General features: G+C 72.7%; 54 protein-coding genes and 1 tRNA gene (1 of these 55 only partly in view). 28 read left to right on the top strand and 27 right to left on the bottom strand.

Annotated features, from left to right (window positions below):
- The first annotated feature begins 186 nt into the window (after positions 1–186).
- Together EV383_RS00550 and EV383_RS00545 are read left to right on the top strand one after the other, a co-directional pair.
- Positions 187–693 (top strand): MarR family winged helix-turn-helix transcriptional regulator, encoded by a 507-nt coding sequence (locus EV383_RS00550; RefSeq protein ID WP_242622825.1) that lies wholly within the window; start codon positions 187–189, stop codon positions 691–693.
- Positions 693–3,581 carry an MFS transporter gene (locus EV383_RS00545; protein ID WP_130288085.1) on the top strand — a complete coding sequence of 963 codons (2,889 nt, stop codon included), beginning with the start codon at positions 693–695 and terminating at the stop codon, positions 3,579–3,581. The genes EV383_RS00550 and EV383_RS00545 overlap by 1 nt, the downstream gene beginning before the upstream one ends.
- Before the next feature lie 88 nt (positions 3,582–3,669).
- Here EV383_RS00545 and EV383_RS00540 read toward each other — a convergent pair whose 3' ends face one another.
- Both EV383_RS00540 and msrA read right to left on the bottom strand, forming a co-directional pair.
- The gene (locus EV383_RS00540; RefSeq protein WP_130288084.1) at positions 3,670–4,221 is read right to left on the bottom strand and encodes a methylated-DNA--[protein]-cysteine S-methyltransferase; all 552 of its coding nucleotides are present in this window, start codon (positions 4,219–4,221) and stop codon (positions 3,670–3,672) included.
- Positions 4,222–4,615: 394 nt separating this feature from the next.
- A complete protein-coding gene (gene msrA, locus EV383_RS00535) occupies positions 4,616–5,278 on the bottom strand; it encodes a peptide-methionine (S)-S-oxide reductase MsrA (RefSeq protein ID WP_130288083.1) in 663 nt (220 codons plus the stop codon).
- A gap of 150 nt (positions 5,279–5,428) precedes the next feature.
- Between msrA and EV383_RS00530 the strand changes: the two genes are divergently transcribed.
- The gene (locus EV383_RS00530; protein WP_130288082.1) at positions 5,429–6,100 is read left to right on the top strand and encodes a M50 family metallopeptidase; all 672 of its coding nucleotides are present in this window, start codon (positions 5,429–5,431) and stop codon (positions 6,098–6,100) included.
- A 5-nt stretch (positions 6,101–6,105) separates the two neighbouring features.
- Here EV383_RS00530 and EV383_RS00525 read toward each other — a convergent pair whose 3' ends face one another.
- Together EV383_RS00525 and EV383_RS00520 are read right to left on the bottom strand one after the other, a co-directional pair.
- Positions 6,106–7,893: a gamma-glutamyltransferase family protein gene (locus EV383_RS00525; protein WP_130288081.1), complete on the bottom strand. Its 1,788-nt coding sequence runs from the start codon at positions 7,891–7,893 to the stop codon at positions 6,106–6,108.
- 63 nt (positions 7,894–7,956) lie between these two features.
- Positions 7,957–9,675, bottom strand: coding sequence for a TM0106 family RecB-like putative nuclease (locus EV383_RS00520; RefSeq protein ID WP_242622824.1), 1,719 nt, complete (start codon positions 9,673–9,675; stop codon positions 7,957–7,959).
- 145 nt (positions 9,676–9,820) lie between these two features.
- Here EV383_RS00520 and EV383_RS00515 point away from each other — a divergent pair, with 145 nt between their 5' ends.
- Positions 9,821–10,774 carry a DUF6474 family protein gene (locus EV383_RS00515; RefSeq protein WP_130288080.1) on the top strand — a complete coding sequence of 318 codons (954 nt, stop codon included), beginning with the start codon at positions 9,821–9,823 and terminating at the stop codon, positions 10,772–10,774.
- A 63-nt stretch (positions 10,775–10,837) separates the two neighbouring features.
- On the opposite strand, the gene EV383_RS00510 is transcribed toward EV383_RS00515, so the two are convergent.
- From EV383_RS00510 to EV383_RS00500, 3 genes are all read right to left on the bottom strand, one after another.
- A complete protein-coding gene (locus EV383_RS00510) occupies positions 10,838–12,250 on the bottom strand; it encodes a dihydrolipoyl dehydrogenase family protein (protein WP_130288079.1) in 1,413 nt (470 codons plus the stop codon).
- A gap of 67 nt (positions 12,251–12,317) precedes the next feature.
- Positions 12,318–12,980: an NAD(P)H-binding protein gene (locus EV383_RS00505; protein WP_130288078.1), complete on the bottom strand. Its 663-nt coding sequence runs from the start codon at positions 12,978–12,980 to the stop codon at positions 12,318–12,320.
- A 10-nt stretch (positions 12,981–12,990) separates the two neighbouring features.
- Positions 12,991–13,464 (bottom strand): DUF4442 domain-containing protein, encoded by a 474-nt coding sequence (locus EV383_RS00500; RefSeq protein WP_130288077.1) that lies wholly within the window; start codon positions 13,462–13,464, stop codon positions 12,991–12,993.
- A 226-nt stretch (positions 13,465–13,690) separates the two neighbouring features.
- Between EV383_RS00500 and EV383_RS00495 the strand changes: the two genes are divergently transcribed.
- From EV383_RS00495 to EV383_RS00480, 4 genes are all read left to right on the top strand, one after another.
- Positions 13,691–14,719, top strand: a complete 1,029-nt coding sequence (locus EV383_RS00495; protein ID WP_130288076.1) for an NAD(P)-dependent alcohol dehydrogenase — start codon at positions 13,691–13,693, stop codon at positions 14,717–14,719.
- A gap of 74 nt (positions 14,720–14,793) precedes the next feature.
- Positions 14,794–15,813, top strand: a complete 1,020-nt coding sequence (locus EV383_RS00490) for an amidohydrolase family protein (protein ID WP_130288075.1) — start codon at positions 14,794–14,796, stop codon at positions 15,811–15,813.
- A complete protein-coding gene (locus EV383_RS00485) occupies positions 15,810–16,532 on the top strand; it encodes an iron-sulfur cluster assembly protein (RefSeq protein ID WP_130288074.1) in 723 nt (240 codons plus the stop codon). The genes EV383_RS00490 and EV383_RS00485 overlap by 4 nt, the downstream gene beginning before the upstream one ends.
- Positions 16,533–16,603: 71 nt before the next feature.
- On the top strand, positions 16,604–17,110 hold the full coding sequence (locus tag EV383_RS00480; protein ID WP_165438183.1) for an ester cyclase: 507 nt from the start codon (positions 16,604–16,606) through the stop codon (positions 17,108–17,110).
- A 92-nt stretch (positions 17,111–17,202) separates the two neighbouring features.
- Here EV383_RS00480 and EV383_RS00475 read toward each other — a convergent pair whose 3' ends face one another.
- Together EV383_RS00475 and EV383_RS00470 are read right to left on the bottom strand one after the other, a co-directional pair.
- A complete protein-coding gene (locus tag EV383_RS00475; protein WP_130288072.1) occupies positions 17,203–18,021 on the bottom strand; it encodes a class I SAM-dependent methyltransferase in 819 nt (272 codons plus the stop codon).
- An 83-nt stretch (positions 18,022–18,104) separates the two neighbouring features.
- Positions 18,105–19,241, bottom strand: a complete 1,137-nt coding sequence (locus tag EV383_RS00470) for a 5-methyltetrahydropteroyltriglutamate--homocysteine S-methyltransferase (RefSeq protein WP_130288071.1) — start codon at positions 19,239–19,241, stop codon at positions 18,105–18,107.
- Between the two features lie 112 nt (positions 19,242–19,353).
- Between EV383_RS00470 and EV383_RS00465 the strand changes: the two genes are divergently transcribed.
- The gene (locus EV383_RS00465) at positions 19,354–20,196 is read left to right on the top strand and encodes an LLM class F420-dependent oxidoreductase (protein ID WP_130288070.1); all 843 of its coding nucleotides are present in this window, start codon (positions 19,354–19,356) and stop codon (positions 20,194–20,196) included.
- An 11-nt stretch (positions 20,197–20,207) separates the two neighbouring features.
- Here EV383_RS00465 and EV383_RS00460 read toward each other — a convergent pair whose 3' ends face one another.
- Entirely contained in the window at positions 20,208–20,990 is a 783-nt protein-coding gene (locus tag EV383_RS00460) for an IclR family transcriptional regulator (protein ID WP_130288069.1), read from the bottom strand.
- Between the two features lie 66 nt (positions 20,991–21,056).
- Here EV383_RS00460 and EV383_RS00455 point away from each other — a divergent pair, with 66 nt between their 5' ends.
- Complete coding sequence (locus EV383_RS00455) at positions 21,057–21,713, top strand: nucleoside/nucleotide kinase family protein (protein ID WP_207223386.1); 657 nt, start codon at positions 21,057–21,059, stop codon at positions 21,711–21,713.
- A 109-nt stretch (positions 21,714–21,822) separates the two neighbouring features.
- Here EV383_RS00455 and EV383_RS00450 read toward each other — a convergent pair.
- Positions 21,823–21,905: transfer RNA gene (locus EV383_RS00450), tRNA-Leu, on the bottom strand.
- Between the two features lie 148 nt (positions 21,906–22,053).
- Here EV383_RS00450 and EV383_RS00445 point away from each other — a divergent pair.
- From EV383_RS00445 to EV383_RS00400, 10 genes are all read left to right on the top strand, one after another.
- A complete protein-coding gene (locus EV383_RS00445; RefSeq protein ID WP_130288068.1) occupies positions 22,054–23,394 on the top strand; it encodes a DUF3662 and FHA domain-containing protein in 1,341 nt (446 codons plus the stop codon).
- Positions 23,395–23,516: 122 nt separating this feature from the next.
- Entirely contained in the window at positions 23,517–23,978 is a 462-nt protein-coding gene (locus tag EV383_RS00440; protein ID WP_130288067.1) for an FHA domain-containing protein FhaB/FipA, read from the top strand.
- A gap of 90 nt (positions 23,979–24,068) precedes the next feature.
- On the top strand, positions 24,069–25,409 hold the full coding sequence (locus EV383_RS00435) for a PP2C family protein-serine/threonine phosphatase (protein WP_130288066.1): 1,341 nt from the start codon (positions 24,069–24,071) through the stop codon (positions 25,407–25,409).
- Positions 25,409–26,887 (top strand): FtsW/RodA/SpoVE family cell cycle protein, encoded by a 1,479-nt coding sequence (locus EV383_RS00430; RefSeq protein WP_130288065.1) that lies wholly within the window; start codon positions 25,409–25,411, stop codon positions 26,885–26,887. The genes EV383_RS00435 and EV383_RS00430 overlap by 1 nt, the downstream gene beginning before the upstream one ends.
- Positions 26,884–28,353 carry a peptidoglycan D,D-transpeptidase FtsI family protein gene (locus EV383_RS00425; protein WP_130288064.1) on the top strand — a complete coding sequence of 490 codons (1,470 nt, stop codon included), beginning with the start codon at positions 26,884–26,886 and terminating at the stop codon, positions 28,351–28,353. Before EV383_RS00430 ends, EV383_RS00425 begins: the two co-directional genes overlap by 4 nt.
- Before the next feature lie 25 nt (positions 28,354–28,378).
- A complete protein-coding gene (locus EV383_RS33005; RefSeq protein ID WP_130288063.1) occupies positions 28,379–30,082 on the top strand; it encodes a protein kinase domain-containing protein in 1,704 nt (567 codons plus the stop codon).
- A 105-nt stretch (positions 30,083–30,187) separates the two neighbouring features.
- Positions 30,188–32,191, top strand: coding sequence for a Stk1 family PASTA domain-containing Ser/Thr kinase (pknB, locus tag EV383_RS00415; protein WP_130288062.1), 2,004 nt, complete (start codon positions 30,188–30,190; stop codon positions 32,189–32,191).
- A gap of 49 nt (positions 32,192–32,240) precedes the next feature.
- Entirely contained in the window at positions 32,241–32,876 is a 636-nt protein-coding gene (locus EV383_RS00410; protein ID WP_130288061.1) for an aminodeoxychorismate/anthranilate synthase component II, read from the top strand.
- 190 nt (positions 32,877–33,066) lie between these two features.
- The gene (gene crgA / locus EV383_RS00405; RefSeq protein ID WP_130288060.1) at positions 33,067–33,321 is read left to right on the top strand and encodes a cell division protein CrgA; all 255 of its coding nucleotides are present in this window, start codon (positions 33,067–33,069) and stop codon (positions 33,319–33,321) included.
- A 70-nt stretch (positions 33,322–33,391) separates the two neighbouring features.
- Positions 33,392–33,838: a PH domain-containing protein gene (locus EV383_RS00400; RefSeq protein WP_130288059.1), complete on the top strand. Its 447-nt coding sequence runs from the start codon at positions 33,392–33,394 to the stop codon at positions 33,836–33,838.
- A gap of 83 nt (positions 33,839–33,921) precedes the next feature.
- Here the strand turns inward: EV383_RS00400 and EV383_RS00395 are convergent, their stop codons facing one another.
- Positions 33,922–34,806: a rhomboid family intramembrane serine protease gene (locus EV383_RS00395; protein ID WP_130288058.1), complete on the bottom strand. Its 885-nt coding sequence runs from the start codon at positions 34,804–34,806 to the stop codon at positions 33,922–33,924.
- Positions 34,807–34,838: 32 nt separating this feature from the next.
- Entirely contained in the window at positions 34,839–35,384 is a 546-nt protein-coding gene (locus tag EV383_RS00390; protein WP_130288057.1) for a peptidylprolyl isomerase, read from the bottom strand.
- Positions 35,385–35,426: 42 nt separating this feature from the next.
- On the opposite strand from EV383_RS00390, the gene EV383_RS00385 reads away from it, so the two are divergent.
- A complete protein-coding gene (locus EV383_RS00385) occupies positions 35,427–35,792 on the top strand; it encodes a hypothetical protein (protein ID WP_130288056.1) in 366 nt (121 codons plus the stop codon).
- Between the two features lie 3 nt (positions 35,793–35,795).
- Here EV383_RS00385 and EV383_RS00380 read toward each other — a convergent pair whose 3' ends face one another.
- Entirely contained in the window at positions 35,796–36,968 is a 1,173-nt protein-coding gene (locus tag EV383_RS00380; protein ID WP_130288055.1) for an alpha/beta hydrolase, read from the bottom strand.
- 244 nt (positions 36,969–37,212) lie between these two features.
- Between EV383_RS00380 and EV383_RS00375 the strand changes: the two genes are divergently transcribed.
- On the top strand, positions 37,213–37,527 hold the full coding sequence (locus tag EV383_RS00375; RefSeq protein WP_130288054.1) for a hypothetical protein: 315 nt from the start codon (positions 37,213–37,215) through the stop codon (positions 37,525–37,527).
- A 79-nt stretch (positions 37,528–37,606) separates the two neighbouring features.
- On the opposite strand, the gene EV383_RS00370 is transcribed toward EV383_RS00375, so the two are convergent.
- The 10 genes from EV383_RS00370 to EV383_RS00325 all read right to left on the bottom strand — a co-directional run bounded on the left by EV383_RS00370 (position 37,607) and on the right by EV383_RS00325 (position 46,224).
- Positions 37,607–38,152: a GNAT family N-acetyltransferase gene (locus EV383_RS00370; RefSeq protein ID WP_165438182.1), complete on the bottom strand. Its 546-nt coding sequence runs from the start codon at positions 38,150–38,152 to the stop codon at positions 37,607–37,609.
- Between the two features lie 75 nt (positions 38,153–38,227).
- Positions 38,228–38,809, bottom strand: a complete 582-nt coding sequence (locus EV383_RS00365) for an NADPH-dependent FMN reductase (RefSeq protein ID WP_130288052.1) — start codon at positions 38,807–38,809, stop codon at positions 38,228–38,230.
- A 29-nt stretch (positions 38,810–38,838) separates the two neighbouring features.
- Positions 38,839–39,597, bottom strand: a complete 759-nt coding sequence (locus EV383_RS00360; protein WP_130288051.1) for a dihydrofolate reductase family protein — start codon at positions 39,595–39,597, stop codon at positions 38,839–38,841.
- Positions 39,594–40,460, bottom strand: coding sequence for a dihydropteroate synthase (gene folP / locus EV383_RS00355; RefSeq protein ID WP_130288050.1), 867 nt, complete (start codon positions 40,458–40,460; stop codon positions 39,594–39,596). Before folP ends, EV383_RS00360 begins: the two co-directional genes overlap by 4 nt.
- A gap of 126 nt (positions 40,461–40,586) precedes the next feature.
- Complete coding sequence (locus tag EV383_RS00350) at positions 40,587–41,579, bottom strand: esterase/lipase family protein (RefSeq protein ID WP_207223385.1); 993 nt, start codon at positions 41,577–41,579, stop codon at positions 40,587–40,589.
- A 156-nt stretch (positions 41,580–41,735) separates the two neighbouring features.
- A complete protein-coding gene (locus EV383_RS00345; RefSeq protein ID WP_130288049.1) occupies positions 41,736–42,473 on the bottom strand; it encodes a BPL-N domain-containing protein in 738 nt (245 codons plus the stop codon).
- A gap of 306 nt (positions 42,474–42,779) precedes the next feature.
- A complete protein-coding gene (locus EV383_RS00340) occupies positions 42,780–43,925 on the bottom strand; it encodes an RNA polymerase sigma factor (RefSeq protein WP_130288048.1) in 1,146 nt (381 codons plus the stop codon).
- Between the two features lie 13 nt (positions 43,926–43,938).
- Complete coding sequence (locus EV383_RS00335) at positions 43,939–44,343, bottom strand: YciI family protein (RefSeq protein WP_130288047.1); 405 nt, start codon at positions 44,341–44,343, stop codon at positions 43,939–43,941.
- A gap of 126 nt (positions 44,344–44,469) precedes the next feature.
- Positions 44,470–45,678, bottom strand: a complete 1,209-nt coding sequence (locus tag EV383_RS00330) for an acyl-CoA dehydrogenase family protein (RefSeq protein ID WP_130288046.1) — start codon at positions 45,676–45,678, stop codon at positions 44,470–44,472.
- Positions 45,679–45,693: 15 nt separating this feature from the next.
- Positions 45,694–46,224 (bottom strand): SCP2 sterol-binding domain-containing protein, encoded by a 531-nt coding sequence (locus tag EV383_RS00325; RefSeq protein WP_130288045.1) that lies wholly within the window; start codon positions 46,222–46,224, stop codon positions 45,694–45,696.
- Between the two features lie 91 nt (positions 46,225–46,315).
- Here EV383_RS00325 and EV383_RS00320 point away from each other — a divergent pair, with 91 nt between their 5' ends.
- From EV383_RS00320 to EV383_RS00305, 4 genes are all read left to right on the top strand, one after another.
- Positions 46,316–46,945: a TetR/AcrR family transcriptional regulator gene (locus tag EV383_RS00320; protein ID WP_130288044.1), complete on the top strand. Its 630-nt coding sequence runs from the start codon at positions 46,316–46,318 to the stop codon at positions 46,943–46,945.
- A 118-nt stretch (positions 46,946–47,063) separates the two neighbouring features.
- Complete coding sequence (locus EV383_RS00315; RefSeq protein WP_130288043.1) at positions 47,064–47,561, top strand: GyrI-like domain-containing protein; 498 nt, start codon at positions 47,064–47,066, stop codon at positions 47,559–47,561.
- A 119-nt stretch (positions 47,562–47,680) separates the two neighbouring features.
- Positions 47,681–49,057: an NAD-dependent succinate-semialdehyde dehydrogenase gene (locus EV383_RS00310; protein WP_130288042.1), complete on the top strand. Its 1,377-nt coding sequence runs from the start codon at positions 47,681–47,683 to the stop codon at positions 49,055–49,057.
- Between the two features lie 2 nt (positions 49,058–49,059).
- Complete coding sequence (locus EV383_RS00305) at positions 49,060–49,467, top strand: VOC family protein (RefSeq protein WP_130288041.1); 408 nt, start codon at positions 49,060–49,062, stop codon at positions 49,465–49,467.
- Between the two features lie 83 nt (positions 49,468–49,550).
- On the opposite strand, the gene EV383_RS00300 is transcribed toward EV383_RS00305, so the two are convergent.
- Positions 49,551–50,627 (bottom strand): catalase family protein, encoded by a 1,077-nt coding sequence (locus EV383_RS00300; RefSeq protein ID WP_130288040.1) that lies wholly within the window; start codon positions 50,625–50,627, stop codon positions 49,551–49,553.
- 142 nt (positions 50,628–50,769) lie between these two features.
- On the opposite strand from EV383_RS00300, the gene EV383_RS00295 reads away from it, so the two are divergent.
- Complete coding sequence (locus EV383_RS00295) at positions 50,770–51,912, top strand: glutathione-independent formaldehyde dehydrogenase (protein ID WP_130288039.1); 1,143 nt, start codon at positions 50,770–50,772, stop codon at positions 51,910–51,912.
- A gap of 51 nt (positions 51,913–51,963) precedes the next feature.
- Here the strand turns inward: EV383_RS00295 and EV383_RS00290 are convergent, their stop codons facing one another.
- A complete protein-coding gene (locus EV383_RS00290; protein WP_130288038.1) occupies positions 51,964–52,572 on the bottom strand; it encodes a mycothiol-dependent nitroreductase Rv2466c family protein in 609 nt (202 codons plus the stop codon).
- A 20-nt stretch (positions 52,573–52,592) separates the two neighbouring features.
- Positions 52,593–53,510 (bottom strand): coiled-coil domain-containing protein, encoded by a 918-nt coding sequence (locus tag EV383_RS00285; protein WP_130288037.1) that lies wholly within the window; start codon positions 53,508–53,510, stop codon positions 52,593–52,595.
- Positions 53,511–53,672: 162 nt separating this feature from the next.
- Between EV383_RS00285 and EV383_RS00280 the strand changes: the two genes are divergently transcribed.
- Positions 53,673–56,285, top strand: partial view of a bifunctional nitrate reductase/sulfite reductase flavoprotein subunit alpha gene (locus EV383_RS00280; RefSeq protein ID WP_130288036.1) — the 5' portion only. 1,455 nt of this gene lie beyond the right edge of the window; 2,613 of the gene's 4,068 nt are visible here — the first part of the coding sequence; it begins with the start codon at positions 53,673–53,675; the stop codon falls past the right edge of the window.

Genomic DNA, 56,285 nt, shown 5'->3' with positions numbered 1-56,285 from the left:
GCGCCGTCGCTCCGGGTGAAGGGCGCCCCACCTGCGACGGGGCGGTCGCCGGACCCGGTCGGGTGACGTGCCCCGGATCACCCGGAATCGATTTGCACGGCGCAACGATGCGGAGGAAGCTTGCGTCCGGCAACTACTTGCGTGATACATGCACTACGCGAGTTCCATCTTCTTCGAGGAGGCTCGGTGAGCATCGCCGAGACCGCCGGTACGCCCGCGGAGACGACCGACGGGGTGACCCAGGACGACCTGGACCTCGCCGACACCGTCGTCCGCGAGCTGTTCATGCTCATCCGGCAGGTCAAGCGTTCCACCGAACGCCACCGTCCGGAGATGATCGTCGACATGGCCGGCTACCACGTCCTGGCCTATCTCAAGGTCGAGGGACCGCAGCGCGCCGGCGAGATGGCGGCCGCCTTCCACTCTGACCCGTCCACGATCAGCCGGCAGGTGTCCGCGCTGGTCAAGTCCGGTCTCGTGGAACGCAGGGCCGACCCCGGTGACGGGCGGGCCAGCCTGCTCGCCGCCACCGACGAGGGCGTACGGGTCATCGAGACCGAGCGCCACCGCCGCGCCCGGGTGATCGCCTCGGTACTGGGCAGCTGGTCGCCGGGCGACCGCGACGCCCTGACCGAGCTCCTCGCCCGCTTCCTCGACGACTACCAGTCATTCGAAAACCAGGGGGAATCCTGATGTCCACCGCTGCCCCGACAGCGGCCCCCACGCCGGCCCCCGCGGCCGACGGGGAGCTCAGCCACAAACAGGTCCTGACGATCCTCGGCGGTCTGCTGCTCGGCATGTTCCTCGCCGCGCTCGACCAGACGATCGTCTCCACCGCCATCCGCACGATCGCCGACGACCTGCAGGGCCTGAGCCTCCAGGCCTGGGCGACCACCGCGTTCCTGATCACCAGCACGATCACCACGCCGCTCTACGGCAAGCTCTCGGACATCTTCGGCCGCAAGCCGTTGTTCATGACCGCGATCTCGATCTTCCTGGTCGGATCGGTCCTGTGCACCCTGGCCTGGTCGATGTACTCGCTCGCCGCGTTCCGTGCGGTGCAGGGGCTCGGCGCCGGCGGCCTGATGTCGCTGGCCCTGACGATCCTCGGGGACATCGTCCCGCCGCGTCAGCGCGCCCGGTACCAGGGCTACTTCCTGGCCGTCTTCGGCACCTCGAGCGTGATCGGACCGGTCATCGGCGGCCTGCTCTCCGGGGTCGACACGATCTTCGGGATCGACGGATGGCGCTGGATCTTCCTGGTCAACGTGCCGATCGGCGCCATCGCCCTGGTCGTCGTGCTCAAGGTCCTCAACATCCCGCACGTGAAGCGCCCGGCGCGGATCGACTGGCCCGGCGCGATCGCGCTGACCGTCGGCCTGGTGCCGCTGCTGATCGTCGCCGAGCAGGGCCGCGAGTGGGGATGGGCGTCGACCTCGTCGTTCGTCTGCTACATCATCGGCGTCGTCGGCCTGGTGCTGTTCGTGGTCGCCGAGCGTGCCTACGGCGACGACGCACTGCTCCCGCTGCGCCTGTTCCGCACCGGCATCTTCTCCATGGGCGCGATCATCAACCTGCTCATCGGTATGGCGATGTTCGGCGGGATCGCGCTGCTCCCGCAGTTCCTGCAGATCGTGCACGGGGCCACCCCGATCACGGCCGGTTTCATGATGCTCCCGCTGGTCGGCGGCATCATGGTCTCGTCGATCATCTCCGGTCAGCTCACCTCGCGGACCGGCCGTTACAAGATCTTCCCGGTGATCGGCACCGCGTTCATCACCGTCGCGATGGTCCTGATGTGGCAGCTCGTCACGCCGGAGATCCCGATCTGGGAGCTCGACCTGATGATGGCGCTGCTCGGCCTCGGGCTGGGTCTGTGCATGCAGACCCTGGTGCTGGCCGTGCAGAACGCCGTCCCGGCGCGGGACATGGGCGTCGCGACGTCGTCGACGACGTTCTTCCGCCAGATGGGCGGCACGCTCGGCACCGCGATCTTCCTGTCGGTGGTGTTCTCCACCGCCGGCGACCGGATCGGCGAGCAGCTCCGCAACGCCTTCGGCACACCGGCGTTCCAGTCGGCGCTGACCGACCCGGCGGTGACCGGCAACCCGGCCAACTCCCAGGTGCTGGCCGGCCTGCAGGGCGGTGACGCCGGTGCGCTGAGCTCCAGCGTCCTGACCGACTCGTCGTTCCTGCAGCGGATCGACGCCCGCCTGGCCGAGCCCTTCCTGGCCGGGTTCACCGAGTCGATGACGCTGGCCTTCCTGATCGCCGCCTGCGTCATCTTCGTGGCCTTCGTGCTGGTCCTGTTCATCAAGGAACTGCCGCTGCGCACGATGTCCGGGGCCCAGGCCGCGCTGGCCGAGGAGGCCGCACGGAAGAAGGCCGAGGAGGGCGGCGACGCCACCGAGGAGATCCCTGCCGAGGGGACGGGGACCGAGGACGCCGACCGGGGTGCGGTCCCGGTGGGTGCGGCCGCCGCCGGAGCGGGCGGGGTCGCCGCCGCCGGAGCCGGGATGGCCGGCGTCGGTGCCGGGCACCAGACGCCGGACGCTGAGCAGCAGGGCGGTCAGCGCACCGTCGCCGAGCTCGCCCAGGAACGTGGGGTCCACGCCGCCGGCAACGGGCACTCCGCCGCCGCTCACCACGGCAACGGGTCCCACGGCTCGTCGAACGGCCACGGTCAGGCGTACGGCACGAACGGGGCGGCTCCCGTCGCCCCCGGGGCCGCCTCTGCCACCGACGGCCCGGCGGTGACCGGGATCGTGCACCGGGCCGACGGGACCGGCCTCGCCGGTGCGGTCGTCACGGTCACGCACCTGTCCGGGCACCAGCAGGGACGCACCACCACCGACGAGCGCGGCAACTACCGCATCGCGCTCCCGGACGGTGGCAGCTACCTCGTGGTCGCCATGTCCGGGTCGCTGCCGCCGTCCGCGGCGACGGTCACCGTGAACGGCGGCCCGGTCCGCCACGACGCGATGCTGGCCGGCAGCAGCGGGGTCCGCGGTTCGGTGCTCGACGCGGCCGGCAACGGCGTCGGCGGAGCCTCGGTGTCGCTGATCGACTCCCAGGGCGACGTGCTGGCGACCGGCCGGTCCGAGGCGTCCGGGACGTTCGCGCTGACCGGGGTGCCGGAGGGCCGGTACACGCTGACCGGTGCCGGCGAGTCGTTCGACCCGGTCGCGGTCGGGGTCGACGTCCCCGGGGCCGGCACGGTCGAGTGCCTGCTGCGTCTCCCGCAGCGGGCCCGGCTCACCGGGCGGGTCAGCGCGTCCCCCGGCGGCGCCCCGGTGCCGCAGGCCCTGGCCACGCTGCTCGACGGTGACGGCACGGTCGTCGGCTCGACGGTCTCCGGACCGGACGGCACGTTCACGTTCGACAACCTGCCCGCCGGCACCTACACGCTGGCCACCAGCGGGTACGCGCCGATCGCCACGGTCGTCGCGCTGGAGCCGGGCCGGGTGACGCACTCCGACGTGGAGTTCCCGCACCCGCTCGGCCACGGCGAGGCCGACCGGTCGAACGGGGCGCACGGCCACCACCGGCTCGACTCCGAGGTGCCCGGCGCCACGCGCTGACGCTCCGCTCCACGACGGCCGCACCCCGCGTTCACGCGCGTGGTGCGGCCGTCGTCGTGTGCGGGGTCGTCGCTCCGGGGACGGCCGGTCAGAACAGGTCGAGCGTCGGCGGAAGGACGCCCTCGAGCGCGAGCAGCCACTCCTTGGTCGCGAGCCCGCCACCGAACCCGCCGAGGGCGAACCCGCGCGGTCCGTCGGCGGCCATCACCCGGTGACACGGCACGACGACCGGCACCGGGTTCGAGCCCATGATCGTCCCGACCCCGCGGGCCGCGGTGTAACCGTGCCCGGCGTAGGCACCCGACAGGCCGGCGAGCTCGCCGTAGCCGACGACCTTCCCGTAGCCGACCCGCGCGTACAGCGTCTGCAGGACGGTCCGCTGCGTACCCGCGGTCAGGCGCCAGTCGACCGGCACGGTGAACTCGCGCCGCCGGCCGTCGAGGTACTCGGCCACCTGACCGGCCGCCTCGGTGACGCCGTCACCGTCCCGGACGGCGTCGAGGCCCAGCTTCTCCGCGGCGCGCGCCACGGCCTCCGGATCGTCGCCGAACGCCACCAGCACCAGTCCGACCTCGGTCGCGGCGACGGTCAACGCCCGCACGGGCGACGGCGCCGGAACCACGGTCCAGGAGAGGGTCACGCGACCATCGTCCTCCCCTGGCGCCGACGATCCAGGCCCGGATCGTCCCGCTGCGCGAGCCTCCGGTGCGGACCGCCGAACTCGACGCCGCCGCGGCCAGGTGCCGGCCGGCGAGCCGGCACGGGGGCGGTATACGCCGGTGAGTGACGCACGATGGCGGGCTCACCCCGAACCGGCGGCCATGGTGCGTCACCCAGGCTGCCCCTCGCCGGAGGATCACCGACCGCCCGGACCCCGGCCCGGACGCCGCTCCGGCCTCACGAGTGACGCGCCATGGCCGCCACGGCCCCGATCGGCAGCAACGGCGCGTCGCCCGGTCACGCGACACGGATCGCTCACACGACGGTGAGCGCCCGGCGCGGAGGAAATGCCCGTTCCGGTACGGGCGGTCCGGTCAGTCGGCGCGGACGCCGGTGCCGATCGGGCAGGTGACGCCGGTTCCGCCGATGCCGCAGTAGCCGTTCGGGACCTTGGCCAGGTACTGCTGGTGGTAGTCCTCGGCGTAGTAGAACTGCGTCAGCGGGGCGATCTCGGTGGCGATCTCGCCGCGGCCGGCCTCGCGCAGCGCCTCGCCGTAGACCTTCGCGCTCGTCTCGGCGCGCTCGCCCTGCGCCTCGTCCACCGTGTACACCGCCGAGCGGTACTGGGTGCCGACGTCGTTGCCCTGGCGCATCACCTGGGTCGGGTCGTGGCCCTCCCAGAACACCTTGAGCAGCTGCTCGTAGCTGACCGCCGACGGGTCGAACACCACGAGGACGACCTCGGTGTGCCCGGTCAACCCGGTGCAGGTCTCCTCGTACGTCGGGTTGTCGGTGTACCCACCCGCGTAGCCCACCGCGGTGGAGTACACGCCGGGCGTCTGCCAGAACAGGCGCTCCGCACCCCAGAAACAGCCCATGCCGAAGACGGCCGTGGCCATGCCGGAGGGGAACGGCGGGACGAGCCGGTTGCCGTTGACGAAGTGCGTCTCGGGGACCGGGATCGGGGCGGCCCTGCCCGGGAGCGCATCCTCGGCCGCCACCATCTGCTTCTTGTCGCGACCAAAGCCGAACACCATGTCAACCACGGTACGCGTCCGCGGGGACCCGCTCGACCCGTGCCGCTACGGCTCCCGATCGACACAACTGACGAAACGACTGCTCCGGACGGGTGGACCGGACGACCGAGAGCATTGCCCCCGTTTGCGAGACCGGCTCCACTACCGGGCGTGGAGATCGACGCGGTCAACTCGGTACCGATCGTGGGCCAGCCGGTGGCCTACGGCGTCGGACTCGGAATGCTGTTCCTGCTCGGGCTCGCGCCCCTCACCGGCCGCTATGCGCTGACTCTCGTGCACGAGGGCGGACACATGCTCGCGGCGGTCGCGAGCCTGCGCAAGATCCAGGGATTCACCCTCGCCGACAACACCGAGGGTCTGACCGTGATCGAGGGTCGGCGGTGGGCTCTCTCGACACTGGTCTTCTTCTTCGCCGGGTACGCCACCCCGTGTCTGCTGGGCCTCGGCGGCGCTGCGCTGATCGCCTCCGGCAACACCTGGAGCGTGCTGATCCTGGGTCTGATCTTCTCACTCCTCGCCATCGTCCCGGCCGCCAACGGGCTGGCGTTCCTGATGCCCACACTGGCCGCCGTCGGCATCGGCTGGGCGCTGATTCAGGCCACGCCGACCGTCCAGGCCGGTGTCGCGGTGGGAATCGTCTGGTACCTGCTCATCGGCGGGACGATCTACGCGTTCACCCTGCCGACCCGCGACGGCGATGCCGCCGACCTGCGTAAGCGCACCGTCGTGGTTCCCGGGATCGTCTGGAAGGCGGCGTGGATCGTCATCGCGGTGGTGTGTCTCTGGAACGGCGGCCGGCTCCTGCTCGTCCCGGGAGCCTGACCGGCTCAGAGCGCGATCGCCGCACCCACCCCGCTGCGTGGGTCCACCGCCGCGCGCAGGGCCGGACCACCGCCGCGGCCGACCGCGCAGAGCCGGCCCAGCGACCAGGGCCCTGCGTCGTCGACGACGTGCCCGCGCCGGCGCAGCTCCGCCAGCGTCGCCTCGCCCAGCCGCGACTCCACGACCAGACCGTGGGGCTCCCAGCCGCGCGGCGCGAACGACGCGGGGAACGCCGTCGAGTGCCAGGTCGGGGCGTCGATCGCGGCCTGCAGGTCCAGGCCGGCGCGGGTGTGGGCGAGCAGGAAGCACAGCTGCCACTGGTCCTGCTGGTCCCCGCCCGGTGTGCCGAACGCGACCCGCGGCTCGCCGTCGAGCAGGGCCAGCGACGGGCTCAACGTCGTCCGCGGGCGGCGGCCCGGGACGAGTGAGCTGGACAGCCCCTCCTCCAGCCAGAACATCTGGGCGCGGGTGCCGAGGCAGAAGCCCAGCTCCGGGATGGTCGGCGAGGACTGCAGCCACCCGCCCGACGGCGTCACCGAGATCATGTTCCCGGCCGCGTCGACGACGTCGATGTGCACGGTGTCGCCGCGTGCCACGCCGTGCCGGCTCACGGTCGGCTCGCCGCTGCCGGGCCCCTCGGTGCCGGTCCCGCGCCCGGCCCCGGGGGTCGAGGCGTAGTACCCGATCCGGGGCTCGCGCCCGCCCGGCGCACCGGGGCGCAGCGTGCCGTCGGAGGTCTCGCCGATCAGCGCCCGCCGGGCGTCGGTGTAGGCGTCGGACAGCAGATCGTCCATCGGGACCGGCGCGCTGTCGCCGTACCAGGCCTCGCGGTCGGCGAACGCCAGCTTGGCCGCCTCCGCCGCGGCGTGCACCGTGTCCGCGTCCGCGACACCGGCGGCGTCGAAGCGCAGGTCGAGGCCGTCGAGCAGGCGCAGCTGCTGGGCCAGCACCGGTCCCTGCGACCAGGGTCCGCACTTCGCCACCGACCAGCCGCCACCGGCCGGCGCGACGAGCGCGTCCTCGTAGGTCGCCGACCACCCGGCCAGATCGTCGGCGACGAGCAGACCGGCGTGGTCGCGCCCGGTCTCGTCGCGCGCCGGGACGCGGGAGAACCGCTCGATCGCCTCGGCGACGAAGCCGCGGTACCAGGCGTCGCGGGCGGCGTCGATCCGTGCCTCGCGGCTCGGGCCGGCGGCCGCGTCGAGCAGACGGCGCCAGGTCGCCGCCAGGGCGGGCAGCCGGATCGTCTCGCCGGGCTCGGGGACCCGCCCGCCGGGCAGCCACTGCTCCGCCGACGACGGCCAGTGCTTCCGGAAGTGCTCGGCGACGGTCGCGATCGTCGCCGGGATCCGCGGGACCAGCGGGATCCCGGAGGTGGCATAGCCCAGGGCCGGCTCCAGGACGTCGGCCAGCTCCCAGGTGCCGTGGTCGCGCAGCAGCGTCAGCCAGCCGTCCCAGGCGCCGGGGACGGTCGCGGCGAGCAGGCCGGTGCCGGGCACGATCTCGCAGCCCTCGCCGCGCACCGCCTCGATCGTCGCCGCGGCCGGGGCGCCGCCCTGCGCGCAGAGCACCCGCGGCGTCGGGTCGGCCGCGGTGACGAACACCGCGGGCATGTCCCCACCCGGGCCGCACAGGTGCGGCTCGGCGACCTGCAGCACGAACCCGCACGCCACCGCGGCGTCGAAGGCGTTCCCACCGCGGGCCAGGACGGCCGCGGCCGCCGCCGTCCCGAGGTGGTGGGTGCTGCTGACCGCCCCCGAGGGGCCGAGACGTTCGTATCCGCGCGGTGCCACCCGGCCATCCTCACATCGCGGCCGTTCTCGCCCGCTCCGCGGGCGTCCGCTCTCCGCGGGGGCCTACAGCTCGGACACCAGCGGCACCTCGCGCACCCGTTCCGAGGACATCCACTCGCGCAGCACCTGCGTCGCGGCGACGTCGTCGGCGTTGTAGGCGAGCAGCCGCTCGCGCTGGACCGGGTCCGGCTCCCCGCCGTCCATCCCGACGGCGTCGCGGTACCAGCGCATCGAGTTCTCCCCGCCGGCCTCGGGGTCCCGCCAGGCGAACCCGGCCGCGGGCGCGATCTTCTTCAGACCCTTGCCGTGCGTGCACAGGAACCAGCGCGAGACGACGGCGAACAGATCGATCCAGCCCGGGTCGTCGATGAACTCCTGCACCTGCGCCACCGACGGCATGCCGGGCTCGTCGGCGAACCTGTTCGCCGAGCCGAGCATCCAGCGGTTCTCGGCCTGCTCGTTGTAGCAGTAGGCGGCGAACGTCCGGCCGCTCGCGCGCGCGGCGTCGCGCACACCGGTCAGCCACGCCCAGAACTCGGCGAACGACCGGCCCTCGTCGGAGGTCGGCAGCGGGTCCCAGGTCGCGAACGCGCGGTAGCCGGGCTCGTCGTCGCCGTCGCGGCGCCCGCCCGGGTGGGTCAGCAACGCGCCCCACAGGTAGGCCCCGGACTCGCCGAAGCTCTCCATGTCCACGTCGACCTCGACGTCCGCGCGCGGCACCGGCACCGACTCCGACCGGCGCACGACGCTGCGCCCCTGACGCCGGGCCCGGGCCAGCGCGACCAGGTCCGCGAACGGCGGCCCGGGCAACGGCACCGGCAGCTCCGACGGCACCGGGCCGGCCGGGTCCAGCTCGGCCAGCGACGCGACCGTCCCGACCCCGGCCGTGCGCAGGAGCCGCCCGGTCTCGCCGTGCGCGACGAGGCTGACGTCGTCGACCGACTCCAGCTCCGCCTCGCAGGTCGGCCACCACGGGCAACGACGGCACTCGGTGATCCGCGACGGCTGCGCCAGCGCCGGGCGCCCGTCCCGGGCCGCCTCGGCGACCGCGCGACGGTCGGCGAACCGCGCGTCGTACTCGGCCATCGTGCCCCGGCCGCCGGGCCAGTGACCGGCGTCCAGGTCGTGCCAGACCACGACGTCGGCGTCCATCCCGATCACGCCGCCGACCGGCGGGTCCGCGGCCTCCGGCGCCCAGCCCGCGGCCTGGAGCATCCGGGTCAGCTGGGCCAGCGCGAGCAGGTCGCGCGGGGACGAACGGACCTTGCGGTCCGGGTCCGTGCGGGCCCGCTGCGGGTACGGGTCGGTGACGGCGGTGGTGCGGGCGCCCTCGCCGGGGTCGGTGATCCGGCGGCGGACCACCAGCAGCGGGACGTAGCCGCCGCCGGGCATCCGGACGAGCAGGTCCGCGCTGCCGCGGCGGCCCGCCGCGCGGTCCAGCGGCAGCACCGCGTCCCAGATCAGCGGGGCCCCCTCGGCCACCAGCTCGGCCGTGCGGGTGGCGCGGACGCCGGCCGGGCCCGCCACGTCGACCGGGCGCCAGGACGCGCCACCGGCCGCGGCGAGGACGGCACCGATGCGCTCGCGGTGCTCGGCGGCGTCGGCCCGGCGCTGCTCCAGGGCCGGGTCGGGCAGCGCGCGCGGCGCACCCTCCGCCGACGGGTCGTGGTCCAGGTGGACCCGGCGGCGGCACCGCGTCAGGGCTCCGGCGTCCAGCAGGACGGCGGAGGGGCCGCCGTCCCCGGCTGCCCGGGCGGCCTGGTCCCCGATCAAGGTGCTCACAGCTCACGAGGGTAGAGACCGACCCCGACAGTATGGTTCCCGCGTGCCGCTGCGACGCCGCGCCGGTGCGGCGCCTGCGCCAGCGGTGCGAGCACCCTAAGCTGCGACGATCATCGTCGTGTCGTCGATCGCGGAAGGACAGCACATGGGACTGCTGCGCAGGAAGCCGAGTGCGGGTGAGCGTGCCGCCGAGGCGACCCGGGAGGCGGCGGTCACCGCTTCCGAGAACGTCCAGCACGCCGTCGGCACCGCGGCCGAGCACGTGCAGGGGGCCATCGGTACCGCGTCGGTCCGTGTGCGCGAGGCCGCCGACGCGACCCGCGAGCGGGCCGACGCGGCCGCCGGGAAGCTGAGCAGGAAGGCCGAGAAGGCGCGCGCACGGGCCGAGGCCGCGGGCAAGCGTGCGGACAAGGCCACCCGCAAGGCCGGCAAGCGCGCCAAGACGGCGAGCAAGCGTGCCCGTAAGGCCGCCGGCAACGCGACCACGCAGGTAGGGGGAACGGTGGACAAGGCGAGCCTCAAGGCCGACCACAAGATCGCGAAGATGCAGGCGAAGGCCGAGAGCGGTGCGCGCAGGGCCGAGGCCAAGGCGCAGAACAACGCGACGAAGGCCCAGCTCAAGAGCGAGCAGAACCAGCTCAAGCAGGCCGAGCGCGAGCGTCAGGCCCGGGAGTGGAACGCGGCCAAGGCCAAGCGCTACCTGGCCATCGGCAAGCTCGTCGCGCCGCTGCTGGCCCCGTACGCGGTGGCCGCGGCGGGCACGCTGCGCCACCGCTGGGACGACCACCGCTCGCGAAGGCTGGGCGTCTCCACCGAGGAGCTCGGCAGCTACAGCGGCCGCGGCGGGCAGCTGCACTCTCGGATCTCGCGGATCGCCCGCTCGCTCGACGAGCTCGAGTCCGACGGCACGACCGGGCGCAACGCCGACGCCAAGCGTTTCGTCGAGGCCACCCGCCCGCGCCTGCACGACTTCGCGGCCGCCGTCCGGGCCGCCGAGCAGATGCCCGCGCAGCGCCGCAAGACGGCCTACCGGGCCGTCTCGCACGACCTGGACCGGATCGAGGTCGAGCTGCTCTCGTTCCTCGGCATCCGCGCCTGAGACCGGCTCCGCGTCCGGGCCGGTGACACCGGCCCGGACGCCGCCGTTCCGGCGAGCCGGGGCTCAGCCCGCGCGGTAGGCCTCGAGCAGCCGCAGCCACACCTCGCTGATCGTCGGGAACACCGGCACCGCGTGCCACAGCCGCGACAGCGGCACCTCGCCGACGACGGCGATCGTCGCCGCGTGCACCATCTCGGCGACGTCCTGGCCGACGAACGTCAGACCGACGACGATCTCCCGCTCGGTGTCGACCACCATCACCGCGCGCCCGGCGTAGTCGTCGGAGTGCAGCGACGAGCCCGCGACCGCGATGTCGATCTCCACCGCGCGCGACGGGATGCCCTGCTCGTGGGCCTGCGCCGCGGTCAGGCCGACGGCGGCGACCTCCGGGTCGGTGAACACGACCTGCGGCACCGACCGGTGGTCGGCGGTGGCGGCGTGCTCGCCCCACGGCCCGGTCGCCGGCGTCGTCCCGGCCGCGCGGGCGACGATCGCGTTGGCCGCGATCCGCGCCTGGTACTTGCCCTGGTGGGTGAGCGGGGCCCGGCCGTTGACGTCGCCGACGGCGTAGAGCCACTCCCCCGCCACGCCGGTGACCAGGCCGGAGTCGTCCACGGCGAGCTCGTCCGGGTCGACCCCGACGGTGTCCAGCCCGGCGTCCAGGCTGGCCGGACGGCGACCGGTGGCGACCAGCAGCTCGTCCACGTCGATCGTGTCGGGGCCCGCGGTCAGCCGGATCGCGTCGCCGGACGGGGCCACCTCGTCCAGACCCTGGTTCAGGCGGACGTCCACGCCCGCCTCGCGCAGCCCGGCGGCGACGCGCTCCCCGGCCACCGGCTCGGTCGAGGGCAGCAGGCGCTCACCCCGGTTGAACAGGGTGACCGTGGATCCCAGACGGGCGAACGCGAGCGCCATCTCGCAGCCGACGACACCGCCGCCGAGCACGCCCAGGCGCGGCGGGACGGCCTTGGCCGACGTCGCGTCGCGCGATCCCCAGGTCCGGACGTGGTCCAGGCCGGGCACCGGCGGCGGGACCGGGACGCTGCCGGTGGCCAGCACGACCGCGCGGCGGGCGTGCACCGTGCTCGTCGACCCGTCCGGTGCGGTGATCTCGACGGCGCGCTCGCCGGCGACCCGGCCGCGTCCGCGCAGCAGCGTGATCCCGGCGCCCTCGACCCAGGACACCTGCCCGTCGTCGGCCCAGTCGGAGGTGAACGACGTCCGCCGGGCGAGTACCGCGTCGACGTCGAAGTCCGCGGTGACGCCGGACAGGCGCCGGGCGTCGGCGACGGCCTGCGGGGTGCGCAGCAACGCCTTCGACGGGATGCACGCCCAGTAGGAGCACTCACCGCCGACCAGCTCGGACTCCACGATCGCGGCGCTGAGGCCGCCCTGGTTCGCGTAGTCCGCCGCGTTCTCCCCGACGGGCCCGCCGCCGATCACCACGACGTCGAAGGTCTGCTCGTTGTCGGTCATGGGACACGCCTTCCCGATAGCGGGGCGGTCCACGCCTGACCGCCCCCGACCGGGCGAGTGTGGTCGGTTACCTCGCCTGCGCGGCGACCGCCTCGCCGATCGGCTGCTCGCCGCCCCGCAGCTCGAGGGTGGTCCCGGCGGTGTACGGGGACTCCAGCAGGGCGGCCAGCACGGCGGCGGTGTCGTCGCGGGTGATGTCGCCGTAGTCCGCGGGCTCCGGGGTGAGCAGCACCTTCCCGGTACCCGGGTCGTCGGTGAGCCTGCCGGGACGCAGGATCGTCGCGTCCAGGTGCCGGTCGGCGCGGATCGCCTCCTCGGCCGCCTTCTTGGCCGCGATGTAGGCGGCCCACACCTCGCCGCGCTCCGGGTCCGGCTCGGCGTCCACGCCGGTCGCCGAGACCAGCAGGTAACGGCGGACGCCGGCCTTCGCCGCGGCGTCGGCGAGCAGGGTCGCCCCGGCACGGTCCACCGTGTCCTTGCGCTCCGCGCCGCTGTCCGGCCCCGCGCCGGCGGCGAACACCACGGCGTCCGCACCCTCGAGGTGCCCGGCGAGCTCGGCGATCGAGATCGTCTCCAGGTCCGCGACGACGGCCCGCGCACCCGTCGCCGTCACGTCGTCGGTGTGCCCGGGGTTGCGTACGAGCGACACCACCGTGTGTCCCTGACCGGCGAGCGTCGTCGCCAGCCGCAGAGCGATCTTGCCGTGTCCTCCTGCGATCACCACGTCCATACGGTCAACGCTAGACGGGGGCCGGGGCGTCCGCCCGATTCGGACGGAGCGTCCAGACGACGGTCATCCGGCTGGTCTCCCGACCGGACCCGTCGGTGATCACGACGTCGACCGCGAACTCCGGCCGGGTACCGCCGTGCAGCTCGGCCAGGACCTCGTCCGCCGGACGGGTCAAGATCGCCTCGGCACGCAGGTCGCCCTTGGCGAGCCGGACGTACCCGATCTCCGAGCGCACGACGAGCGGCGTCGCCACCGCCCCGGCCGAGGCGAACGCGGCCAGACCCACCGCACCGGACGCCGTCTCGCCCAGCCCGAAGATCACCGCTGCGTGCGGTCCGCCGACGTGGTTGTGCTGGTCGGAGCGGTCCGGGAGGACCGCCACCGCCCGCTCGGTCGTGATCTCGCCGAACTCGACGCCGGCGGCGGTCACCCACGGCACCGCCGTCCTCATCGCCTCGGCCACCCAGCTCGCGTCGTCTGCCATGCCGTGATGTTACTGCTCGGTAGCGCAACGTCGAGGTCCGATATCCGCCGCTCAGAGACGTCCGTTTAGTCCCTTTTCGCAATCAGCGAGAATGGACCCCCTTGTACGTGAAGTGCGGTGGGATTGAGATCAGTGTGACCGCGGGCACGCACCGGCAGTCCCGAATGCCGCCCACCGCTCCCACCTCATGCGCACCGCCGCGCATACGAAGCCAGGAGGTACTCACGTGAAGGCCGTGCGGGTACACGGGTACCAAGAGGACCCGAAGCTCGACGACATCCCCGAGCCGAAGCTCCAGGGTCCCCTCGACGTGATCATCAAGGTCGGCGGGGCCGGCGTGTGCCGCACCGACCTGCACATCATCAACGGGGACTGGAAGGACATCCAGAACCCGGACCTGCCGTACGTCATCGGCCACGAGAACGCGGGCTGGGTGCACGAGGTCGGCGAGGGCGTCACCAACGTCAAGGTGGGCGACACCGTCATCCTGCACCCGCAGCCGTCCTGCGGCCTGTGCGTGATGTGCCGCTACGGCCGCGACATGCAGTGCACCGGCGACGCGTTCTTCCCCGGCCTGTCCAACAACGACGGCGGCATGGCCGAGTACCTGCGGACCACGGCCCGGGCGTGCGTGAAGCTGAACCCGGAGACCAACCCGGCCGACGTCGCCGCGCTGGCCGACGCGGGCATCACGGCCTACCACGCGGTGCGCAAGGCCGTCCCGCTGCTCTTCCCGGGCACCACCGCGGTCGTGCAGGGCGCCGGCGGCCTCGGCCACATCGGCATCCAGGCCCTCGCCGCTCTGACCGCCACCAAGATCATCGTGGTGGACAAGAACCCGGCCGCCCTCGAGCTGGCCAAGCAGATCGGCGCGGACGAGACCGTCGTCGCCGACGGCAACCACGTCGCCGCGGTGCAGGAGCTCACCGGAGGCGGCGCCACCGTGGTGTTCGACTTCGTCGCCGAGCAGGGTGCGGAGCTCGACGCCTGGCAGATGACCGGCCCGGCCGGCTACCAGTTCATGCTCGGCTACGGCGGCGAGTTCACGGCCCCGACGCTGGACTTCGTGGCCGGCGAGAAGAACGTGATCGGCAACATCGTCGGCACCTACAACGACCTCGCCGAGCTGATGGTCCTGGCCCAGGCCGGAAAGGTCACGCTGCACACCAAGCAGTACCCGCTGGACTCGGCGCTGGACGCCCTGCACGACCTGGACGCGGGCAAGGTCCGCGGCCGGGCGATCCTCGTCCCCTGATCTGTACGCACGTCCGTTCGAGAGCTCCTACCCACCACCGAACAGCGCGCACGCGCTGACGCAGGAGGAATGTCATGTACGAGAAGGATGGCGAGAAGTACTTCGTCGTTGACTCCCACAGCCACTTCTGGGACGCGTCCAAGGAGAACTGGGTCAAGGGAGCCGAGCAGTACGCCAAGGGCTGGATCGACTGCTTCTACGGCTACCACCAGCTCGGCCCGCCCGAGACCCACTGGGACTGGGAGAAGTTCCTCAAGGTCACGCCCGAGGACTTCGACCGGGACATGTTCCAGGAGGGTCACGTCGACTACGCGATCTTCCAGTCGACCTACCTGCGCGAGTGGTACGCCGAGGGCTTCAACACCGTCGCGCAGAACGCGCAGACGCTGGAGAAGTGGGGCGAGAAGCTGATCGTCAACGGGCGCTTCGACCCGCGTGACGGCCAGAAGGGCCTCGACGAGTTCGACGCCGACATGGCGAAGTACAACCACAAGGGCATCAAGCTCTACACCGCGGAGTGGAACGGCGACTCGCGCGGCTTCAAGCTGACCGACCCGGAGTGCTACAAGTTCCTGCAGCACGCCCAGGACGCCGGCGTGAAGAACGTCCACATCCACAAGGGCCCGACCATCTGGCCGCTGGACAAGGACGCGTTCGACGTCGCCGACGTCGACCACGCGGCCACCGACTTCCAGGACCTGAACTTCATCGTCGAGCACGTGGGCCTGCCGCGCATCGAGGACTTCTGCTTCATGGCGGTGCAGGAGCCCAACGTCTACGCCGGCCTCTCGGTCGTCGTCGGTGGCCTCATGCACGCCCGCCCGAAGTTCTTCGCCAAGGTCATGGGCGAGCTGCTGTTCTGGGTCGGCGAGGACAAGATGCTCTTCGGCGGTGACTACAACATCTGGACGCCGAAGTGGCAGGTCGAGGGCCTGGTCGACTGGCAGATGCCCGACGAGGACCAGTTCTCCGACTACCCGCGCCTGACCACGGCGTCGAAGAAGAAGATCCTGGGCCTCAACGCCGCGCGCCTGTACGACATCCCGGTTCCGGCCGAGCTGCAGCTGCAGGACGAGGCGGTGGCGCAGGCATGACCGCCCGGCCTGTCGACCGGCAGGCCGTGTGGACCGCGCTGGGGACGGTGCTCGACCCGGAGTTGGACGAGCCCATCACGGACCTCGACTTCGTCGAGTCGTGCACCGTCTCGCCCGACGGGGTGGTCTCCGTCGGGCTGCGGTTGCCCACGTTCTTCTGCGCGCCGAACTTCTCGTTCCTGATGGTCGCCGACGCCTACGACGCGGTGTCGGCGGTCCCCGGGGTCACCCGTGCCGAGATCGTCCTGGCCGACCACCACGCCTCCGCCGAGATCAACGGCGGGGTCGCGGCACAGGCCGGCTTCGTGGGGTCGTTCGAGGGCTCCTACCAGGGCGAGGCCACGGCCGAGCTCGACGAGCTGCGGCACACGTTCATCTCGAAGTCCGCGATGGCCGGCCAGGACCGGGTCGCCCGGCCGCTGGTCGACATCGGGGTCGGTCCGGACGAGCTCGCCACGATGACACTGGGCGAGGTCGTCGGCACCGTCGCCGACACCGTGGAGCTCACGCGGCTCCGAGAGCGTCGGGAGCGGGTCGGGCTCCCGGCCGGCGACGACGCCCCGCTGCTCCTGCACGCCGACGGCAGCAGGGTCACGACCGAGCAGGTGCCGTTGCACCTGCGTCGGGCGCGGCTGCAGCGGGTCGGGATCGAGACGAACGGCGAGTACTGCAAGTCACTGCTGGCGCTGCGCTACGCCCCGGAGGCGGTCGCGCACTAGAGCCGGTACGACCGTGGCCCCATGGCGGGCCCCCACCCGGGGGCATGCTGTGGGGCCACGGCACGTTCGCGATGGGAGACGACTCGATGACGCCCGGCATGCAGGTCCTGATGAAACAGATGGAGGAGCTGCGGGACCGGTTCTGCTCCGACCTGTTCGACCGTCGTGACGCCGACGCCGCGGCGGCGGCGATGGCCGTCGGCGGGAGCGTGCAGGAGGTCCCGAGCGGGGCCGGCGGCACCGGCGCCGACGACGTCCACCGCTACCTCTCGCAGGACTTCCTCCCGCACCTGCCGCCGGACCTGACCCACGAGCGGCTGTCCCGCACCCTCGACACCCGCAAGCTCGTCGACGAGGTCGAGTTCTCCTTCACCCACGACCGGGAGCTGCCCTGGCTGCTGCCCGGCGTCGCACCGACCGGCCGGCAGGTGACGGTGCTCGCGATGTCGCTGGTGCGGATCCGGCAGAACAAGATCGACGCGGTGCGCACGCTCTGGGACGAGGCCGGCCTGCGCCGCGCCCTGGGCGTCGACACCCTCGGTGCGACGGGCGCGCACCGCCCCTCCTCCGCCGCCTGACCCCGAGCTCGCATCCCGCCGGTCGCGGCACTCATGGCGCATTCGTGCGGCGACGCGGCACGAATGCTCCACGAGTGGGCCCGGCCGAGGGCTCAGTCCCCGGCCGGGGCGGCGTCGAGGACGCGGAACGTGTTGTGCAGCCGGTAGCCGTCACCGTCGCGGAAGCGCTCCAGGCCGGTCAGCAGGGCCCGCTTCACCGCCCGGGGGCCGCCGGTCGAGCGCATCACCGCGCGACGTCCGAGCGCGGAGTCCAGGACCGGGCCGACCAGCTCGTCGGCGTCGGCGTAGTCGAACGTGCACACGACCTCGTGCAGGTCCCGCACCGCGAGCCCGGCCAGGCCCGCCACCTTGCGCAGGCGGTCCGGCTCGGTCAGCGGAGGCGGTCCTCCCCCGGACCGTCCCGGCCGCGCCGGTGTGGATGCGCAGCCCGGCGACGACGAGCCGCCGAGACCGGACGGCCGTCGCCCCTCCGCCGGCGCGGGAGCACCCGGCAGGAACGGGGCCAGCGCCCGGCCGAACTCGCCGACGTCGCACTCCTCCGGGCGTCCCCAGACCGTCGCCCGCACCCGGCCGCCCGGCTCGCACACCCGTGCCGCCTCCCGGAGCGCGACGATCGGGTTGGTCACGTGCGCGAGCACCTGCACGAGCGTGACCTGGCCGAACGCGTCGTCCGGCCAGGGCAGGTCGTGGGCGTCGGTCAGGCGCAGATCGACGCCCGGGAGCTCGCGCTCGGCCACGGCGAGGGCGGACCGGTCGGTGTCGGCGCCGCTGACCGTCCACCCGCGCGCGGCCGCGAACGCGGTGAACGTGCCCGCGCCGCAGCCGACGTCGAGCAGCGGTGCGCCGGGCTCCAGCCCGGACAGCACCTGCTCGTAGAGCGGCACACCCCAGCCGCGCGGGCCCTCGTCCATCGGGCGAGGCTAGCGCGCGGCAGGGTGGGGCCGGGCCTGCTCGTGACCCGCGAGCGACACCGGTGGTGCGGCCCGGCCCCGGCTCAGCCCCAGACGTCCGCGGCGACCTGTGCGATCAACGCCAGCTTGGCCTTCTCCTGGTCCACGCTCAGCGAGTTGCCCTCCACCGTGGAGGAGAACCCGCACTGCGGCGACAGGCAGAGCTGGTCGAGCGGGACGTACTTCGCGGCCTCGTCGATCCGGCGCTTGAGCGCGTCGGCGTCCTCGAGGTCGCCGGTCTTCGTGGTGACCAGCCCGAGCACGACCTGCTTGCCCTTCGGTACGAACCGCAGCGGCTCGAACCCGCCGGAGCGCTCGTCGTCGAACTCGCAGAAGAAGCCGTCCACGGCCAGCTCGCCGAACAGCGCCTCGGCCACGTGGTCGTAGCCGCCCTCGGCCGCCCAGGACGAGCGGTAGTTGCCGCGGCACATGTGGGTGGTGATCCACATGTCCGCCGGCCGGTCGGCGATCGCCGCATTGATCTGCTTGATGTAGCGCAGGTGCTGGGTCTCCGGGTCGTCGCCCTTCTCGGCGAGGTCGGCCCGGTGCGCGGGGTCGTTGAGGTAGGCCAGCGCCGTGTCGTCGAGCTGCAGGTAGCGGCAGCCGAGGCCGTGCATCGCGGCGATCTGGTCGGCGTAGGCGCCGGAGAGATCGGCCCAGAACTCCTCGAGGTCCGGGTAGACCTCCCGGTCGATCACGGCGGACCCGCCGCGGGCGTAGACCATGCTCGGCGACGGGATGGTGAGCTTCGGCGTCGCGGTGCGGACCTGCGAGGCGAGGTAGGAGAAGTCCTGCGCGAAGATCGGCTTCTCCAGCCCGACCTTCCCGGTCACCGCCATCCCGGCCGAGGTGAAGTTGTTCGCGCCGGAGGCGTTGCGCATCTTCACCTCCAGCTTGTCGCCGGTCTTGCTGATGCCGCCGAGGCGGTAGATGAAGTCCATGTGCCACGACGTGCGGCGGAACTCGCCGTCGGTGGCCGAGCGCAGGCCGATCTCCTCCTGCAGCGCGACGACGCCGGTGACCGCGGCGTCCTCGGCGGCGCGCAGGCCGGCGTCGTCGAGACGTCCGGCGGCGTGCTCGGCACGGGCCGCGAGCAGCTCCGGGGGCCGGAGCAGGCTGCCGACGTGGTCGGCGCGGAACGGCGGGTCGGTGCGGGTGAGGCTCTCCGTTGTGCCCTGCATGGGGGGAACGTATCGCCGCGGACGCATGACCGCCCCACGGTCTTCCGTCAGACGGAAAGACCGTCCGACGACGAGGCCCTCGGGCGGTCCGGCGGATGGGACAGTGATCGGCATGGACATCGGCGTCGTCACGTTCCTGACCGACTACGGCATCGCCCCGCTGGACCTGGCCCGCGGGGTCGAGGAACGCGGCTTCGAGTCGCTGTTCCTCACCGAGCACACCCACATCCCGGCGAGCCGCCGCTCCCCGTGGCCCGGCGGCGGCGACCTGCCGCGGCGCTACGCCCACACCTACGACCCGTTCGTCGCCCTCGGCGCGATGGCCGCGGTGACGGAGCGGGTGGTGCTCGGGACGGCGGTGTCGCTGGTCAACCAGCACCACCCGATCAACCTGGCCAAGGAGGTCGCGAGCCTGGACCGGATCGCGGGCGGCCGGTTCGAGTTCGGCGTCGGACCCGGGTGGAACGTCGAGGAGATGGAGCACCACGGGGTCGTGTCCGGGAGGAGGACCGCGGAGATGCTGGAGCGGCTCGAGGCGCTGCGGGCACTGTGGACGCAGGACGAGGCCGGGTTCGACGGCGAGTTCGTCTCGTTCTCCCCGGTGTGGTCCTACCCGAAGCCGACCCGCGTGCCGCCGGTGCTGATCGGCGGCGGCGGGCCGACGGTGCTGGACCGGGTCCTCTCGCACGGCGACGGCTGGATACCGCTGCGGGTGCGGGCCTCCGAGCTCGGCGCGTTCGCCGAGCGCACCGCCGAGCTGCAGCGCCGTGCCACCGACGCCGGCCGCGGGCACATCCCGGTGACGCTCTACGGCGCCGCACCGAAGGCGGCCGCACTGGCCTCCTACGCCGACGCCGGCGTCGACCGGGTGCTGTTCGAGCTGACCGACTCCGGTGACGACGCGGCCGCCACCCTCCGCGAGCTCGACGGCCTGGCCGAGCTCGTCCGCGCCTGAACCGGGCGGGCTCAGCCGGAGGCTGCGGCGCCGGGGCCGGAGAGCTGGCGGATCAGGGGCCCGGCCGCGTCGCGGACGGCGCGTTCGAGCTCCCAGCGCCGGGTGCCGAACTCCGCGCGGCTCACCGAGACCCCCAGGGCCGCGACCCGGCCGCCGGCGTGCAGCGGCAGCGCGATCCCGGCCGTGCCGCGCCGGAACTCCTCCACCTCCACGGCGACGCCGGCCGAGCGGACCCGCAGCAGCTCGCGGTCGATCAGGCGCCGCTCGGTCATCGTGTGCGCCGTCCGCGCCTCGGTGCCGGAGCGGGTGAGCACGTCGGCCAGGCGTCCGGGGTCCAGGTGCGCCAGCACGGCCTTGCCCAGCGCCGTCGCGTGCCCGGGGACGGGCTCGCCCACCCGGAGCCCGGGGACGCCCGGGTGCGCGGTGCAGGAGTCGGCGTGTGCGACCACCACATCGGTGTCGCGCAGCACCACCAGGTAGGTCGCGGCGCCGATCTCGGAGTGCAGCTCGCCGATCAGCTCACGCACCGCGAGCGGGGGCACGATCTGGTCGGTCAGGCCGCGGTAGAGGTCGACCACCCGGTAGCCCAGCCCGTAGCCGCGCACCGCGTGCAGCCGGACCAGGTAGCCCTCCTCGACCAGCGTGCCCAGCACCCGGTAGACCGTCGGCAGCGGTGTGGAGAGACGGCGGGCGATCGCCTTCGCCGTCACCCCGTCGCCGGCGTCCGCGACGGCCTCGACGATCCGCAGCGCACGCCGCAACGAGCCGCCTGCGCCGGGCTCGTCCGGGTTCACCCACCTAGTGTTGGTCACCCGCCGCGGCGGGACAAGGACCACGGAAGCCGAGGGAGGTACGCGCCGATGGCCGAGCGCCGAGCGGGAGGCGCGTTCCGCCCGATGGACGCGAGCGCGCTGGCCGACCACGTCACCGAACGGGCGTGCGGGCTCCCCGGGCGGGTGCGGGTGCTCGTCGACGGGCCCGCCCCCGCCGCACCCCGCGAGCTGGCCGACGACGTCGCGGAACGGGTGCGCCTGCGCGGGCGGGCGGCCGTGGTCGTCGACGCCGGGGACTACCTGCGCCCGGCGTCGGTGCGTCTGGAGCTCGGGCACACCGACCCGGACATGTTCCTCGACGGGTGGCTCGACGAGTCCGCCCTGCGACGCGAGGTGCTCGGCCCCGCGGCCGGCGACGGGTCCGGGATGGTGCTCCCGCGGCTGTGGGACGCCGACCGGGACCGGTCCTACCGGGACCGCCCGCAGCCGATCGGCGACGACGGAGTCGTGCTGCTGGCCGGCGCGCGGCTTCTCGGGCGCGGGCTGGACTGCGAGCTGACGGTCCACCTGCGGATGGCCGCCGCGGCGCTGGCCCGGCACCTGCCCGGCGACGACCGGTGGATGCTGGAGGCGTTCGCGCGCTACGAGGACGAGCGCGACCCGATCGGGTCGGCCGACGTCCTGGTGATGGCCGACCACCCGGATCGACGAGCGCTGCGTGACCGTGACAGCGGTCCGGGGTGAGGCGGATACTCGGAAGAGTGACCGCGTCCCGCGACCGTGCGATGGCGCCGGTGACCGGAACGGAGAAAGATCTCCCCCAGAGAGGAGGAGATCGAAGAGAGGTGATGTGTGGGCGAGGAGGGAGTTGAACCCTCACGTCCTTTCGGACACACGGACCTGAACCGTGCGCGTCTGCCATTCCGCCACTCGCCCTGGCGGAAGAAAAACTAGCACCCCCTGTAGAACGGTCCGCGCAGGGGGGTCGGCATCGGCGAACGTCCGGGGGTCGGCAGGCGCGGCGGGTAGCACAGATACGATCGGGGTCGTCATCGACACGCCGATTACGGACGGAGGAGATCGTTTGGGTCGCGTGGACCGCTTCGAGCGGCGTCTCCAAGGGATGGTCGGAGACGTTTTCGCGCGGGTCTTCGGAGGCAGTGTCGTCCCACAGGAAGTCGCACAGGCACTGCTGAGGGAAGCCGAGGACCACATCGAGCAGCTCGCCGGAGGACGCCTGCTGGCGCCCAACCGGTACACCGTGATGCTCAGTCCGTCCGATCTCGACCGGATGGCGGATGACCAGGACCAGATCATCCACAGCCTCTCGTCGCACGTCGCGACAGAACTCACCGACCAGGGATGGGATACCTACGGTGAGGTCGTAGTCTTTCTGGAGCGCTCCGAGGCGCTGCACACGGGACAGTTCCGCACCCGCTCGGCTGTCGACCCCGACGCTTCCCGTCGGGCCGCCATCAGAGCTCGCACCGCAGGAGAAGCACCCATGAGCCAGCAACCGGGCCACCCCGAGGAGAACGGGCAGTACGGCTACGACCGTGGCGCCCCCGGCGGATACGGCCAGCAGACCTACGCCCCTCCCGGGTACGAGCAGGAGCGCGGACAGCAGCAGGGCTACGGCCAGCAGCCCGGCTACGACCAGCAGGGCCAGGGCTACGGCGGCCAGCCCGGTTACGACCAGCAGGGCGGCTACGGCCAGCCCGGCTACGGCCAGCAGGGCTACGACCAGGGGCAGCAGGGCTACGGCCAGCAGCCCGGGTACGGCCAGCAGGGCTACGGCGGCGGCTACCCGCAGCAGGGCTACGACCAGGGCCAGGGTTACGACCAGGGCCAGGGCGGCTACGGCCAGCAGCCCGGTTACGGCCAGCAGGGCTACGACCAGGGCTACGACGGCGGCGGCTACCAGCAGGGCGGCTACGGCCAGCAGGGCTACGCCCAGCCCGGGTACGGCGGCCAGCAGCCCGGTTACGGCCAGCAGGGCTACGACCAGGGCTACGACGGCGGCGGCTACCAGCAGGGCGGGTACGGGCAGCAGCCCGGCTACGGCCAGCAGGGCGGCTACGACCAGGGCTACGACGGCGGCGGCTACCAGCAGGGCGGGTGGGGCGCGCAGCAGGCGCTCGCCGCGATGCTGATCCTCGACGACGGGTCGAACCGCAACTACCAGCTCGCCGAGGGCACCCACGTCATCGGCCGCGGCCAGGACTCGAACTTCCGGCTGCCCGACACCGGGGTCTCCCGGCGGCACCTGGAGGTCACCTGGGACGGCCAGGTCGCGACCCTGAACGACCTGGGGTCGACGAACGGGACCACCGTCAACAACAGCCCGGTGCAGAGCTGCCAGCTCACCGACGGCGACGTGATCCGGGTCGGGCACTCCAGCCTGGTCTTCCGGACCCAGGGCTGAGTCCGCCCGACACGGCGCAGCCTCCGGTCCACACGGGCCGGAGGAGAACGAACGCGAGGTCGCGGCGGCGGGCAGGGAGTCCCTGCGCCGTCGTCGGCCCCGAACCCGAAAGCGAGCGGTGAGTGCCGGAGCTGGTGCTTCAGCTGACCAGAGGTGGCTTCCTGGCCCTGCTCTGGTTGTTCGTGCTGCTCGCCCTGCAGGTGGTGCGGTCCGACCTGTACGCGGCCTCCGGGCTGCGTGCGGTCCTGCCCGGCCGTTCCCGCGGGAAGGTCAAGACCGGTGGGCGCAGCCGCGCGCCGCGGCAGCTCCTGGTCACCCAGGGCCCGCTGGCCGGCAGCCGGATCACGCTCGACTCCCGCCCGATCCTGATCGGACGGGCCGACGACTCGACCTTGAAGCTCGACGACGACTACGCCTCCACCAGGCACGCGCGGATCTCGCAGCAGGGCGAGGAGTGGTACGTCGAGGACCTCGGGTCGACGAACGGCACGTATCTCGAGCGGGCTAAGGTCACCGGGCCCACCCGGGTCCCGCTGGGGGTCCCGGTCCGCATCGGCAAGACGGTGATCGAGCTGCGATCATGACGATCCGATCATGGCCCCGAGGACGATCTCGAACATGACGGCGTCGCGACCGCCTGCACCACGAGCCCCGACCGAAGCCGGAGCCGCCCCGTGACATTGGTGCTGCGCTACTCGGCCCGCAGTGACCGCGGGCTGGTCCGGCAGAACAACCAGGACGCCGTCTACGCGGGTCCTCGTCTGCTGGCCCTGGCCGACGGCATGGGCGGCCACGCCGCCGGGGAGGTCGCGTCCTCCCTGGTCATCTCCGCCCTCGCCCCGCTCGACGACGACGTCCCCGGTGACGACCTGCTGGCCGAGCTGCGCGAGGCCACCCACGAGGGCAACGACGCGATCAGCCGGCACGTCGCCGACGCCCCGGACCTCGAGGGCATGGGCACGACGCTGACCGCGATCCTGTTCGCCGGCTCCCGGCTCGGCATGGTGCACGTCGGCGACTCCCGCTGCTACCAGCTGCGCGGTGACGACTTCGCCCAGATCACCAAGGACGACACGTTCGTCCAGTCGCTGATCGACGAGGGCCGGATCACCGAGGAGGAGGCGCACACGCACCCGCAGCGGTCGCTGCTGCTGCGCGCCATCACCGGCCAGGACGTCGACCCCAAGCTGACGATCCGCGAGGCCCGCGCCGGCGACCGGTACCTGCTCTGCTCGGACGGCCTGTCCGGCCCGGTCAGCGACGACACCCTGCGGGACACGCTGTTCGACTACCCCGACCCCCGCGAGTGCGCGGACCGGCTGATCGAGCTCGCCCTGCGCGGCGGCGGCCCGGACAACATCACCTGCATCGTGGCCGACGTCGTCGACGTCGACTACGGCGACGACGCCCCGATCATCGGCGGCTCGGCCGGGCGCAACCACCGCAGCGACTCCGGCGACTACGACGGCACGGCGCACAACACGTCGGCCTCCCGGGCGGCGGCGACCACGCTGCCGCGCACCGCGCCCGTCCGGATCGAGCCGGAGGCGCGCCCCCAGGAGCGGCGCAAGCGCGGGCTGCGGCCGGCCGCCGCCGTCCTCGGCGTGCTCGTCGTGCTGGGTCTCGGGGTGTGGCTGGCCCGCACGCTCGTCATGCAGCAGTACTACGTCGGGGTGGACCAGGAGAGGGTCGCGATCTACCAGGGGGTGCGCGGCTCCGTGCTGGGCATCCCGCTGCAGAACGTCGCCGAGACCTCCGACATCGACCTGAACGACCTGCCGCAGACCGTGCGCAGCCAGGTCACCGACGGGATCGTGTCCTCCGACGGGCAGGACGGCGCGCACAGCACGGTGGACCGGCTCCGGGCCCGTCTGCTCCCGCTCTGCGCGACGCTGAACCCGCCGCCGACGCCGGTCGTCACCCCGCCCCCCGCTCCCGGCGCGCCGCCGGTCACCACCACACCGCTGCCCGCGGTCAGGCCCGAGCCGGGGCAGAACTGCCGGCTGGCCGGCTGATGGCCGCGCCGACCGACGCCGCCCCCCAGCCCACCTCAGGAGCCCCCGGCGGCGACGCCCCGCCGTTGCCCACCGGGCGTGGGATCGAGCTGCTGCTGCTCGCCCTGGCCGCGGTGCTGACCACCGGTGCGCTCGTCCTCGTGGAGGCGAACCAGGAGCAGCAGCTGACGACGTCGCTGCTCTACCTGGGTGCGGCCTACCTGGTGCTGTTCACCGGCGCGCACCTCGCGGTGCGCCGCCTGGCCCCGTACGCGGACCCGCTGATCCTGCCCGCGGTCGCGCTGCTCAACGGCATCGGCCTGGTGATGATCCATCGGCTGGACCTGGCCAAGGCCGACCGCGCTCAGCTGCTCGGCCGGGAGATCCCGTCCGCGCTGGTGAGCCTGCAGGTCGGCTGGACGGTGCTGGGCCTGGCCCTGTTCGTCACGGTGCTGCTGCTCGTCAAGGACCACCGGACGCTGGCCCGCTACGGCTACACCGCCGGCTTCCTCGGGCTGGTGCTGCTGGCCATCCCGGGCGTCCTGCCGTCGTCGATCTCCGAGGTCAACGGCGCCAAGCTCTGGATCCGGATCCCCGGCGTCGGCGGCATCCAGCCCGGCGAGTTCGCCAAGATCCTGCTGATCATCTTCTTCGCCGCGTACCTGGTGCAGAAGCGCAACCTGCTCTCCACCGCGGGACGCCGGTTCCTCGGCATGGAGCTCCCCCGCGCCCGGGACCTCGCGCCGCTGCTGGCCGCGTGGGGGCTCTCGATCGGCGTGCTGGTGTTCGAGCGCGACCTGGGCAGCTCGCTGCTGTTCTTCGGCCTGGTACTGGTCCTGCTCTACACCGCCACCGAGCGGGTCTCCTGGATGATCATCGGTCTGTCGATCTTCGTCGGCGGCGCGGTGATCGCCTACCAGCTGTTCAACCACGTCCGGGTCCGCGTCGAGGTCTGGATCGACCCGTTCGCCGACTTCGACGGGTCGGGCTACCAGCTCGGGCAGGCGCTGTTCGGGATGGGCACCGGCGGCGTCGGCGGCAGCGGCCTGGGTGCCGGACGACCGGACCTGGTGCCCTTCGCCGAGTCCGACTTCATCTGGTCCTCGCTCGGCGAGGAGCTCGGCCTGATCGGGCTCGCCGCGATCCTGGTCATCTACCTGGTGCTGATCACCCGCGGGCTGCGCAGCGCGCTCGCCGTGCGGGACACGTTCGGCAAGCTGCTGGCCACCGGGCTGTCGTTCTCGGTCGCGCTGCAGATCTTCGTCGTCATCGGCGGGGTCACCAAGCTGATCCCGCTCACCGGCCTGACGCTGCCGTTCCTGTCCTACGGCGGCTCGTCGCTGGTTGCCAACTACGCGCTCGTCGCGATCCTGCTGCGGATCTCGCACGTGGCCCGCGCGCCGCTGCCCCGCCGTCCGGCCGCCCCGCGCGCGCCGATCGCCGAGGCCAGCACCGAGCTCGTGCAGCGCCCGCGTACCGACGCCGGAGGTGAGACGTGAACCGCCCCGTCCGCCGCGTCGCCCTCGCCGTGATGGTGATGGTCGTCGTCCTGCTCGGCAACGTCACCTACATCCAGGTGGTCAAGGCCGGGGAGTACCGCGACGACTCGCGCAACCAGCGGGTGCAGATCGACGAGTACTCGCGCCAGCGCGGGCAGATCACCGCCGGCAGCGACGTACTCGCGCAGAGCGTGGACACCGACAACCGGCTGCGCTATCAGCGCCAGTATCCGAACGGCCCGGCCTTCGCGCCGGTCACCGGCTACTTCTCCACCGTCTACGGGTCCACCGCCCTGGAGCGGTCCACCGACGAGGTGCTCAACGGCACCGACGACCGGCTGTTCGTCCGCCGGCTCTCGGACCTGATCACCGGGCGGGACCCGGCCGGCGGCAACGTCGCCACGACGATCGACCCGAACGTCCAGAAGCGGGCGTTCGAGGAGATGGACAGCAAGGGCTACACCGGTTCGGTGGTTGCGCTCGAACCCCAGACCGGCGACATCCTGGGCATGGTGTCCACCCCGTCGTACGACCCCAACCGTCTGGCCAGCGCCGACGCGGCCGAGCAGCAGCGTGCCTACCGGCAGTTCACGAACGAGGACCCGTCGGTGCTGTCCAACCGGGCGATCTCCGAGATCTATCCCCCGGGGTCGACGTTCAAGCTGGTCACCACAGCGGCGGCGCTGCAGAACGGGTTCACCCCGGACAGCCCGCTGACCGCGGCCCCGGTGCTGACGCTGTCGGACTCGACGACGACGCTGGAGAACTACGACGGCACGCCGTGCGGCACCGGCGCCACCGCCACCTTGCGCGACGCGCTCGCCCGCTCCTGCAACACCGCGTTCGCCCAGCTCGGCGGCGAGCTCGGCGCGGACAAGATGCGTGCCGAGGCCGAGGCGTTCGGGATCGGCCGGTCCGACCTGTCCATCCCGATGGGCGTCCAGGCGTCCTCGGTCGGCCCGATGTCGGACACGCCGTCGACCCAGCAGTCCGCGATCGGCCAGCGCGACGTCCGGCTGACCCCGCTGCAGAACGCGATGATCGCCGCCTCGATCGCGAACGGCGGCCAGACGATGGCCCCGCACCTGGTCAAGGAGATCCAGAGCCCGCAGCTCGACGTCGTCGACACCACCGAGCCGGACCGGATGACCCGGTCGATGCCGGCCGACGTGGCGTCCACCCTCACCGACCTGATGATCGGCTCGGAGAACCGGACGCAGGGCGGCGGAAAGATCACCGGCGTGCAGATCGCCTCCAAGACCGGTACCGCCGAGCACGGCACGGACCCGAAGAACACCCCGCCGCACGCCTGGTACGTCGCGTTCGCGCCGGCCCAGAACCCGAAGGTCGCGGTCGCGGTGCTGGTCGAGAACGGCGGCAACCGGGCCCTGGAGGCCACCGGTGGATCGGTGGCCGCGCCGGTCGGCCGCGCGGTCATCGCCGAGGCCCTGCGGGGGGCCCAGTGACCGCGGCAGTGGGCGGGACGGACGGATGAGCGTCCTCGCCGCGGGCCAGCTCATCTCCGAGCGCTACCAGCTCGACCGGCGGATCGCGGTCGGCGGGATGGGTGAGGTCTGGGAGGCCAAGGACACCCGGCTCGGACGCAGCGTCGCGGTGAAGGTGCTCAAGGCGGAGCTGTCCGACGACCCCGAGTTCCTGCACCGGTTCCGGATCGAGGCCCGCACGGTGGCCTCGCTGGACCACACCGGGATCGCCTCGGTGCACGACTACGGCGAGGACGACGGCCCGGCCGGCGGCGGGCGCACCGCCTACCTGGTGATGGAGCTCGTCCGCGGCGAGCCGCTCTCCAGCCGGATCAGCCGGGGCGCGATCCCGCCGCACGAGGCCCTCGACATCGTCGAGCAGTCCGCCCGCGCCCTGCAGGCCGCGCACGAGCGCGGGTTCGTGCACCGCGACGTCAAGCCCGGCAACATCCTGCTGCGCAACGACGGCGTGGTGAAGCTGACCGACTTCGGCATCGCCAAGGCCGCCGACGCCGTCCCGGTGACGCGCTCCGGCATGGTCATGGGCACCGCCCACTACATCGCCCCCGAGCAGGCCAGCGGCGACGAGGCCGGACCGGCCGGGGACGTCTACTCGCTGGGCATCGTCGGCTACGAGTGCCTGGCCGGGCAGCGCCCGTTCCGCGCCGAGAGCGCCGTGGCGGTGGCGATGATGCAGGTCCGCGACGACCCGCCGCCGCTGCCCGCCGACGTCCCGGAGCGGATCCGCGGGCTGATCTACTCGGTACTGGTCAAGGACCCGGCGCTGCGCTACGCCGACGGCGGCGAGTTCGCCGACGCCGTCGCGGCCGTCCGGCGCGGTGAGCGTGCCCCGGCCGCGGGCGCCGACCCCGAGGACAGCGCCGTGAACTCGACGACGCCGGCCCGGGCCATGCCGCCGCGCCGCTCGTCCGGGCAGCCGGGCGACGGGCCCGCCCCGAACACCCCGGCACCGTTCACCCCGGCGCCGAACACCCCGGCGCCGAACACCCCGGCACCGAACACCCCGGCACCGTTCACCCCGGCACCACGCCGCGGCGCGGCCCCCGGGACGTCCGCGCCGCGCGGTCCGGCACCGCAGAGCCCGCCCCGGGGCGGCCCGGGTGGGCCCCGGACCCCGCTGCCGCCCGGTCAGAACCCGCGCACGCCGGTCCCGCACGACCCGGGACCGCCGTCGTCGCCGCGGCACCGCGCGCTCGACGCCGGCAGCGGCCCCGTCACCCCGGGCCCGTACGCCTCGGGTCCGATGCCGGTCCGTCCGGCTCCCGGCGGGGAGCCCGCCGGCCGGGACCGGGTCGGCCCCGACGGCGGACGTGCCGCCGGCGGCACCCGACCGGCTCCACCGCGCCCGCCGCACGGTGACACGCGCTGGGACACGCGGGGGGACGCCCGCGGGGAGTCCCGCGCCGTCGAGCAGGCCCGGGGCACCGAGCACCCGTCCGGCCCGCTGGACGTCGCGCCGCGCCGGTCCGGGCGCAGCCGTGCCCTGCTGGCCGCCCTGTTCGTGATCCTCACGATCGCCGCGGTGCTGCTCGCCGTGATGATCCTGCGCGGAACGTCGCTCGGTGGGCTGACGGGCGGTTACCTCGTCGGTGCGCCCGGTACCGTGACCGGGTGGAAGGGCGACCGAACGGGACCGGCGGCAGTGATCATGCCGTCCGTCGCCGACCGCGTGGGGGTCGCGGTCCGGTGAGCCCACGCAGCAGGCGCCCCGGCGCAGACGGGTGTGCCGAAGAACCATGACCACACGTTCCGACCGGCATGATGAGTACGCCTCCAACCCCGGGAACCAGAACAGATGACGACACCCCGCCTGCTGTCCGAGCGATACGAGCTGGGCGGCACGCTCGGCTACGGCGGCATGGCCGAGGTGCACCACGGTCTCGACACCCGGCTCTCCCGGGACGTCGCGGTCAAGGTGCTGCGTGCCGACCTCGCCCGCGACCCCCAGTTCCAGCTCCGATTCCGTCGTGAGGCGCAGAACTCCGCGTCGCTGAACCACCCCGCGATCGTCGCCGTGTACGACACCGGCGAGATCGCCAGCGACTTCGGCCCGCTGCCCTACATCGTCATGGAGTTCGTCGACGGGCAGACGCTGCGCGAGATCGTCAAGACCACCGGGCCGCTGACCCAGCAGCGGGTCGTCGAGGTCATGGCCGACGTCTGCGCCGCCCTGGACTTCAGCCACCGCAACGGGATCATCCACCGCGACGTCAAGCCCGCGAACATCATGATCTCGACCGCCGGCGCGGTGAAGGTGATGGACTTCGGCATCGCCCGCGCCCTCGGCGAGGGGCAGAACGTCACGCAGACCGCGGCCGTCATCGGCACCGCGCAGTACCTGTCCCCGGAGCAGGCCCGCGGCGAGGCCGTGGACGCCCGCTCGGACGTCTACGCGGCCGGTTGCGTGCTGTTCGAGCTGCTCACCGGCGACCCGCCGTTCACCGGGGACACCCCGGTCGCGGTCGCCTACCAGCACGTCCGTGAGGACCCCAAGGCCCCGTCGCAGCTCAACCCCTCGATCCCGCCCGCGCTGGACGCGATCGTGCTCAAGGCGCTGAGCAAGAACCCGGCCAACCGCTACCAGTCCTCCGGCGAGATGCGCGCGGACCTGGTCCGCGTGCGCAACGGCGAGCCGGTCCTGGCGCCGATGGTGATGAGCGAGGACGAGCGCACCAGCCTCCTCGACGCGGACGCCACCGCCGCCGTCCCGACCCGGCGGGTCTACGCCGGCGCCGGACCGGCGACCGGCCGCCACACCATGCCCCCGGGCCACCCGGACGCCTACGAGGACGAGCCCCGGGGCGGGCGCGGCAAGAAGATCGGCATCTGGGTCGCGGTCCTGGCCGTGCTCGGCCTGCTCGGGTTCGTCGGCGTCCAGATGTTCACCACCTCCGGCCCGGCGACGGTGAACGTCCCGGACGTCCTGGGCCAGAACCCGGACCAGGCCCGGGCCGCGATCACCGGCGCGAGACTCCTGGTCGACATCCGGAACGAACCCTCGGACGTCGCCCAGGTCGGGAAGGTCAACCGGACCGAGCCCGGTGGTGGCAACGCCGTGGCCGAGAACAGCACGGTCACGCTGTTCGTCGGCACCGGACCCGCGAACGCGACGGTCCCGCAGCTGTCGGGCAAGACCGTCGACGAGGCCCGGCCGCTCCTGCAGCAGGCCGGCCTGCAGCTGGGTCAGCAGACCGAGCAGGAGACGTCCGACTCCAGCCAGATCGGCAAGATCATCTCCTCCACCCCCGGGCCGGGCGAGAGCGTCCCCGGCAACGGTGCCGTCGCCGTCGTCATCGGCAAGGAGCAGACCACCGTCGCGGTGCCGGACGTCAGCGGCCAGAGCGCGTCGCAGGCGCAGACGACGCTGCGCAACGCCGGCTTCACGTCGGTCACCACCAGCACGGTCGACGGGGGCGGCAGCGCCGGTTCGGTCGTCGGGACCAACCCCTCGGCCGGCAACCGGGTGTCGAAGAGCAGCACGATCACCCTGCAGATCAGCCGCGGGAACCAGAAGCAGGTCCCGGACGTCACGGGTCAGGACGTCGGCAGCGCGGTGAACCAGCTGCAGTCGGCCGGCCTGTCCTACCGCCTGCAGCAGCAGGAGACCTCGGACAGCTCGCAGTCCGGCAAGGTGATCTCCCAGACCCCGAGCGGCGGCTCGCAGGCCGGCGACGGGACCGAGGTCGTCCTCGTCGTCGGGACGAGCAGCAGTGGTGGCAGCGGGAGCGGCGGCGGTTCCGGGGACAGTGGCGACGGGAGCGGGGACAGCGGCTCCGGCAGCGGCTTCCCGTTCAACTAGCCTCGCCGGGGAGAACCACGGGAACGAGCGGGACGGGACGGGTCAAGCGATGCGGGTACTGGTCGTCGACAACTACGACAGCTTCGTCTACAACCTGGTCCAGTACCTCGCCCAGCTGGGCGTGGAGCCCGAGGTGCTGCGCAACGACGAGGTCGACCCGTCGGCCCTCGACGGCTACGGCGCGGTCCTCGTCAGCCCCGGCCCGGGAACACCGGAGCGTGCCGGGCGCAGCGTCGAGGTGATCCGCGCCGCGGCGGACCGCGGCCTCCCGCTGCTCGGGGTCTGCCTCGGGCACCAGGCGCTGGCCACGGCCTGGGGCGGCGTCGTCGAGCGCGCCCCAGAGCTGCTGCACGGCAAGACCTCGCTGGTGCACCACGACGGCGTCGGCGTGCTGCGTGCGCTGCCCTCGCCGTTCGTGGCGACCCGCTACCACTCGCTCACCATCGCCCCGGACTCGCTGCCGCCGGAGCTGCAGGTCACCGGCCGCACCGAGTCGGGCCTGATCATGGCCGTGCGGCACCGGGACCTGCCGATCGAGGGCGTCCAGTTCCATCCCGAGTCGGTCCTGACCCAGGGCGGGCACCGCCTGCTGGCGACCTGGCTCGCCGGAGCCGGGCACGCCGTCCCCGAGGCGACGGTGGACGCCCTGACGGCCGAGGTCGAGGAGCTCGTCGCGGGCGTCTGACCGGCACCGGTCCGACGCGCTCACTCCGCGGAGCACGACGTCCGGACCCATTCCGGCCGGTGTTCACGCTACGGTGATGGTGAAGCTCCCCCGGCGCAACCGTGCCCGGAGCACCCCGTCGGGGTGCACGGTCCGGTCGTCGCGGGCCGGGAGCGCGCCGTAGACGACCCCGCACCGATGAGGTCCACCCATGCCGAAGTCCAAGGTCCGCAAGCAGGCCGTGTACACGCCGCCGCCCAGCCGCACCCCGGTGAAGGTGGCCGGTCCCACCCACCCGGCCTACATCGCCGTGATGGTCGCGATGTGGATCCTGGGCCTCGCCTGGCTCGTCGTGAACTACCTGGCGCCGTCGATCCCGTTCATGGCCGCACTGGGGAACCTGAACTTCCTGATCGGGTTCTCACTCATTGTAATCGGACTCCTGATGACCATGCGGTGGCGTTGAGCTGCGGAAACACAGCATTGTGGTTCATCCCCACTGTGGATGAAGCCTGTGGATAACTTCGGTGATCACGATGGGTGATCATGATCGGGCCGTCTCGTGGTCCACGCCGACCGGTCTGGTCGTGATGGCGTGGGTGCTGGCAGGGGCCGCCGCCGTGTGGCTCGTGCTGCTCCTGCTGACCGGTTCCGACCGTCCGGGGCAGCTGATCGCGGCCGTCGCGGCGGCCGGCCTCGGGACCGCGGCCGCCTCCGGGACGAAGGCCCGCCCGCGCCTGGCCGCCGGCCCGGACGGTCTCGTCGTGCGCCGGCTGAGCTGGACCCTGGACGTCGGGTGGGGGCGGGTCGACAACGTGCGCGTGCTGCGCCAGCGCCGTTTCGGGCGCGAGTCGTCGCTGCTGGAGCTCGAGCTCCGCGAGCCCGACGGCGCCGAGCGCCTGGTGATCCTCGGCCGCCTGGAGCTGGGCGAGGACCCCGAGGAGGTCGCCGAGGTCCTGGAGACGTACCGGACCCCGCGCTGACCTGACGAGAAGGCCCGGGGGGAACCCTCAGGACCTTCTCGTGAGCGAGGGGACCCCCGGGGGGACGACCCCGGGGGTGCCCGTCACAGGGTCAGGCTGACGCCGATCGCGAGCAGGACCACCACGGCGATCCCGGCGACGGCCGCGACCTGCACCGAACGGTTCTGCCGGTTCGGCAGGTAGACCAGCGCCGCGGTCGTCGCGGCACCCACGACGAGCCCGCCCAGGTGCGCGGTGATCGAGATCCCGGGGATCGCGAAGCTGAGCACGACGTTGATCGCGATGACGCCGATCGCCTGCCCGGCCGGCAGCTTCAGCCGGTAGAGCAGCACGGCGAGGGCGCCCATCAGGCCGAACACGGCCCCGGAGGCGCCCGCGGTCTGGGTCCCCGCGTTCGAGAACAGCATCACCGCGGCGGAACCGCCGAGCAGCGACACCAGGTACACGGCGAGCAGCCGCCAGCGGCCCAGCACGGTCTCGACCTCACGGCCGATGACCCACATCGCGAACATGTTGAACGCCAGGTGCAGCAGGCCGAAGTGCAGGAACCCCGACGTGACGAGCCGCCACCACTCGCCGCCCGCGACGTCCACGGGCACCAGCGAGGTCTCCCGGAACAGCACCGAGGCGTAGTTGTCCGAGATGCTCCCGGCCGCGACCACGGTGAGAGCGAAGATCGCGACGTTGATCCCGATCAGGATCGGGACCATCACCGGCTTGCCGGGCCGGCTCGCGCCGGCGACGGTGCGCCAGCGCGGGGTCGACGCCGCGGCCTGCGAGACGCAGTCCACGCAGTGCTGGCCGACGGAGGCGTCGCGCAGGCAGTCCGGACACGCCGGACGCCCGCACCGGGTGCACTGCAGCCGGGTCGGGCGGTCGGGGTGCCGGGCACAGACCATCGCCCCCGCGTCGGGGGGTGGGTACGGGCCGGGCGGTACCTGGCCCGGCGGACCGGCGGGGCCGGTCATCGCCGGGACCTCGGCACCGGACGCGTCATGAGTCAGTTCTGCTCGACGTCGATGTGCTGGATGACCTGGTCGGTCAGCGGGCGGTCCGCCTGGCCGGTGGTCGTGCCCCCGATCTGGTCCACGACGGCGCGCGACTCGGCGTCGGCGACCTCACCGAAGATGGTGTGCTTGCGGTTGAGGTGCGGGGTCGGGCCGAGGGTGATGAAGAACTGCGAGCCGTTCGTGCCGGGCCCGGCGTTCGCCATCGCGAGCAGGTACGGGCGGTCGAACTTGAGCTCGGGGTGGAACTCGTCGGCGAACTGGTAGCCGGGGCCACCGCGCCCGGTGCCGGTCGGGTCCCCGCCCTGGATCATGAACCCGCTGATCACACGGTGGAAGATCGAGCTGTCGTAGAACGGGCCGGAGTCGCCGCCGCTGGCGTTGGGGCCCTTGTAGTCCTTGGACCCGTCCGCGAGGCCGACGAAGTTCGCAACCGTCTTCGGTGCGTGGTCCGGGAACAGGTTGATCCGGATGTCCCCTTCGGAGGTGCGCAGGGTGGCGGTCGTCTTCGCGTTTCCTGGTTCGGTCACGGATACCATCGTGCCAGCACACGGACGTCCACGCGGGAAGCAGGTCGCACGATGAACGACAGCCGGACTTGGAAGCGCGCCCGGAACGACGCCGGTACGGCCGTCGGGGACTTCGGTGAGGCCGCGTCGATCCTCGCCTCGAACGTCGTCTCCTCCGTCGCCTCGAACGCCTCCGACACCCTCGACGACGCCCGGACCTCGCTGGCCCGGGCCATCGACCCGTCCCCGATCACGCGCCGCTGGCCGTGGCTGGTGGCCCTGGCCGTGCTGACCGCGCTGTCGGCGTGGGGCTGGTCGCTGGTGCTGCGCCAGGAGAAGACCGTCGACCCGGGCACCCCGCCGCCCACCACGGCCCCGACCGAGGACGCGCTGTTCGGCAAGCCGGTCGGCAAGAGCGCGCTGCGCTCGGACAGCTGATCCCTAGGTGGGCCTCAGGGTCTCCCGCAGGAAGCCGCTGACGGCATCCTCGTAGACCTGCGGGTCGGCGTTCCAGCTGCCGGTGTGCTCGACGCCGGCGACCTCGAGATAGCACACCGGCCAGTCCAGGCCGGGCGCCGCCGCGGCGAGCGCGCGGCTGACCGACGCCGGGACCGCGGAGTCGGCGTCGCTGTGCACCAGCAGCGTCGGCGGCCGCACCGCCGGGGGACGCCGCGCCAGGTCGAACCGGTCGAAGTCGATCCCGATCCGGCGGCTGGTGAACCGCGACGCCAGCCCGGCCAGCGGCGGGGGCAGGTAGCGGTTCGCCGCCTGCCGGCGCAGGGTCGCGCGCCAGTCGAGCAGCGGCGCGTCCCAGACCACCGCGGCGACGTGCGACGCCCGCGGTGACCGGTCCAGGAACGCCCCGCTCACCGCGGCACCCATCGACCACGCGACGAGCACGATCTTCTCCGCGCCGCGGTCCAGGGCGTACCCGACGGCGGCGTCGAGGTCCTCCCACTCGGTGTCGCCGAGGTGGTAGCGCCCGTCCGGGCCCTGCGGGGCGCTGCCGTCGTTGCGGTAGCTGATCACGAGCTGGTGCAGGCCGAGCTCGTGCAGCGCGGGCAGGATCCGCAACGCCTCCCGGCGGGACCCGCCGCGTCCGTGCACGTGGATCGCCCAGACCCCGCCCCGCCCGCGTCCCCGGACGCCGTCCGGGGGCGGGACGTCCCACGCCGGGGCCGGGCCGAGCGGGGTGTCCACCACGACCTCGGTGAAGCCGAGCCCGCGGGCGGCGGGGTCCGGGTCGAACGGTCCGGCGTCGATCACGGCGGGGCCGACGGGCGGTCGCGGCCCGTCGAGCCGTTGCCGCACCACCCGGTCCCGGTCGCGCTCCAGCACCGGCCCGAGCACGGCCAGGCCCCCGCCCGGGCCCCCGGCGAGGCCGTCCCAGCGCAGCCCCCAGACACCGGGCTGGGCGCACAGACGGCTACGGGAGAGCACCACCGACCCGACGGTGGTGGCCAGCACCCGCTCCGGGAAGCCGGTCCGTGACCGCGGGTCGAGCAGCACCGAGGAGTAGTGCCATCCGATCCCCAGGGCCGCTCCCGCCACCGTCCCGGTGACGGCGACCGCGGACGCGGTGCGGCGCAGGGCGACGGCCCCGGTCGAGGACATGTGCACCCTCCCATCCTCCCCGCGCGCCGCCCGGATGCCGCGACCTTGAGTGACCCCTTCGGGTGAAAGCAGCGACAGCCACCGAGGTTCTCACTCTATCGAGTGAAGATCGATCGACGGGTGTCTCGCACCGAAACCGGGTCGGGGCGGTCTCGTTGGGCCATCAGGGGTTCGCCCCCGCACGCTCCCCGTGCATGCTCCCCAGCGCACACCCCCGGTGCACCTGCTTCGAAAGGCTCTACGCATGGACTCGTTCGCCCGGAACGCTCTCCGCCTGACGCTCGCCGGTGCCGGCGTCGTCGTGCTGGGAGCCGGCTTCATCGGTCAGGCCTCCGCCGCCGAGCTGCCCGACGCGCCGAGCGCCCCCGAGGCCCCCGACACCTCGCTGCCGGCCGACCAGGACCTCCCGCTCGAGGCCGCCGACGACGTGACGACCGACGTCGGGACCCCGCTGTCGACGTCCGCGGACTCGGCGCCCACCTCCGACGTGCTGTTCGACGACCTCCCCCCGCTGGAGATCCCGGGCGTGATGTACATCGAGGCCCCGACCGTCAGCTGAGCTCCGCTCCCCCGGCCGCGGCCGTCCACGCATCGACGCGTGGGCGGCCGTGGTGCGTCCGGGGCCGTGTACCGGGCTCTCAGTACCTCGGCCGGAGCCCCGGCGGCCGGCGGACGACGAGCTCGTAGCGGTCGAAGTCGTCCTCGTCGTCGGCGACGTGGGTGAGGAACCGGAAGCCCGCCCGCAGCGCGACACGTGAGGACGCGGTGTTGGCCGGGTCGACGTCGATCAGGATCCGGTCGATGTCGCCGCGCTCGGACAGGTAGCGGCAGGCCAGCAGCACGGCCCGGGTCGCCAGCCCGCGTCGCCGGAACTGCGGGTAGATCCCGTAGGCGAGGTTCGCGCGTCGTGAGCCGGGATGCGGGTCCTGGTCGGCGTCGATCGTGCCCGCCAGCGTCGCACCGCGGTCGAGCCGGATCCCGAAGCTGAGCTTCGGCCCGTCGGCGACCCAGCGCTCGATCGACCGGCGGACGTGCGCCTGCACGGTGGCCCGGGTGCCGGTACCGCCGTGCAGCCACCGGACCAGCTCGGCGTCCTCGCCGGCCAGGTGCGGCTCGATGTCCTGCCACCGCAGAGGACTGATCACGACCACGCCGTCGGTCAGCGTGTTCGCGGGCAGAGGCACCACTGCATCTTGCAGCACGGCGGGCCCGCCACGATCACCGAGTCCGGTGACTCGATGATCACCCGCGGTGAGTGGCTATCCGGCCCGCAGCGTCCGCAGGACCGGAGCGACGCGGGCCAGCTCGTCGAGCATCGCCTTCGCACCAGCGGTGATCTCGTCGTTCGGCTCGAACGTCCGGTCGTCGCCCTCGCCACGCACGAACTGCTTCGCGAACGGGACGATCACGCCCGGCAGCCGGGTCATCCGCAGCGCGGCCAGGACCGGCTCCAGCGCCGTGGTCGCCCGGGTGCCGCCGGCGACGCCGCCGTAGCTGGCCAGCCCGACCGGCTTGTGCGCCCACTCCAGGCTCAGGTGGTCGATCGCGTTCTTCGTCGCGGCGTTGACGCTGTGGTTGTACTCGGGGACGACGAACACGAACGCGTCGGCGCGGTCGACCGTCGCGGCCCAGCGCTTCGTGTGCTCGTGGGTGTACTGCTGCAGGCGCGGGTGGTGCGGCTCGTCGAACAGCGGCAGCGCGACCTCGGCCAGGTCGACCAGCTCGACGTCGAACGCGCCGTGTTCCTGGGCCGCCCCCGAGATCCAGCGTCCGAGCGGCAGTCCCACCCGGCCGGGCCGGGTGCTCCCGATGATCACCTGCAGAACCGGGCGGTCTGACATGTATTCCTCCTGCTCGTACGGGGTTGTCGTCAGTGCGACGACGAGTCGCGGACGCGGTAGCGCATCAGCAGCGTGTCGTCGTCGGTGATCACGGAGACCAGCTCGAGCCGCGCCGGGTCCATCCCGGCGCCGCGGGCGATCCGGCCGGCCTCACCGGAGACCAGGAACGGCGCCAGCGTCAGCCGCAGCTCGTCCACGAGACCGGCCTCGGCCAGGCTGCCGAACAGCGCCGGGCCGCCCATGCAGTTGATCCGGTGCAGCCCGCGCCGCGACAGCTCGGCCACGACCCGGGCGAGATCCACCTCGTCGTCACCGGTCAGGACGACCTCGGCGCCGGCGGCGGTCCAGTCCTCGCGCAGCCCGAGCGGCACCGAGGAGCAGGTGAACACCAGCGTCGGGACCAGGGTGTCGGTGAGCACCGGGGAGTCGGCGGCCAGGGACTTCCCGGACGAGGTGACGACGGCGGTCACCGGGACCTCGCGCAGCCCGTACCGCTCGCGGCGACGGGCGGCGCGCTCGTCCGGCTTGACGCCGGTGAACCCCTCGGCGGTCGCGGTGCCGGCGGCGACGAGCACGACGTCGGCGAGGTCGGTGCCCAGATCGAGCACCTCCCGGTCCGGCGGCGTGCCCAGACCGGCGGACCCGCCGTCGACACTGACCGCACCGTCCGCACTGGACACGAAGTTCACGGCGAGACGGGTGCGGTCGTCGGGGTAGCGGTAGAGCTCCTCGAGCTGTTCCGGGCCCAGGGGCCCCGCCGACGCCGAGGGAAAGATCTGATGGATCACGCCAGAAGTCTCACCGCTCGCGCCGGGTTCCGCTCGCCACGGACGATCGCCACCATCTCGCAGGTCTGCCGGGTGGCGGCGACCTGGTGCGCCCGAACCATCGCCACCCCGCGGTCGACGGCCAGCGCGGTCGCCGCGAGGGTCCCCGTCACCCGCTCCCCCAGCGGCGCGTCCAGCGACTCCCCGACGACGGTCTTGTTCGACATCGCCAGCAGCACCGGCCAGCCGGTCGCGACCATCCGGTCCACCTCGCGCAGCACGGCGAGGCTGTGCAGCGTGTTCTTCGAGAAGTCGATCGCCGGGTCGATCATGATTCCCTCGCGGGGGACCCCGGCGGCGACGGCCTTCTCCGCCAGCGCGGTGGTCTGCTCCAGCACCGAGGCGACGACGTCGTCGTAGAACGGGCGGTGCGGCTCGGTGCGCGGGGTGACGTTGTCGGTGTGCGCGCTGATGTAGCCGGCGCCCCAGCGCGCGGCGACGTCGAGGATGCCCGGGTCGGCGGCCGCCCAGTTGTCGTTGACGAGATCGGCCCCGGCCGCGCAGACGGCGTCGGCGGGCGCGGCACGGAACGTGTCGACGCTGATCACCACGTCCGGGAACTGCTTGCGCACCCACTCCACGGTGGGCACCACCCGGTCGATCTCGTCCTGCTCGGTGACCTCCGAGCCGGGGCTCGCGGGCACCCCGCCGATGTCGATCACGTCGGCGCCCTCGCGGACCGCGGCGGTGACGGCGTCGCGAGCGGCCTGCTCGGCGAACGTCGCGCCGTTGTCGTAGAACGAGTCCGGCGTCCGGTTCACGATCGCCATCACCATGGCTCGGTCACGGGTCCAGGTGCGGCCGCGGAACGTCAGGCTCGGCACGACGGGGTCCTCCTCGCAGCACGGAACGCAGGCCGCGGGGCCGGCCCGGACCGGGCGCGCTGTGATCGCCCGGCTCGTCCATCCTGGCCCGGGAACCCGCGCGGGCGCTCGTCGGCCCGGACGTGATCAGCCGCGGGCGTACTCGCGCAGCTCCGGCTCGGCGTTCACCAGCGGGTGGGTCGCGATGGCCGTGCCGACCTGACCGAGGTAGCGGGCCTCGTTCACCGGCAGAGCGACCGGGTCGACACCGGGCATCAGCGCCGCCGCGCACACCGAGCGGTCGATCCGGGACGCGTCGGCCGGCCCCTCGTGGTCCAGGGCGTCGACGACGACGGCGTACCCGACCGGGTCGGTGGACCCCATCGTCAGGTGCTCGGAGACGTGCACCGGGCAGATGTCCTGCACCGCGATGTCGGAGATCGCCCCGTCGCCGGTGCGCAGCTCGGAGCTCGGCTCCGGCGGCAGGTTCGGGAACACGACCTCGTCGGTGTAGGTGTAGACGACCGAGTAGTCGATCCCGGCGAACGTCTCGCCCCCGTCATTGAGCGCGGTCAGGAAGTCCGAGTCGGTCTGCTGCTGCCAGAACGCGGGGGCGCAGCCGGGCGCGCAGACCGGGTGGGCGTCGAGCGTGCCGTGGTTCGACGGGTCGATGCCGACGACGTCGCGCACCGCCTCGCGGGTGTCGGGCCAGTACTTCAACGACCAGCGCGGCACCATCCCGCCCTGGCTGAACCCGACGACGTCGATCGTCCGGCCGGCCTCGTCGTGCATCGTGCGGATCGCGTGGGTGACGTACTCGCCGGCGACCTGGATGTCGTCGAGGGCGTTGCCGGGCAGCTCGACCCAGCAGTAGGCCTGGCCGCGGGCCGCGAGGGCGGGCCCGTAGTTCCAGTCGTAGTTGACGTCCGGGGTCAGCGTCGAGCCCGGCACGAGCAGCACCGGGGAACGCTCACCGGAGGTGAGGTCACCATGGCAGGTGAGGCTCTTCTCCAGGTCCGCGGCCGGGACGCTCAGCTCCGGGCCGGACTCGTCGGCGTGGGCCACCGCGCCGGTCCCCACCGCGGCGAGCGCGCAGACGACCGTCGTCGCCAGAACCGCCACGACCCTGCGAACGGACATCCTCGTCCCGCCTCTCCCCGATTCCCACCGACGTGAGGAGAACGATCTTCGAGGAGGCAGGGGTACGTGCCGCGGCCCGTTCGTGACCGGTCCCTCGACGGGGGACCGGCCGACGTTCCACGTGAAACCTTCACACGGATCGGTGACGGTCCCCGGTCAGCCCGTGACGGTCGTCGACACCAGGTCCTGGGCGAGATCGCGGTTGTCGACGAACCCGCCACCGGAGAACCAGTACTCGTTCGCCTCGGGGTGGGTGCCGACCAGGCCGATGCGGCCCTTGCCGACGTTCTGCACCAGCGCGGCGGGCAGGCCGTTGGTGTAGCGGGCCAGCACCTCGGCCGTGCTGTTCGCGGGCAGCCGGAAGGCCGCTCCGTCCTGGAAGTACAGCTCCCGCTTCGCGCCCCGCCAGTCCACGGTGACCGTGGTCTGCGAGCTGTCGCCGACGGTGGCGCCCTCGGTGCCGGTGTACGGGACCGGCGCGCCGTCGAGGAGACCGAAGCCCGGTTCGGACCCGGCCAGGTAGGCGCCGAGGCAGAAGCCGAGGTACGCGCCGCCCGCCTCGACGAACTTCGTCACGGCGGGACCGTGCTTCTGCAGGACCGGCCATGCCTCGTCGACGGTGCCCCCGCCGGGCTGCACGTACACCGCGGCGCCGGACAGCGCCGACTCCGACAGGTCGGTGTCCTCGCCGGGACCGACGAACGCCGTCCGGAACTTCAGCGGCGACTCCCGCAGCAACGCCTCCAGCGTCTCGGGCGAGCCCTCGCTGGTCACCGACTCTCCGCGGTAGATCAGGGCCAGCGGTCCGTCCTCGGCCGCCGTCGCCACCTCGCGGGTGACCAGGCCGGCCGCCACCGTCAGTGCGCTGATGGTCAGAAACCGTCTGCGGTCCATGCGTCCTCGACTCTCGTTCGCGGGGGCACCCGGCGGCGCCGACGTCGAGGGGGAGCTCACGTCGGACGGACACGGCCACGCCCTGGCTCCGTCCGCCACCCCTTGTTCGGGACGGTCCGGACGAACGGGCGGACACGATGTCGCCTGCCGGGTCGAACGGCCCGACTCTGACACGACCGTCACCCGGAAGGGGACGAATCGGCGATCACCGCATGTCCGGCGGTGGGTCCCACGCTGCGGACGGCGACGGTGCTGCGGACGGCTCGGCCGGTCGGACCACGATCCGTGCGCTGATCGCGGGAACGATCAGCCGAGAGCCTGACCGATCCGCGCGGCCTCCCGGGTGAGGTGGTGACGCTCGGCGAGGGTGGGTGCGGTCCGCGCGGCCTCGGCGTAGAGCCGTGCCGCGGCCGTGAGGTCGCCCGCCTTCTCGTGCAGGTGCGCCGACGCGGCGGTGTGGCGGGGCAGGCCAGGGTCCACCGTCGCCAGGGCCGCGAGCCCGGCCGCGGCGCCGTCGGCCTCCCCGACCGCGACGGCCCGGTTCAGCGCCACGACCGGGCTCCCGGTGAGCCGCAGCAGCTCGTCGTACCAGCCGACGATCTGGGTCCAGTCGGTCTCCTCGGCACGCGGCGCGTCCGCGTGCAGGGCGGCGACGGCGGCCTGCGCCTGGAACTCGCCGAGCCGGTCACGGGCCAGCGCGGCCTGCAGGACCTCGACCCCCTCGGCGATGAGCGCGGTGTCCCAGAGGGAGCGGTCCTGCTCGTTCAGCAGGACCGGGCTGCCGTCGGGCCGGGTCCGCGCCGGACGGCGGGCGTGGTGCAGCAGCATCAGCGCGAGCAGCCCCGCGGTCTCCTCCCCGTCGTCGACCGCCGCCAGCTGCCGGGTGAGCCGGATGGCCTCGGAGGCCAGGTCGACGTCGCCGGTGTAGCCCTCGTTGAACACCAGGTAGAGCACCCGGCGCACGGTCGCCGGGTCGCCGGCCTCGGTGAACCGGACGTCGGAGACCGTGCGCTTGGCCCGGCTGATCCGCTGCGCCATCGTCGCCTCGGGCACCAGGTAGGCCGCGGCGATCTGCCGGGTGCTCAGGCCGCCGACGGCCCGCAGCGTCAGGGCCACCGCGGACGCCGGCGTCAGTGACGGGTGGGCGCAGAGGAAGAACAGCGCCAACGTGTCGTCGGCGGACTCGGCCGGTCCGGGCGCCGGCTCGACCTCGACCCGCTCCTCCCGGTCCCGGCGCGCCGCCTCGGAGCGGCGGGCGTCGAGGAACTTACGCCACGCGACCGTGACCAGCCAGCCCTTCGGGTCGTCGGGCTGCCCGTCCGGCCAGCTCAGCGAGGCCTGGACGAGGGCCTCCTGCACGGCGTCCTCGGCCGTCGCGAAGTCGGCTCCGCGGCGGACGAGGACGCCGATCACCGCGGGGGTCAGCTCCCGCAGCAGCAGTTCGTCGAGCATCCGGCTGGTCCCGTCACTCGGCGACCGTCGGCGGGGCGGTCAGGAACGGACGCACCTCGAGCCACTCGTGGATCGGCTTCCCGCCGGCCCCGGGGGCCGCCGACAGCTCGCCGGCCAGCTCCAGCGCCCGGTCGTAGCTCTCGACGTCGATGATCATCCAGCCGGCGATCAGGTCCTTGGTCTCGGCGAAGGGCCCGTCGGTGACCGGCGGGCGGCCCTCCCCGTCGTAGCGGACGAACGTGCCCTCGGGCGAGAGCGCCTGCCCGTCGACGAACTCGCCGGTGCCCTCGAGCCGGGCGGCGAAGTCGTTCATGAACCGGATGTGGTCGTCGACCTCCTGCGGGGACCACTGGTCCATCGGGACGTCGTTGACCGGCGCCGGCGCGCCGCGGTAGTGCTTGAGCAGCAGGTACTTCATGGTCGTCCCCTCGGTCCGGTGCGGCCACCGTGGCCGCATCCGCACCGGGGACGAAGCCGCCACGCCGGTCTCGACATCCTCGACACGACTTCGTCGGGAAAGTTTTCGACCGGCGCGGCGGCGACCTCAGGCGATGTGCCGCCCGCTGATCGCCCGGGCGATGACGAGCTGCTGGATCTGCTCGGTGCCCTCGAAGATGTCGTAGATCTTCGAGTCCCGGTGCATGCGTTCCACCGGGTGCTCGCGGGAGAAGCCGGCGCCGCCCAGGATCTGGATCGCGCGCTCCGTCGACCACACCGCGACCCGTCCGGCCTTGAGCTTGGACATCGAGCCCTCGCCGGCCTCGAACGCGACGTTGTTGCGCCCCATCCAGGCCGCGCGCCACACCAGCAGGCGGGCCGCGTCGATCTCGGTCTTCATGTCGGCGAGGGTGAACGCGATCGACTGGTTGTCGATGATCGGGCGGCCGAACGTCGTCCGCTCCTTCGCGTACTCCAGCGCGTACTCGTAGGCGGCGCGGGCGATGCCGATCGCCTGGGCCCCGACGGTCGGGCGGGACAGCTCGAACGTCTGCATCGCGGCCGAACCCTTCGACCGCTCCCCGGATCGGGCGCGGGCCAGGCGCTCGTCGAGCTTGTCCTTGCCGCCGAGCAGGCAGTTGCCGGGCACGACGACGTCGTCGAGGAAGACGTCGGCGGTGTGCGAGGCGCGCAGCCCCATCTTCTTGATCTTGCGGGTGGACTCCAGGCCGGGCGTGCCGTGCGGGACGACGAACGCGGCCTGCCCCTTGGTGCCCAGCTCCGGGTCGACGACCGCCTGGACGACGTGCAGGTTCGCGATCCCACCGTTGGTCGCCCAGGCCTTCTGCCCGGACAGCGTCCACTGGTCGCGCGCCTCGTCGTAGACGGCGCGGGTGCGCATGGCCCCGACGTCGGACCCGGACTCGGGCTCCGAGGAGCAGAACGCGCCGACCTTCGGGTCCGCGGCGTCGCCGTAGCACTGCGGGATGAACTCGACCATCTGGTCCGGGGTGCCGGAGGCGAAGATACCGGCCACCGCCAGCGTCGTGCCGAAGATCGCCATCCCGATGCCGCCGTCACCCCAGAAGAGCTCCTCGTTCACCAGGGGCATCGACAGACCGGACTCGTCACCCCAGAACGACGCGAGGGTCTCGAAGCTGTAGAGCTCGATCTTCGCGGCCTCCTGCAGGATCGGCCACGGGGTCTCCTCCCGCTCGTCCCACTCGGCGGCGGCCGGGCGGACCACGTCGGCGGCGAACCCGTGCACCCATTCCCGCAGGTCGCGGTGCTCCTCGGACAGTTCGAAGGAGAACATCGTCGGTCCTTCTCGTCAGGCGGACGGGATCGTGAACATCTTCTGCAGGGCCGTCGCGAAACCGACGTCCCCCTCGACCTTGAGCTTGCGGGTCATGAACAACGTGACCGGGCTGGCGTTGTTCGTGACGACCTTGAGGAACTCGGTGCCCGGCATCGTCAGCGCGGTGCGGTACTCCTCGTCGGTGCCGTGGGTGACGGTGCAGGTGCCGTCGGCCAGCACGGTCTGGAAGCTGTCGAGCTCCTTGCCGTCCTTGATGTGCCAGTGCACGACCTGACGCTTCCCGCTCGCGCCCTGCGACGAGTAGAACTCGCTCATCCGGCCGAAGATCGCCTCCAGCACGTCCCGGCGCACGCTCGAGGACATGACCGTGGACAGCTGCGACTTCGACGCGCTCTTGACCAGCCGCGCGAACAGCGACGGGTCGACGTCGGCGGGGTCCCCGTCGCGCAACGCGACGGTCAGGGTCTCGATCAGCTGCTCGTCGGACAGCGACTTCGGGTCGACGCTGCGACCCAGTTCGTTGACGTCGACCGTGTCGGCCATCGCGGCATCCACCTCACCGTGGGGTATCCGGTACCGGCGGTACCGTTCCGATCTTGTGGCTACTTTACGCACGAGTAGATAAGATGCAAGAGTGACTCCCGCTCCGGCCCGCCGCCGTCTCCCGCCCGAGCAGCGGGAGCGCCAGGTGCTGGACGGGGCGGCCCGGGTGTTCGCCCGCAGCGGCTTCCACGACGCGTCGATGGACGACGTCGCCGACGAGGCCGGGGTCTCGAAGCCGATGGTCTACACCCACGGCGGCGGGTCGAAGGAGGAGCTGTTCGCCCGCTGCATCCGGCGCGAGGCGGAACGGCTGCTGACCTCGGTGTCCGGTGACCTCGGCAGCGCGGACCCGGAGACGCGGCTGTTCCGCGGGCTGCGCGCGTTCTTCACCACCGTCACCACGCACCGCGAGGGCTGGATGGTGCTCTACCGGCAGGCCCGCTCCGGCACGTTCGCCGGTGAGGTGTTCGACGCCCGCAGCCGGATCGTCACCCGCGTCGCGGAGCTGCTGGCCGACTCCGCGGTCGACCCGGCCGCCGCGCTCCCGGTGGCGTCGACGCTGGTGGGGGCCACGGAGGGGCTCGCCGACTGGTACTTCGACGGCGGCAGCGGGACGCCGGAGGACCTCGCGGCGCAGCTGATGACCGTCGTCTGGCCGGGCCTGGCCGCCCTGCGGGCGGGGCGGGCCTGGTCCCCGCCCGGCACCGGCCCCGGTTCATGATCGACGCCTGAGGAAGGATCCGGGCCGCCGGTGGCCCGGAGATGTCCACAGAAGTCGATCAGTGTCTCGGCCCACGCGCACACCGATGATTCCCGGCCATCCGCACGGTCGACACCTCATGCAGACGTTTCCGACACCGCAGATCGTCGAACGCACCGAGCAGTCCTACGTCGGGGTGACCCGCACGGTCACGATGACGACGATGGGCGAGATCGCCGACCGGATCCCGGTCCTGATCGGCCGGCTCGCCGAGCTCGGGGTCGCGCCGGCCGGGGCACCGTTCCTGCGTTACCTGCTGATCGACATGGACCGGTCGCTCACGGTGGAGGCCGGCGTGCCGGTGCTCGGCCCGGCTCCCCGGGACGAGCTGTGGCAGACGCGCGTCATCCCGGCCGGTCGGTACGCGACGCTGACCCACACCGGCCATCCGGACGAGCTGATCGCCGTCACCGACGGGCTGCTTGCCTGGGGTGAGGAGCACGGTCACCGGTGGGACGTGGAACGCAGGCCCGACGGGGACCGCTGGGGATGCCGGCTGGAGGCCTTCCACTCGAATCCGATGGAGGTCTCGATCGACGCCTGGGTCACCGAGCTGACCTTCCGGCTCGCCGACTGAGGTCCCCTGCCGTTTCGAGCGTCACGTTCTGGTCGAGCGATCGTCCCTTCCGTGACGCTCGATCGTTCGTGGCGGAGACCGTCACGTGTCCGCCGACGCCGAGCGGGTAGCCCGCTGTCATGGCAATCTCAACGACGAACCCCGCGACCGGCGAGGTCGTCCGGGAGTTCGACGAGCTCACCGACGACCAGATCGAGCAGAAGCTCCAGCGCGCGCACGACGCGTTCCAGGCCTACCGCGACACCACGTTCGCCCAGCGCTCCGGCTGGCTGCGCGCCGCCGCGGACATCCTCGACGCCGAGACCGACGAGTTCGCCCGTCTCGCCACCCTGGAGATGGGCAAGACGTTCGCCTCGGCGAAGGGCGAGGTGTCGAAGTGCGCGTACGGGCTGCGCTGGTACGCCGACAACGCCGAGCGCGCCCTGGCCGACGTGCCGTGGTCCCCGAAGAGCGCACCCGAGGGCGCGCGGGTGTTCACCCGGTTCCAGCCGCTCGGGCCGGTGCTGGCCGTCATGCCGTGGAACTTCCCGTACTGGCAGGTGTTCCGCTTCGCCGCCCCCGCGCTGATGGCCGGCAACGTCGGGCTGCTCAAGCACGCGTCGAACGTCCCGCAGGTCGCGACCGCGATCGAGGACGTGTTCACCCGCGCCGGGCTGCCCGAGGGCGCGTTCCAGACGCTGCTCGTCGGCTCGTCGAAGATCGAGGCGATGATCGACGACGACCGCGTCCGCGCCGTCACCCTGACCGGCAGCGAGCCGGCCGGGCGTGAGGTCGGCGCGCGCGCCGGGAAGAACGTCAAGGCCAGCGTGCTCGAGCTCGGCGGCAGCGACCCGTTCATCGTGATGCCCTCGGCCGACCTCGACGCCACGGTCGAGCAGGCCGTCACCTCGCGCCTGCTCAACAACGGCCAGTCCTGCATCAACGCGAAGCGCTTCATCGTGCACGCCGACGTCGTGGACGCGTTCACCGAGAAGATGGTCGCGTCGATGGAGGCCCTGACCGTCGGCGACCCGATGGACGACGGCACCGACGTCGGCCCGATGTCGCAGGCCCAGGGGGTCACCGACCTCGACAAGCAGGTGCGGGACAGCGTCGCCGCGGGCGCCCGGCTGCTCACCGGCGGCAAGCCCCTCGGCGGACCGGGAAACTTCTACCCGCCGTCGGTGCTGACCGACATCCCGGAGGACGCCCCCGCCTACCGCGAGGAGCTGTTCGGTCCGGTCGCGATGATCTTCCGTGCGAACGACGTCGACGACGCGATCCGGATCGCCAACGACTCCCCGTTCGGCCTGGGCGGCAGCGCCTGGACCACCGACGACGCGGAGAAGGAGCGCTTCGTCAACGAGGTCGAGACCGGAATGATGTACATCAACAAGTTCACCGAGTCGACGGCCGAGGTCCCGTTCGGCGGGGCGAAGAACTCCGGCTACGGGCGCGAGCTGGCCGACTTCGGGCCGCAGTCGTTCGTCAACGCGAAGACGGTGTGGATCCAGTGACCGTGACGTTCTCCGCCGTCGCGCACGTCGCGATCGTCGTGCGCGACATGGCGGCGAGCATCGCCTGGTACGAGCGGGTCCTGGGGTTCGAGCGCTCCGGCGAGGCCAAGGAGGGTCCGCCCGAGGCGGGCCACCCGCGGCAGTTGTTGAAGCACCCGGACAGCGGGTTCGTGCTCGGCATCCACGAGCCGCACCGGCGCTCCGACGACCTGTTCGACCCGTCGCGGACGGGTCTCGACCACGTCGCGGTCCACGTCTCCGAGCGGGCCGACCTCGACGCCTGGTCGGCGCGGTTCGACGAGCTCGGCGTCGAGCACTCCCCCGTCCGCGACGCCGGCTACGCCGAGTTCGTCTCGGTGTTCGACCCGGATCGGATCGCGTGGGAGCTGTGGTGGGCCAAGCCGTCCTGACCGCACACCCGTGACGAGAACCAGGCCCCGCCCGGGGGATCCGGCGGGGCCTGGTTCATACGTCCGTGTATCTGTACGAACGTCTAGAACGGCAGTTCGTCGACCGAGGTCATCTCCGTGCCGGTGGTCGCGTTGAGCGTGAAGCGTTGCTGCCCCATCACCTCGTAGGCGCGGCGGCGCAGGCGGTTCACCGATCCCAGCGGGCGGTGCGCCGGCAGGCCGTTCCACGGCCGGAACGCCAGCCGGTCGTCGGCGAACACGCGCCGGGCCGGGGAGTACGCGTCCTGCGGGGGCAGCCGCACGGTCGCCACGCTGCGGTAGGGGCTCTCGTCCTCCGGCCAGTACACGGCCGCGTCCTCGACGGGCATCGTCTCGGCGTTCGTGCGCAGCTGCACCCGGACGTCGAACACGGTCTCGCGATCGGTCGCCCAGCTCGCGAGCAGGTCGCGCAGGATGTGGTCCGGGTCGGCGTCGGTGACCGAGCGCTCGGACAGTGCCTCCTGCTCGGCCGTGCCCGGGTACACCGCGATCTTGGCGACGTAGTCGCCGTACCGGAACGCGGCCTGGGTGTAGTAGGCGTGCGCGAGCGGGTGGATGTTGGCCAGCCGGCCGAAGGCGGTCAGCTCCTCGGCGTCGTCGCGCTCACCGACGGCCTCGTCCATCCCCTCGAGGTCGTGGAAGTAGCGCTCCCGGATCTCGGCGAGCTCCATGAACTTCTTCGCCGTCCCCGGCGGCAGCACCGGCAGCGTGTTGAACAGGAGGTCCTGCACCGGCAGGTCCGGCGTCCGCGGATGCATCTTCTCACCGGGCACGTCGAGGACCTTGAGCGAGAACCCGCGCGCGTTGGCGGCGCGGTCGTCGTCGAGCTGGCCGGTCTCGGTCGCGATCCGGACCACGACGGGGTGCGTGCCCGGCGTCGCGAACAGGCCCTGGGCCAGCTCCGGCGGCAGGTCGTCGTGGATCTCGAGGGTCCCGCGCAGGATGCCGTGACTCTTGGCGTGCGTGGCGCGGTAGCCGTGACGGTGCTGGTCGAACGTCATCTCGTTGGTGCGGTGCATGGCGTCGATGCAGCGCTGGATGTGCTCGGCCTCGTGGGGCTGGATCTGCTCGACGTCGTCGCTGTACGGGATCGGTGCGGTGCGCGTCTGGTTCGTGCTCACCACCGCGGATACCCGTTGATCGTCTACCCAAGCGCGGGTCGGGCACGGGCGAGCACCACGTTTCCGGGGCCGGGCGCCGGGCATGCGACCGGTATCGCATGCGCTGACGCGCATGCGTGTCCGGCAACCTGGAGGTACCCCTGTGAAGGCACTCGTCTACAACGGCCCGTTCGACGTCTCGGTGAACGACGTCGCCGACCCGACCATCGAGGCGCCGACCGACGCCGTCGTCCGCATGACCACGACCAACATCTGCGGCTCCGACCTGCACATGTACGAGGGCCGCACGAACGTCGAGGTCGGCAAGGTGCTCGGCCACGAGAACATGGGGATCGTCGAGGAGGTCGGGAACGCCGTCACCGGCGTGAAGGTCGGCGACCGCGTGTCGCTGCCGTTCAACATCGGCTGCGGCACCTGTACGAACTGCGAGAAGGGCCTGACCGGGTTCTGCCTGCAGGCCAACCCGGGATCGGCCGGCGCGGCCTACGGCTACGCCAGCATGGGCCCCTACAACGGTGGCCAGGCCGAGTACCTGCGCGTGCCGTGGGCCGACTTCAACTGCCTGCAGCTCCCGCCGGGCACCGAGCACGAGCTCGACTACACGATGCTCTCGGACATCTTCCCCACCGGATGGCACGGCATCGAGCTGGCCAAGATGCAGCCCGGCGAGACCGTCGTGATCTACGGCGCCGGTCCGGTCGGGCTGATGTCGGCGCTCTCGGCGCGGATCCAGGGCGCGTCGCAGGTCTTCGTCGTCGACCAGCAGGCCGACCGGCTCAAGCTCGCCGAGAAGGCCGGGGCCACCCCGATCGACCGCAGCACGGGCGACGTCGTGGAGCAGATCAACGAGCTGACCGGCGGTGGCGCGGACCGCGGCGTCGACGCCGTCGGCTACCAGGCGCACAACCCGGACGGCAAGGAGGAGCCGGAGATCGTCCTCAACGAGCTGGTGCACGCGGTCAAGCCGACCGGCGGCATCGGCGTCGTGGGGGTCTACATGCCCCAGGACCCGGGCGCGGAGAACGAGCTGGCCAAGGAGGGCAAGCTAGCCTTCGACTACGGCACGTTCTTCTTCAAGGGCCAGTCCATGGGGACCGGCCAGTGCAACACCAAGATGTACAACCTGCGCCTGCGCAACCTGATCACCGAGGGCAAGGCCGACCCCGGGTTCATCGTGTCCCAGGAGCTGCCGCTCGACGAGGCCGTGCAGGGCTACGACCAGTTCGACAAGCGCGTCGACGGCTGGACGAAGGTCGTGCTGCACCCCGGCCAGAAGTCCTCCTGACCACCCGCTGAGCACCGGCGGCGGTCCCCGACCGCGAGGCCGCCGCCGGGCTCAGTCGAAGTTCGGGCCGCCGCTGCGGGAGCGCTTGAGCTCGTAGAACAGCGGGTTGCGGGCCAGCAGCACCGCGCCGTCGAACATGTCCAGCGCCTCCTGCCCGCGCGGGCACGCGCCCAGGACCGGGCCGAAGAACGCGGTGCCCTCGACATGCAGGACGGGCGTGCCGACCTCGTCGCCGACGGGGTCCATGCCCTCGTGGTGCACGCGCCGCACGATCTCGTCGAGCCCGCCGGAGTCGGCGGCGGGGTAGAGGTCGTCGGCGTCGAGCTCCGCCAGGACCGCACGCAGCACGTCGTCGCGGCCGCGCTCGCCCCGGTCGTGGAACCGGTGGCCGAACTCCCACACGTAGTCCCGCAGCACCGGCTCGCCGCGCCGCTCGACCAGGGCCGTCCCGACCCGGACCGGGCGCCACGCGCTGTCGAGGCCCTTCTCCGCCTCCGGGGTGTGGCCCTCGCGGCCCTCGTTGAGCACCGCCAGGCTCATCAGCCGCACGTGCAGGTCGAGCTCGCGTGCGCGCTCGACCTCCAGCAGCCAGCGGAACGCCAGCCAGGCGAACGGGCACACGGGGTCGACGTAGAGGTCGACGCGGGTCGGTCCGGACACGGTGGTTCCTCCGGCGTGGATCAGGTGGTCAGGCCCCGCCGGGAACGGTCCGGGAAGCGGTCGACGATGCGGCCGATCCGCTCGGTCGTGCCCTGCAGCGGGGCGAGGGCGTCGGCGAGGACGCCGATCTGGCGGTCGAGCGCGTCGATCCGGGCCGCGACCGAGCGCAGGTCCGGGGCGACGGTCGTGAGCTGGTCGGCCGCGCGGGACAGGCTGACGTCGAGGGTCACCAGACGCGGTGGCACCGACCCGACGGCCGGTTCACCCGTCGGGTCGTCGACCGCGGCGGCGATCCGCGGCACCGGCCCGTCGGGGGCGACGGCGCCGGCGAGCAGGGCGATGTCCTCCCGCGCCAGCGCCAGCTCGGCCAGCGGCTCCACCGCCCCGGCCAGCTCGGCCAGGTGCGCGCGGGCCTCGGCCAGCTCGGCGAGGGGCTTCACCGCGCCCGCCAGCTCGGCGATGTCGGCGCGGGCGCGGGCGAGCTCCTGCAGCGGTGCGACGGCTCCGGCCAGGGTCGCGATGTCCTCGCGGGCGCGGGCCAGCTCCGACAGCGGCTCCACGGCGTCGGCCAGGCGGGCGATGTCCTCCCGCGCCCGGGCCAGCTCGGTCAGCGGCCCGGCCGCCCCGGCCAGCTCGATCACGGCGGTGGTGAGCCGGTCGACCCGGTCGACGACCTCGGCGTCGTCGGCCAGGACGGTGACGCGGCCGAGGACGTCGGCGAGGATCGGCGCCAGCCCGGCGAGGGCGGCGTTCACCCCCGCCACCCGGCGCGGTAGCGAGGCCAGTTCGGCGAGCACGTCGGGCAGGGCCTCGACGGCGCGGGGTGCCTCCGCGAGCAGGGCCGGGACCTGCCGTCCGATCTGGACCGCGGCGCCGACCATCGTCGTGCTCAGGTTCCACAGGCTCGTCGTCAGCGAGGGCGTCGACACATCGGACATCGAACCACGCCGGGATCGTCCGCGGCCTCCTCGATCGACCGCCGTGACCCGACCGATGTCGTGCGGGCTCACTGCCGTCAACGGGCGATGTGATGAGCCCGACCGGGCCCGGTGACCGCGGCGTCACGTGACCGAAACACCCGTCACGTTGCATCGGACCCCATGGACCGCACGACCGTGAAGACGGCCTGCTCGTACTGCGGCGTGGGCTGCGGCATGGTGCTGGAGATCGGCACCGACCGAGCTACCGGTACCCGGTCGGTCCTGCGCGCGTCCGGGGACAAGGAGCACCCCGCCAACCGGGGCCGGCTCTGCACCAAGGGCGCGACCAGCGCGGACATGCTCGTCGCCGGCGGCCGGATGGAGACCGCGCACGTCCGGCGTGACCGCGGCGCCGAGCCGGAGCCCCGCGGGGTCGACGAGACGATCACCGCGACCGCACACCGGCTGCGGGCGATCGTCGACGAGCACGGGCCGGACGCGCTGGCGTTCTACGTCTCCGGGCAGATGTCGCTGGAGGCCCAGTACCTGGCGAACAAGCTGGCCAAGGGATTCGTGGGCACGAACGGGATCGAGTCGAACTCCCGGCTGTGCATGGCCAGTGCCGGGACCGGCTACAAGCAGTCCCTCGGCGCGGACGGCCCGCCCGGCTCCTACGCCGACCTCGACCACGCCGACGTGTTCCTGGTGATCGGCTCGAACATGGCCGACTGCCACCCCATCCTGTTCCTGCGGATGATGGAGCGGGTCAAGGCGGGCGCGAAGCTGATCGTCGTCGACCCCCGGCGCACCGCGACCGCCGAGAAGGCCGACCTGTACCTGCCGATCCGCCCCGGCACCGACCTCGCCCTGCTCAACGGGCTGCTCGCGCTCGTGGTGGAGAACGGCCACGTCGACGAGGAGTTCGTCGCCGCGCACACGCAGGGCTGGGACGCGATGCCGCAGTTCCTCGCCGACTACCCGCCGTCGACGGTCGCCGGGCTGACCGGCCTCCCCGAGGACGACGTCCGCCGCGCCGCGGAGTGGATCGGCACCGCCGGCGAGTTCATGACCTGCTGGACGATGGGGCTCAACCAGAGCACCCACGGCACCTGGAACACCAACGCGATCTGCAACCTGCACCTGGCCACCGGCACGATCTGCCGCACCGGCAGCGGCCCGTTCTCCCTGACCGGCCAGCCGAACGCCATGGGCGGGCGCGAGATGGGCTACATGGGCCCCGGCCTGCCCGGGCAGCGCTCGGTGCTCGACGCCGACGACCGCGCGTTCGTCGAGCAGGCCTGGGACATCCCCTCGGGCCGGCTCTCGACCGACGTCGGCACCGGGACCGTCGACATGTTCCAGCGGATGATCGACGGCGAGATCAGGGCCTGCTGGATCATCTGCACCAACCCGGTGGCCTCGGTCGCGAACCGGCGCACCGTGATCGACGGGCTCGAGGCCGCCGAGCTGGTGATCACCCAGGACGCGTTCGCCGACACCGAGACCACCGCCTACGCCGACGTCCTGCTCCCGGCCGCACTGTGGTCCGAGTCCACCCAGGTCACGATCAACTCCGAGCGGAACCTGACGCTGATGGAGCAGGCCGTCGACCCGGTCGGCGAGGCGCTGCCGGACTGGCAGATCATCGCCCGGATCGCCTGCGAGATGGGCTACGCCGACGCGTTCACCTACTCCTGCGCGGAGGAGGTCTTCGACGAGATCCGCGGCTTCGCCAACCCTCGGACGGGCTACGACCTGCGCGGCGTCTCATACGAACGTCTGCGTGGGACACCCGTCCAGTGGCCGAGCGCGCCCGGCGACGACAGCGCCGACGGTCGCAACCCGATCCGCTACGTCGGCCCCGACGGCCCGAGGTTCGCCACGTCCGACGGCAGGGCCGTGTTCTTCCCCCGCCCGCACATGCCGGCCGTCGAGATGCCCGACGACGGCTACCCGTTCCTGCTCAACACCGGCCGCCTGCAGCACCACTGGCACACCCTGACCAAGACCGGCCGGGTCGCGAAGCTGACGAAGCTGCACCCCGGGCCGTTCGTGGAGATCCATCCGGACGACGCCGCGCGTCTGGGGATCGCCGAGGGCGACCGGGTCGAGGTCGCGTCCCGGCGCGGGCGCGCGGTGTTGCCGGCGTCGGTCACCGACCGGGTGCAGCCCGGGAGCTGCTTCGCCCCGTTCCACTGGAACGACGGGTTCGGCGAGTACCTCGCGATCAACGCGGTGACCAACGACGCCGTCGACCCGACGTCGTTCCAGCCGGAGTTCAAGGTCTGCGCGGTGACGCTGACGAAGGTGGGCGCCGCACCGTCGGTCCCGGAGGCGCCGGCCACTCCCGAGCCCGCGGTCGGGACCGACAGCTCCCTGGCCACGGCACTGGGGCTGGGCGGAGGGCTCGGGCCACCCGCTTTCGGCGACGAGGAGGCCGCCTACCTGCGCGGATTCCTCTGGTCGCTGGATCGTGGCGAGTCCCCCGGCGTCCCGGTCCTGCCAGCGGGTGCCCCGTTCGAGCCTGCGCACCGGATGTGGGTCGACGGCATGCTCGCCGGTCGCTGGAGCCGCGCCTCCGGCGGGACCGCGGCGGAGGCCACCGGGGAGTCGCCGGAGACCGTCGTCGTGACCTGGGCCTCGCAGACCGGCAACGCCGAGGAGCACGCCGGGGACGTCGCGGCCCGGCTGCGGGAGGCCGGACACGCCGTCGAGCTGGTCGGGATGGACGACGTCGACCCGGCGCGGCTGCCGTCGATGCCGACCCTGCTCGTCGTGACCAGCACGTTCGGC

It is taken from the genome of Pseudonocardia sediminis (assembly GCF_004217185.1).
GTDB classification, from domain to species: domain Bacteria; phylum Actinomycetota; class Actinomycetes; order Mycobacteriales; family Pseudonocardiaceae; genus Pseudonocardia; species Pseudonocardia sediminis.
Note: the sequence above shows the minus strand (reverse complement) of the source record. Positions and strands in the feature narration are given on the sequence as shown.

What these genes read in the sequence shown, in the direction of transcription:
- EV383_RS00545 (WP_130288085.1), top strand. Translation starts at nt 693, where the DNA reads ATGTCCACCGCTGCCCCGACAGCGGCCCCCACGCCGGCCCCCGCGGCC.
- msrA (WP_130288083.1), bottom strand. Translation starts at nt 5,278, where the DNA reads ATGGTGTTCGGCTTTGGTCGCGACAAGAAGCAGATGGTGGCGGCCGAG.
- EV383_RS00515 (WP_130288080.1), top strand. Translation starts at nt 9,821, where the DNA reads ATGGGACTGCTGCGCAGGAAGCCGAGTGCGGGTGAGCGTGCCGCCGAG.
- EV383_RS00510 (WP_130288079.1), bottom strand. Translation starts at nt 12,250, where the DNA reads ATGACCGACAACGAGCAGACCTTCGACGTCGTGGTGATCGGCGGCGGG.
- EV383_RS00505 (WP_130288078.1), bottom strand. Translation starts at nt 12,980, where the DNA reads ATGGACGTGGTGATCGCAGGAGGACACGGCAAGATCGCTCTGCGGCTG.
- EV383_RS00500 (WP_130288077.1), bottom strand. Translation starts at nt 13,464, where the DNA reads ATGGCAGACGACGCGAGCTGGGTGGCCGAGGCGATGAGGACGGCGGTG.
- EV383_RS00490 (WP_130288075.1), top strand. Translation starts at nt 14,794, where the DNA reads ATGTACGAGAAGGATGGCGAGAAGTACTTCGTCGTTGACTCCCACAGC.
- EV383_RS00485 (WP_130288074.1), top strand. Translation starts at nt 15,810, where the DNA reads ATGACCGCCCGGCCTGTCGACCGGCAGGCCGTGTGGACCGCGCTGGGG.
- EV383_RS00480 (WP_165438183.1), top strand. Translation starts at nt 16,604, where the DNA reads ATGGGAGACGACTCGATGACGCCCGGCATGCAGGTCCTGATGAAACAG.
- EV383_RS00475 (WP_130288072.1), bottom strand. Translation starts at nt 18,021, where the DNA reads ATGGACGAGGGCCCGCGCGGCTGGGGTGTGCCGCTCTACGAGCAGGTG.
- EV383_RS00470 (WP_130288071.1), bottom strand. Translation starts at nt 19,241, where the DNA reads ATGCAGGGCACAACGGAGAGCCTCACCCGCACCGACCCGCCGTTCCGC.
- EV383_RS00465 (WP_130288070.1), top strand. Translation starts at nt 19,354, where the DNA reads ATGGACATCGGCGTCGTCACGTTCCTGACCGACTACGGCATCGCCCCG.
- EV383_RS00455 (WP_207223386.1), top strand. Translation starts at nt 21,057, where the DNA reads ATGGCCGAGCGCCGAGCGGGAGGCGCGTTCCGCCCGATGGACGCGAGC.
- EV383_RS00430 (WP_130288065.1), top strand. Translation starts at nt 25,409, where the DNA reads ATGGCCGCGCCGACCGACGCCGCCCCCCAGCCCACCTCAGGAGCCCCC.
- EV383_RS33005 (WP_130288063.1), top strand. Translation starts at nt 28,379, where the DNA reads ATGAGCGTCCTCGCCGCGGGCCAGCTCATCTCCGAGCGCTACCAGCTC.
- pknB (WP_130288062.1), top strand. Translation starts at nt 30,188, where the DNA reads ATGACGACACCCCGCCTGCTGTCCGAGCGATACGAGCTGGGCGGCACG.
- EV383_RS00410 (WP_130288061.1), top strand. Translation starts at nt 32,241, where the DNA reads ATGCGGGTACTGGTCGTCGACAACTACGACAGCTTCGTCTACAACCTG.
- crgA (WP_130288060.1), top strand. Translation starts at nt 33,067, where the DNA reads ATGCCGAAGTCCAAGGTCCGCAAGCAGGCCGTGTACACGCCGCCGCCC.
- EV383_RS00400 (WP_130288059.1), top strand. Translation starts at nt 33,392, where the DNA reads ATGGGTGATCATGATCGGGCCGTCTCGTGGTCCACGCCGACCGGTCTG.
- EV383_RS00395 (WP_130288058.1), bottom strand. Translation starts at nt 34,806, where the DNA reads ATGACCGGCCCCGCCGGTCCGCCGGGCCAGGTACCGCCCGGCCCGTAC.
- EV383_RS00390 (WP_130288057.1), bottom strand. Translation starts at nt 35,384, where the DNA reads ATGGTATCCGTGACCGAACCAGGAAACGCGAAGACGACCGCCACCCTG.
- EV383_RS00385 (WP_130288056.1), top strand. Translation starts at nt 35,427, where the DNA reads ATGAACGACAGCCGGACTTGGAAGCGCGCCCGGAACGACGCCGGTACG.
- EV383_RS00380 (WP_130288055.1), bottom strand. Translation starts at nt 36,968, where the DNA reads ATGTCCTCGACCGGGGCCGTCGCCCTGCGCCGCACCGCGTCCGCGGTC.
- EV383_RS00375 (WP_130288054.1), top strand. Translation starts at nt 37,213, where the DNA reads ATGGACTCGTTCGCCCGGAACGCTCTCCGCCTGACGCTCGCCGGTGCC.
- EV383_RS00365 (WP_130288052.1), bottom strand. Translation starts at nt 38,809, where the DNA reads ATGTCAGACCGCCCGGTTCTGCAGGTGATCATCGGGAGCACCCGGCCC.
- EV383_RS00350 (WP_207223385.1), bottom strand. Translation starts at nt 41,579, where the DNA reads ATGTCCGTTCGCAGGGTCGTGGCGGTTCTGGCGACGACGGTCGTCTGC.
- EV383_RS00345 (WP_130288049.1), bottom strand. Translation starts at nt 42,473, where the DNA reads ATGGACCGCAGACGGTTTCTGACCATCAGCGCACTGACGGTGGCGGCC.
- EV383_RS00340 (WP_130288048.1), bottom strand. Translation starts at nt 43,925, where the DNA reads ATGCTCGACGAACTGCTGCTGCGGGAGCTGACCCCCGCGGTGATCGGC.
- EV383_RS00335 (WP_130288047.1), bottom strand. Translation starts at nt 44,343, where the DNA reads ATGAAGTACCTGCTGCTCAAGCACTACCGCGGCGCGCCGGCGCCGGTC.
- EV383_RS00330 (WP_130288046.1), bottom strand. Translation starts at nt 45,678, where the DNA reads ATGTTCTCCTTCGAACTGTCCGAGGAGCACCGCGACCTGCGGGAATGG.
- EV383_RS00325 (WP_130288045.1), bottom strand. Translation starts at nt 46,224, where the DNA reads ATGGCCGACACGGTCGACGTCAACGAACTGGGTCGCAGCGTCGACCCG.
- EV383_RS00315 (WP_130288043.1), top strand. Translation starts at nt 47,064, where the DNA reads ATGCAGACGTTTCCGACACCGCAGATCGTCGAACGCACCGAGCAGTCC.
- EV383_RS00310 (WP_130288042.1), top strand. Translation starts at nt 47,681, where the DNA reads ATGGCAATCTCAACGACGAACCCCGCGACCGGCGAGGTCGTCCGGGAG.
- EV383_RS00285 (WP_130288037.1), bottom strand. Translation starts at nt 53,510, where the DNA reads ATGTCCGATGTGTCGACGCCCTCGCTGACGACGAGCCTGTGGAACCTG.